Origin of the sequence: Kamptonema sp. UHCC 0994, from assembly GCF_029167235.1 — a bacterium.
Classification (GTDB): domain Bacteria; phylum Cyanobacteriota; class Cyanobacteriia; order Cyanobacteriales; family Microcoleaceae; genus Kamptonema.
Genome location: NZ_JARFTR010000046.1, coordinates 1 through 57,671, shown reverse-complemented (window position 1 = coordinate 57,671; position 57,671 = coordinate 1). Strand labels below are relative to the sequence as shown.

59 protein-coding genes and 4 pseudogenes (1 of these 63 running past the window's edge) are annotated in these 57,671 nt (G+C 44.4%); 32 read left to right on the top strand and 31 right to left on the bottom strand.

The genetic code is table 11. From position 1 onward, the window contains the following. Positions 1–977, bottom strand: partial view of a DHH family phosphoesterase gene (locus PY364_RS04480; RefSeq protein ID WP_275520955.1) — the 5' portion only. It extends 1,261 nt beyond the left edge of the window; 977 of the gene's 2,238 nt are visible here — the first part of the coding sequence; it begins with the start codon at positions 975–977; its stop codon lies beyond the left edge, outside the window. 210 nt (positions 978–1,187) lie between these two features. Between PY364_RS04480 and PY364_RS04475 the strand changes: the two genes are divergently transcribed. Then, positions 1,188–2,093 carry a bestrophin family ion channel gene (locus PY364_RS04475; protein WP_275520954.1) on the top strand — a complete coding sequence of 302 codons (906 nt, stop codon included), beginning with the start codon at positions 1,188–1,190 and terminating at the stop codon, positions 2,091–2,093. A 27-nt stretch (positions 2,094–2,120) separates the two neighbouring features. On the opposite strand, the gene lnt is transcribed toward PY364_RS04475, so the two are convergent. Both lnt and gyrA read right to left on the bottom strand, forming a co-directional pair. Next, the gene (lnt, locus tag PY364_RS04470; protein ID WP_275520953.1) at positions 2,121–3,782 is read right to left on the bottom strand and encodes an apolipoprotein N-acyltransferase; all 1,662 of its coding nucleotides are present in this window, start codon (positions 3,780–3,782) and stop codon (positions 2,121–2,123) included. 108 nt (positions 3,783–3,890) lie between these two features. After that, a complete protein-coding gene (gene gyrA, locus PY364_RS04465) occupies positions 3,891–6,641 on the bottom strand; it encodes a DNA topoisomerase (ATP-hydrolyzing) subunit A (RefSeq protein ID WP_275520952.1) in 2,751 nt (916 codons plus the stop codon). A gap of 181 nt (positions 6,642–6,822) precedes the next feature. Between gyrA and PY364_RS04460 the strand changes: the two genes are divergently transcribed. The 3 genes from PY364_RS04460 (at position 6,823) to PY364_RS04450 (ending at position 9,032) form a co-directional block, all read left to right on the top strand. Then, positions 6,823–7,362, top strand: a complete 540-nt coding sequence (locus PY364_RS04460; RefSeq protein ID WP_275520951.1) for a GNAT family N-acetyltransferase — start codon at positions 6,823–6,825, stop codon at positions 7,360–7,362. 210 nt (positions 7,363–7,572) lie between these two features. After that, complete coding sequence (locus tag PY364_RS04455) at positions 7,573–8,496, top strand: histone deacetylase (protein WP_275520950.1); 924 nt, start codon at positions 7,573–7,575, stop codon at positions 8,494–8,496. A gap of 173 nt (positions 8,497–8,669) precedes the next feature. After that, entirely contained in the window at positions 8,670–9,032 is a 363-nt protein-coding gene (locus PY364_RS04450) for a ferredoxin thioredoxin reductase catalytic beta subunit (RefSeq protein WP_275520949.1), read from the top strand. Positions 9,033–9,222: 190 nt separating this feature from the next. Here the strand turns inward: PY364_RS04450 and PY364_RS04445 are convergent, their stop codons facing one another. Together PY364_RS04445 and PY364_RS04440 are read right to left on the bottom strand one after the other, a co-directional pair. Further along, on the bottom strand, positions 9,223–11,049 hold the full coding sequence (locus PY364_RS04445; protein ID WP_275520948.1) for an ATP-binding protein: 1,827 nt from the start codon (positions 11,047–11,049) through the stop codon (positions 9,223–9,225). A 151-nt stretch (positions 11,050–11,200) separates the two neighbouring features. After that, entirely contained in the window at positions 11,201–11,428 is a 228-nt protein-coding gene (locus PY364_RS04440; RefSeq protein WP_275520947.1) for a type II toxin-antitoxin system CcdA family antitoxin, read from the bottom strand. Positions 11,429–11,854: 426 nt separating this feature from the next. On the opposite strand from PY364_RS04440, the gene lepA reads away from it, so the two are divergent. The 5 genes and pseudogenes from lepA to PY364_RS04415 all read left to right on the top strand — a co-directional run bounded on the left by lepA (position 11,855) and on the right by PY364_RS04415 (position 17,592). Next, positions 11,855–13,666: a translation elongation factor 4 gene (gene lepA, locus PY364_RS04435; protein ID WP_275520946.1), complete on the top strand. Its 1,812-nt coding sequence runs from the start codon at positions 11,855–11,857 to the stop codon at positions 13,664–13,666. 141 nt (positions 13,667–13,807) lie between these two features. After that, a pseudogene (locus PY364_RS04430) lies at positions 13,808–14,326 on the top strand (GDP-mannose 4,6-dehydratase); the annotation flags it as partial. Further along, positions 14,309–15,658, top strand: a pseudogene (locus tag PY364_RS04425) (LAGLIDADG family homing endonuclease); the annotation flags it as partial. The pseudogenes PY364_RS04430 and PY364_RS04425, both read left to right, overlap by 18 nt. A 9-nt stretch (positions 15,659–15,667) precedes the next feature. Continuing rightward, positions 15,668–16,087, top strand: a pseudogene (locus tag PY364_RS04420) (GDP-mannose 4,6-dehydratase); the annotation flags it as partial. Positions 16,088–16,200: 113 nt separating this feature from the next. After that, positions 16,201–17,592, top strand: coding sequence for a UDP-glucose/GDP-mannose dehydrogenase family protein (locus PY364_RS04415; protein ID WP_275520945.1), 1,392 nt, complete (start codon positions 16,201–16,203; stop codon positions 17,590–17,592). Between the two features lie 115 nt (positions 17,593–17,707). On the opposite strand, the gene PY364_RS04410 is transcribed toward PY364_RS04415, so the two are convergent. From PY364_RS04410 to PY364_RS04340, 15 genes are all read right to left on the bottom strand, one after another. Then, positions 17,708–18,025, bottom strand: coding sequence for a type II toxin-antitoxin system RelE/ParE family toxin (locus PY364_RS04410; protein ID WP_275520944.1), 318 nt, complete (start codon positions 18,023–18,025; stop codon positions 17,708–17,710). Positions 18,026–18,050: 25 nt separating this feature from the next. Beyond that, on the bottom strand, positions 18,051–19,673 hold the full coding sequence (locus PY364_RS04405) for a radical SAM protein (RefSeq protein WP_275520943.1): 1,623 nt from the start codon (positions 19,671–19,673) through the stop codon (positions 18,051–18,053). Between the two features lie 30 nt (positions 19,674–19,703). Next, positions 19,704–19,958, bottom strand: coding sequence for a SemiSWEET transporter (locus PY364_RS04400; protein ID WP_007358191.1), 255 nt, complete (start codon positions 19,956–19,958; stop codon positions 19,704–19,706). 38 nt (positions 19,959–19,996) lie between these two features. Then, entirely contained in the window at positions 19,997–20,494 is a 498-nt protein-coding gene (locus PY364_RS04395) for a DUF29 domain-containing protein (RefSeq protein WP_275520942.1), read from the bottom strand. Positions 20,495–20,634: 140 nt separating this feature from the next. Next, positions 20,635–20,910: a Uma2 family endonuclease gene (locus tag PY364_RS04390; RefSeq protein ID WP_275520941.1), complete on the bottom strand. Its 276-nt coding sequence runs from the start codon at positions 20,908–20,910 to the stop codon at positions 20,635–20,637. Between the two features lie 278 nt (positions 20,911–21,188). Further along, complete coding sequence (locus PY364_RS04385; RefSeq protein ID WP_007358194.1) at positions 21,189–21,308, bottom strand: photosystem II reaction center protein J; 120 nt, start codon at positions 21,306–21,308, stop codon at positions 21,189–21,191. 70 nt (positions 21,309–21,378) lie between these two features. Further along, a complete protein-coding gene (locus PY364_RS04380; protein ID WP_275520940.1) occupies positions 21,379–21,501 on the bottom strand; it encodes a photosystem II reaction center protein L in 123 nt (40 codons plus the stop codon). A 9-nt stretch (positions 21,502–21,510) separates the two neighbouring features. Next, positions 21,511–21,648 carry a cytochrome b559 subunit beta gene (psbF, locus tag PY364_RS04375; RefSeq protein WP_007358195.1) on the bottom strand — a complete coding sequence of 46 codons (138 nt, stop codon included), beginning with the start codon at positions 21,646–21,648 and terminating at the stop codon, positions 21,511–21,513. A gap of 21 nt (positions 21,649–21,669) precedes the next feature. Beyond that, on the bottom strand, positions 21,670–21,921 hold the full coding sequence (gene psbE / locus PY364_RS04370; protein WP_007358196.1) for a cytochrome b559 subunit alpha: 252 nt from the start codon (positions 21,919–21,921) through the stop codon (positions 21,670–21,672). Between the two features lie 54 nt (positions 21,922–21,975). Then, entirely contained in the window at positions 21,976–22,989 is a 1,014-nt protein-coding gene (locus tag PY364_RS04365; protein ID WP_275520939.1) for a photosynthesis system II assembly factor Ycf48, read from the bottom strand. After that, positions 22,976–23,311, bottom strand: coding sequence for a rubredoxin (locus PY364_RS04360; protein WP_275520938.1), 336 nt, complete (start codon positions 23,309–23,311; stop codon positions 22,976–22,978). The genes PY364_RS04365 and PY364_RS04360 overlap by 14 nt, the downstream gene beginning before the upstream one ends. A gap of 515 nt (positions 23,312–23,826) precedes the next feature. After that, the gene (locus PY364_RS04355) at positions 23,827–26,019 is read right to left on the bottom strand and encodes a hypothetical protein (RefSeq protein WP_275520937.1); all 2,193 of its coding nucleotides are present in this window, start codon (positions 26,017–26,019) and stop codon (positions 23,827–23,829) included. Between the two features lie 77 nt (positions 26,020–26,096). After that, the gene (locus PY364_RS04350; RefSeq protein ID WP_275520936.1) at positions 26,097–26,642 is read right to left on the bottom strand and encodes a transposase; all 546 of its coding nucleotides are present in this window, start codon (positions 26,640–26,642) and stop codon (positions 26,097–26,099) included. A gap of 191 nt (positions 26,643–26,833) precedes the next feature. Beyond that, positions 26,834–28,219 carry a CAP domain-containing protein gene (locus tag PY364_RS04345; protein ID WP_275520935.1) on the bottom strand — a complete coding sequence of 462 codons (1,386 nt, stop codon included), beginning with the start codon at positions 28,217–28,219 and terminating at the stop codon, positions 26,834–26,836. Between the two features lie 89 nt (positions 28,220–28,308). After that, complete coding sequence (locus PY364_RS04340; RefSeq protein ID WP_275520934.1) at positions 28,309–28,842, bottom strand: hypothetical protein; 534 nt, start codon at positions 28,840–28,842, stop codon at positions 28,309–28,311. Between the two features lie 521 nt (positions 28,843–29,363). Here PY364_RS04340 and PY364_RS04335 point away from each other — a divergent pair. The 3 genes from PY364_RS04335 to PY364_RS04325 all read left to right on the top strand — a co-directional run bounded on the left by PY364_RS04335 (position 29,364) and on the right by PY364_RS04325 (position 30,732). Further along, positions 29,364–29,663: a type II toxin-antitoxin system HigB family toxin gene (locus PY364_RS04335; protein ID WP_275520933.1), complete on the top strand. Its 300-nt coding sequence runs from the start codon at positions 29,364–29,366 to the stop codon at positions 29,661–29,663. After that, complete coding sequence (locus PY364_RS04330) at positions 29,647–30,066, top strand: transcriptional regulator (RefSeq protein ID WP_275520932.1); 420 nt, start codon at positions 29,647–29,649, stop codon at positions 30,064–30,066. Before PY364_RS04335 ends, PY364_RS04330 begins: the two co-directional genes overlap by 17 nt. A gap of 438 nt (positions 30,067–30,504) precedes the next feature. Then, a complete protein-coding gene (locus PY364_RS04325) occupies positions 30,505–30,732 on the top strand; it encodes a hypothetical protein (protein ID WP_275520931.1) in 228 nt (75 codons plus the stop codon). 73 nt (positions 30,733–30,805) lie between these two features. Here the strand turns inward: PY364_RS04325 and PY364_RS04320 are convergent, their stop codons facing one another. After that, positions 30,806–31,120, bottom strand: a complete 315-nt coding sequence (locus PY364_RS04320) for a hypothetical protein (RefSeq protein WP_275520930.1) — start codon at positions 31,118–31,120, stop codon at positions 30,806–30,808. Between the two features lie 346 nt (positions 31,121–31,466). Here PY364_RS04320 and ndhC point away from each other — a divergent pair, with 346 nt between their 5' ends. The 8 genes from ndhC (at position 31,467) to PY364_RS04280 (ending at position 38,867) form a co-directional block, all read left to right on the top strand. Next, positions 31,467–31,829, top strand: coding sequence for a photosynthetic/respiratory NAD(P)H-quinone oxidoreductase subunit C (gene ndhC / locus PY364_RS04315; RefSeq protein ID WP_007358204.1), 363 nt, complete (start codon positions 31,467–31,469; stop codon positions 31,827–31,829). Further along, positions 31,820–32,542: a photosynthetic/respiratory NAD(P)H-quinone oxidoreductase subunit K gene (gene ndhK, locus PY364_RS04310; RefSeq protein ID WP_275520929.1), complete on the top strand. Its 723-nt coding sequence runs from the start codon at positions 31,820–31,822 to the stop codon at positions 32,540–32,542. The genes ndhC and ndhK overlap by 10 nt, the downstream gene beginning before the upstream one ends. Beyond that, positions 32,535–33,038: an NAD(P)H-quinone oxidoreductase subunit J gene (locus PY364_RS04305; protein WP_275520928.1), complete on the top strand. Its 504-nt coding sequence runs from the start codon at positions 32,535–32,537 to the stop codon at positions 33,036–33,038. Before ndhK ends, PY364_RS04305 begins: the two co-directional genes overlap by 8 nt. 327 nt (positions 33,039–33,365) lie before the next feature. Further along, positions 33,366–34,463 carry a Coq4 family protein gene (locus PY364_RS04300; protein WP_275520927.1) on the top strand — a complete coding sequence of 366 codons (1,098 nt, stop codon included), beginning with the start codon at positions 33,366–33,368 and terminating at the stop codon, positions 34,461–34,463. A 48-nt stretch (positions 34,464–34,511) separates the two neighbouring features. Further along, entirely contained in the window at positions 34,512–34,745 is a 234-nt protein-coding gene (locus tag PY364_RS04295) for a GTP cyclohydrolase, FolE2/MptA family (protein WP_275520926.1), read from the top strand. Further along, on the top strand, positions 34,742–35,425 hold the full coding sequence (locus PY364_RS04290; RefSeq protein ID WP_275520925.1) for a dihydrofolate reductase family protein: 684 nt from the start codon (positions 34,742–34,744) through the stop codon (positions 35,423–35,425). Before PY364_RS04295 ends, PY364_RS04290 begins: the two co-directional genes overlap by 4 nt. Before the next feature lie 102 nt (positions 35,426–35,527). Then, complete coding sequence (locus tag PY364_RS04285; protein WP_275520924.1) at positions 35,528–36,775, top strand: MATE family efflux transporter; 1,248 nt, start codon at positions 35,528–35,530, stop codon at positions 36,773–36,775. Positions 36,776–36,935: 160 nt separating this feature from the next. Beyond that, positions 36,936–38,867, top strand: coding sequence for an SdrD B-like domain-containing protein (locus PY364_RS04280; protein WP_275520923.1), 1,932 nt, complete (start codon positions 36,936–36,938; stop codon positions 38,865–38,867). Here the strand turns inward: PY364_RS04280 and PY364_RS04275 are convergent. Next, complete coding sequence (locus PY364_RS04275; RefSeq protein WP_275520922.1) at positions 38,826–39,077, bottom strand: hypothetical protein; 252 nt, start codon at positions 39,075–39,077, stop codon at positions 38,826–38,828. The two genes, PY364_RS04280 and PY364_RS04275, sit on opposite strands and share 42 nt — an antisense overlap. A 306-nt stretch (positions 39,078–39,383) precedes the next feature. Here PY364_RS04275 and PY364_RS04270 point away from each other — a divergent pair, with 306 nt between their 5' ends. Then, on the top strand, positions 39,384–41,837 hold the full coding sequence (locus tag PY364_RS04270; RefSeq protein ID WP_275520921.1) for an SdrD B-like domain-containing protein: 2,454 nt from the start codon (positions 39,384–39,386) through the stop codon (positions 41,835–41,837). Between the two features lie 239 nt (positions 41,838–42,076). Here PY364_RS04270 and PY364_RS04265 read toward each other — a convergent pair whose 3' ends face one another. After that, a complete protein-coding gene (locus tag PY364_RS04265; protein WP_275520920.1) occupies positions 42,077–43,108 on the bottom strand; it encodes a hemerythrin domain-containing protein in 1,032 nt (343 codons plus the stop codon). Positions 43,109–43,433: 325 nt separating this feature from the next. Between PY364_RS04265 and PY364_RS04260 the strand changes: the two genes are divergently transcribed. Together PY364_RS04260 and PY364_RS04255 are read left to right on the top strand one after the other, a co-directional pair. Continuing rightward, positions 43,434–44,699 carry a pitrilysin family protein gene (locus PY364_RS04260; protein WP_275520919.1) on the top strand — a complete coding sequence of 422 codons (1,266 nt, stop codon included), beginning with the start codon at positions 43,434–43,436 and terminating at the stop codon, positions 44,697–44,699. Between the two features lie 126 nt (positions 44,700–44,825). Then, positions 44,826–46,112, top strand: coding sequence for a pitrilysin family protein (locus tag PY364_RS04255; protein WP_275520918.1), 1,287 nt, complete (start codon positions 44,826–44,828; stop codon positions 46,110–46,112). A gap of 63 nt (positions 46,113–46,175) precedes the next feature. On the opposite strand, the gene PY364_RS04250 is transcribed toward PY364_RS04255, so the two are convergent. Further along, positions 46,176–46,781 carry a Uma2 family endonuclease gene (locus PY364_RS04250; RefSeq protein WP_275520917.1) on the bottom strand — a complete coding sequence of 202 codons (606 nt, stop codon included), beginning with the start codon at positions 46,779–46,781 and terminating at the stop codon, positions 46,176–46,178. A 71-nt stretch (positions 46,782–46,852) separates the two neighbouring features. Continuing rightward, a complete protein-coding gene (locus PY364_RS04245) occupies positions 46,853–47,719 on the bottom strand; it encodes a PRC-barrel domain-containing protein (RefSeq protein WP_275520916.1) in 867 nt (288 codons plus the stop codon). 390 nt (positions 47,720–48,109) lie between these two features. Between PY364_RS04245 and PY364_RS04240 the strand changes: the two genes are divergently transcribed. The 5 genes from PY364_RS04240 to PY364_RS04220 all read left to right on the top strand — a co-directional run bounded on the left by PY364_RS04240 (position 48,110) and on the right by PY364_RS04220 (position 49,582). Continuing rightward, positions 48,110–48,463, top strand: coding sequence for a DUF433 domain-containing protein (locus PY364_RS04240; protein WP_275520915.1), 354 nt, complete (start codon positions 48,110–48,112; stop codon positions 48,461–48,463). Further along, a complete protein-coding gene (locus PY364_RS04235; RefSeq protein WP_275520914.1) occupies positions 48,438–48,803 on the top strand; it encodes a DUF5615 family PIN-like protein in 366 nt (121 codons plus the stop codon). The genes PY364_RS04240 and PY364_RS04235 overlap by 26 nt, the downstream gene beginning before the upstream one ends. Then, positions 48,800–49,096, top strand: coding sequence for an FHA domain-containing protein (locus PY364_RS04230; protein ID WP_275520913.1), 297 nt, complete (start codon positions 48,800–48,802; stop codon positions 49,094–49,096). Before PY364_RS04235 ends, PY364_RS04230 begins: the two co-directional genes overlap by 4 nt. Beyond that, entirely contained in the window at positions 49,074–49,271 is a 198-nt protein-coding gene (locus tag PY364_RS04225; RefSeq protein ID WP_275520912.1) for a hypothetical protein, read from the top strand. The genes PY364_RS04230 and PY364_RS04225 overlap by 23 nt, the downstream gene beginning before the upstream one ends. Before the next feature lie 98 nt (positions 49,272–49,369). Beyond that, positions 49,370–49,582 carry a hypothetical protein gene (locus PY364_RS04220; RefSeq protein ID WP_275520911.1) on the top strand — a complete coding sequence of 71 codons (213 nt, stop codon included), beginning with the start codon at positions 49,370–49,372 and terminating at the stop codon, positions 49,580–49,582. Positions 49,583–49,627: 45 nt separating this feature from the next. Here PY364_RS04220 and PY364_RS04215 read toward each other — a convergent pair whose 3' ends face one another. The 3 genes from PY364_RS04215 to pgl form a co-directional block, all read right to left on the bottom strand. Beyond that, a complete protein-coding gene (locus tag PY364_RS04215) occupies positions 49,628–50,104 on the bottom strand; it encodes an FHA domain-containing protein (protein ID WP_275520910.1) in 477 nt (158 codons plus the stop codon). Between the two features lie 81 nt (positions 50,105–50,185). Continuing rightward, a complete protein-coding gene (locus tag PY364_RS04210) occupies positions 50,186–50,974 on the bottom strand; it encodes an FHA domain-containing protein (protein ID WP_275520909.1) in 789 nt (262 codons plus the stop codon). A gap of 80 nt (positions 50,975–51,054) precedes the next feature. After that, entirely contained in the window at positions 51,055–51,786 is a 732-nt protein-coding gene (gene pgl / locus PY364_RS04205) for a 6-phosphogluconolactonase (protein WP_275520908.1), read from the bottom strand. Between the two features lie 275 nt (positions 51,787–52,061). Between pgl and PY364_RS04200 the strand changes: the two genes are divergently transcribed. The 3 genes from PY364_RS04200 to PY364_RS04190 all read left to right on the top strand — a co-directional run bounded on the left by PY364_RS04200 (position 52,062) and on the right by PY364_RS04190 (position 54,639). Further along, the gene (locus PY364_RS04200; protein ID WP_275520907.1) at positions 52,062–53,351 is read left to right on the top strand and encodes a hypothetical protein; all 1,290 of its coding nucleotides are present in this window, start codon (positions 52,062–52,064) and stop codon (positions 53,349–53,351) included. A gap of 316 nt (positions 53,352–53,667) precedes the next feature. Further along, complete coding sequence (locus PY364_RS04195) at positions 53,668–54,351, top strand: PEP-CTERM sorting domain-containing protein (protein ID WP_275520906.1); 684 nt, start codon at positions 53,668–53,670, stop codon at positions 54,349–54,351. 105 nt (positions 54,352–54,456) lie between these two features. Further along, entirely contained in the window at positions 54,457–54,639 is a 183-nt protein-coding gene (locus PY364_RS04190; RefSeq protein ID WP_275520905.1) for a hypothetical protein, read from the top strand. Positions 54,640–54,641: 2 nt separating this feature from the next. Here the strand turns inward: PY364_RS04190 and PY364_RS04185 are convergent, their stop codons facing one another. The 3 genes from PY364_RS04185 to PY364_RS04175 all read right to left on the bottom strand — a co-directional run bounded on the left by PY364_RS04185 (position 54,642) and on the right by PY364_RS04175 (position 57,290). Then, positions 54,642–55,814 (bottom strand): LptF/LptG family permease, encoded by a 1,173-nt coding sequence (locus tag PY364_RS04185; protein WP_275520904.1) that lies wholly within the window; start codon positions 55,812–55,814, stop codon positions 54,642–54,644. Positions 55,815–55,888: 74 nt separating this feature from the next. Beyond that, positions 55,889–56,617, bottom strand: coding sequence for an LPS export ABC transporter ATP-binding protein (lptB, locus tag PY364_RS04180; RefSeq protein ID WP_275520903.1), 729 nt, complete (start codon positions 56,615–56,617; stop codon positions 55,889–55,891). A 139-nt stretch (positions 56,618–56,756) separates the two neighbouring features. Beyond that, positions 56,757–57,290, bottom strand: a complete 534-nt coding sequence (locus PY364_RS04175) for an LptA/OstA family protein (RefSeq protein WP_275520902.1) — start codon at positions 57,288–57,290, stop codon at positions 56,757–56,759. 209 nt (positions 57,291–57,499) lie between these two features. On the opposite strand from PY364_RS04175, the pseudogene PY364_RS28800 reads away from it, so the two are divergent. Beyond that, positions 57,500–57,671 (top strand): annotated as a pseudogene (locus PY364_RS28800) (RNA-guided endonuclease TnpB family protein); the annotation flags it as partial.

Here is a 57,671-nt window from a genome sequence, read left to right as displayed (position 1 = left end):
CCAAGGCGAAAGCCAATATCCTCCGGCTTAAGAGAATTTTTAGATTGCTTTGTTTTACTCGCAACGCTTTGCGGTTTTGAGTCTTCAGCAGAGAGATTTTGGTTATTTGCCTTATTTCCAGATGCCAGTCCCGACACCTCAATCAACGCCTGAACTCCTGCTAATTGCGAGTGCGGCAACAACCGCAAACCTCGCTTAACCCAACGCCGATTAACACCAATTAAAGGAGCTAAATCAGCAATTGTTCCCAAGGTAAAAAGCTCCAACATCGGATTTACTAAACCCTGCATTTTATCCATCCGTTGCGCTAGGGAAATAGCTAAAATATAAGCAACACCAACTCCCGCCACGCCACGATAAGGCGAAGATTCGGAAATTAATTTCGGATTAAGAATAGCATTTGCTGGCGGCAGTTGCGGCGGGATATCGTGGTGATCGGTAATAATTACATTTAAACCCAATTCTCGCGCTCTCGCAATCGGTTGATAGGCAGCAATACCATTATCGACAGTTAGAATTAGGCTAACACCTTCGCTCTTAAATTCCTCAACAATCCGCTCATTAATTCCATAGCCTTCGCGCATTCGACTAGGAATAGCATAATCAACCTTCGCACCCAAAGTTTTGAGACTTCGCAACAAAAGTGCCGTACTCGTCATGCCATCAGCATCATAGTCACCGCAAATAGCAATTTTTTGACCCTGAGATATTGCTTCATGCAATAACTCCACACTCATCGCTAAGTCGGGAAAATCCTGCATTGGCGGTGGCAAAACTTCCAATTCGGGTTCTAAGAATGCTTGCACCCCTTGTGCAGATTCAATCCCCCGATTAATGAGTACCTGTGCTAGCAACGGTGACAAGCCAATTTCTTGGGCCAAATTTTCGGCTTGTTGTGCCTGCGATGGGTAGATTTGCCACCGCTGATTAGGCAAAGTGCGATCGCGCGGAGACTGAGGAGTTGAGTGCTGTTGCACGGAAGTTTTTGTTTAAAGATACTCAGACTATATTACCTAATTAAGTGCCTAAATCAAAATAAACAAGAGGAGACATTTTTAGGTAAAATCCAAATTTATTTGGATAAATACTGGATGCTAATACTCTGAGGAGAGTTAAAAAAACAGTAAAATATTATGCGATCGGGCGGTAGCCTGTATCGCTTGATAGTAGGTAACAGAGGAGATGTTATGAAGCTTGAAAAAAGACCCTGGTTTAGAACCGCATTGAAGTTACGGGGATCTGTCATTCCTACGATTTTACCCCGCGTTTTCCTGTGCGGTGGATTTGGGTTTTTTATTTCGCTGCTGGACTTTCTCAACTTGCCCGTATCTTTGCCAATTTTGTCTAGTATTGTACCTAGTATCGTCCTCGGTTTATTATTAGTTTTCAGGACAAACACAGCCTACGATAGATTTTGGGAAGGTCGAAAATTTTGGGGTAATTTAGTTAATACTGTTCGGAATTTAGCACGTCAAATCTGGGTAGCAGTTGACGAAAAGGAACCACAGGATTTTATCGAAAAAAAGTTAGCACTGCGTCTATTACCGGCTTTTGCGGTGGCGATGAAGTTGCACCTACGTCAGGAGCCTGTGAGTGCCGAATTGGAGCGATTTTTGTCTCCATTACAGTATCAAAAACTTAAGTCAATGAACAATCCACCGTTAGAAATTGCCTTTTGGATTGGAGACTATTTGAATAAGCAGTATAACCGAAAGTGTCTCGATGTCTATCGGCTAACTGCCATGCAGGAGTTAATTAACAATATGGTAGATGCGTTAGGGGGCTGCGAGCGGATTTTGAAGACCCCCATACCTTTAGCTTATGCAATTCACCTTAAACAGCTATTATTGCTTTATTGCTTATCACTTCCTTTTCAACTGGTGGAGGAGTTGGGTTGGGGAACTGGTTTGGTAGCGGCTTTAGTTAGTTTTACTTTATTTGGGATTGAAGAAATTGGAATTGAAATCGAAAATCCCTTTGGTCACGATCCTAATGATTTGCCTTTAGATACTATTTGTGCAACGATGCAGCGCAATATTGATGATTTAGTTTCTTTGTCTCCCAGCGTAAACGCTGACATTGTAGGGAAATAATAGCAATCAGCTCTCTTTTGAGCTGAATTAAGAGCGCTGAAGCGCAACTACGTACCTGCTACTCGCACCCAATACTAACAATAAAGGTGTTAACCAATCCCCCCATCGCACATACAAAGTCTGAGTTTTACGCCGATAAATATTACCAGCCTGGACTTCATAAGTGTTAACACCAGATATCCACAACGTCTCGCCACGAGGATTAACAAAAGCAGAATAACCCGTATTAGTTGCTCTTACCACCCACCTATCAGTTTCAATTCCTCTCATCAAATCTTGAGCATGATGTTGAGCCATCATAGATGAATTATAATGAGCATCATTAGAAGCAGTCAGGATAAATTCACCCCCCATCGCCGCCTGAAGGCGGAAATGTTCAGTAAAAGCTGAGTCATAGCAAATACCGACAATCGCTCTACCAAAAGGTGTATCAAATAATTGCTTAGATTTACCAGCTACCAGATGGGAATCTAAAGGAGAAAGCCGATTAATAATACCGCCAATAAATTGTTCAAAGGGAATATATTCTCCCAATGGTACTAGCTTAGTTTTATCATAGCGGCTGAGAATTTCACCCTTACCGTTGATAGTAAACAAGCTATTTGTAATGCTATCTTCCTGTTGTCCAAATCCCCCTACCCAAGCAACAACTTTTTGAGCGAGAATAGCTTGAAATAAAGAAAGGTAAGAACGTTGATTAGGATTTGTCCAAACAAACGGCAAAGCTGTCTCTGGGATTAATACAGCATCTACACCTTGGTTAGCTAAGTTTTGATATCCTGTAGTGTAGCCTTCCATAGCTCTACGCCAACCTTCAGAGTTAAATTTAATTTCGTTGGGTACATTTCCCTGAATAATTCCTATTTTTAACTGGGATCTTGCCTCTTCATTCAAAGGCAAGCTATATAAACTAAAACCGATAAGATGCACAATTAGGCAGAATGTCGCAGGTAAAAGATAAGGAATAAAATCAACCCTCCTTCCTTCTTCCTTCTTCCTTCTTCCTTCAATCCAAGCTTCAGCAATTAAGCCATTAACTGCTACAATAGCTGCTGTTACACCACTAGGCCCCGAAAGTTGGCCGAGGTGTAAAATTGCTAAATTGTGCGGACTTTGAGTATAAGATAGAGAGGTCCACCACAGCGAACCTGAACTCCAAATATATTCTAAAATACACCACACAGCAGTACCAATTAAGACGCGAATTAAGCTAGAAACTTTAGATGCTCTACCTCTATCTTTTTCTGGTAAAGGAATAGAGTCAATAATTATAAATAGCCACGCCCAGACAGCTACTAATGCGGCTCCCCAGAAGGTGATAAATGCCCAACAAAAAAGTGCGATCGCTAAACTTGGCCACCAAGGAACTCCCAACCAAGTCATGGGGTGAATCCCCATTATCCAAGATAAAGCTAACCCATGATAGCCAATTCCCCACAGGGAAGGAAGAAGGAAGAAGGAAGAGGGAAGAACGAAAAAACTTTGTTTTTTTCCTTTTACTGTTGGCTTTTCATAACTAGCAACCATCACCCACAAAGGTGCTAATGCTACCCAGGATAAAGGCCAAGCACTTACAGGTGCAGTTGCTAAAGCCATTAAAATACCACTGATAAATACAATTGCTAAGCGGAATTTTTTACTGGTATCAAGCTGTAGATTATGACTTTTTAGATTCTTTAGTATCCACATCTAAAATTTAATACTATTACCTTTGTAACGCCGCCCTCTGGGCGGTGAAAAACCGCCCAGAGGGCGGCGTTACAGGGTGGCAATGCCCACCCTGATAAACTGAAGAAATTACTCCATCTCCGCCAACTCTGATTTTGATTCTTCAGCAGATATCGACACCAAATCTATAGTCTCCTCTGACTCTGATTCTTCAGCAGATATTGACACCAAATCTACAGCCTCCTCTGACTCTGATTCTTCACCAGATAGCGGTACCAAAGCTACAGCCACAATTGAATCATCCTCATCCAAACGCTGCACTCGCACACCCGTTGCATTCCGGGATTGTGTAGAAATTGCATTGATAGTCTGACGGATAATAATACCTCTGCTAGTAACGATCATCAACTCGTCATTTTCATTGACAATTCGCAACGCAGCCACAGAATCTTTAGCCTTTTTCGACTTAAATTTTGTAGCCGTTAAACCCTTGCCAGCACGTCTTTGCAACCGGAATTGAGTAACAGGAACGCGCTTGCCGTAACCATTTGTAGTAATTACCAGCGCCCAAGGGCCTTGACTGCTAGCAGTGGGGATTTCTTCAGCATCACCGCCTTCAATTTCCTCGACTTGCACTTCAATTTCCTCGGCTTGCACTTCAATTTCCTCGGCTTCCAATTCAGTTTCCTCGGCTTCCAATTCCGGGTCTTCAGTTTCCAACTCGGCAATACTAGCAACAATTGAACTAGGCAAAATATCCATGCCAATCAGCTCATCGCCTGCTCGCAATTTCATGGACTTTACCCCCCGCGTTGCTCGACCAACTGGGCGCAATTGTTCGTGATTAGTTCGGAAATGAATTGTCATTCCTTGACGCGAACCGATGATAATACTGTCGTCAACTCTTGCTAGCCGCACCCACCGCAATTGGTCGCCTTCTTCGAGAGAGATAGCGATTAAACCGTTAGCGCGGATGTTACTAAAAGCAGACAATACAGTCTTCTTAATAAAGCCGCTGCGAGTCAGCATTACTAAGTATTCTTCATTGCTAAATTCTGTCACTGATACGAGAGAAGTGATTTTTTCTTCAATCGGAATAGGTAGCAATTGTACAATCGGAGTCCCTCGCGCAGTGCGAGAACTGACTGGTATTTGATAACTTCTGAGACAGTAAACAACGCCTCTGTCGCTAAAGAATAAAACGCTGTCGTGGTCGCAGCAGGAGAGGAAATGTTCAACGCCGTCGTCCTCTTTCATTTTCGTGCCAGCTTTGCCCCGAGTAGCGCGATTTTGAGCCTCAAAAGTGCTGACGGGCATTCGTTTAATGTAGCCTTGTTCTGTCAGTAAAATGATGGCTTGTTCGTTGGCAATTAAATCGGTTTCGTCGATTTCCCCTTCAGCGTGCTCAATAACAGTTCGGCGCGGTGAGGCAAACTTGAGTTTGATTTCGGCGACTTCTGTTTGGATGATTTCAAGAATGCGCTCCCGCTTTGCCAAAATATCTAGTAAGTCGGTAATTTTCTCCAGTAACTCTTCGTGTTCTTGAGTAATTTTCTGCGCTTCCAAGGCAGTTAAACGTCGGAGTTGCATTTGCAAAATTGCATCTGACTGTACCTCTGACAAACCGTAAGTATCTATTAATTCCTGTTTCGCTGTTGCCGTATCAGCAGCACTACGAATTAGGTGAATAATAGCATCCAAATTGTCCAAGGCAATTAATAAACCTTGGAGTAAATGATCGCGTTCTTCTGCTTTTCGCAGTTCGTATTGAGTCCGCCGCGTAATTGTCTCAATGCGAAAATCTAAGAAGACGCTGAGAAACTGCTTAAGCGAAAGTAATTGAGGTTCCCCATTTACTAGCGCGAGCATATTTGCCCCGAAGTTAGCTTGTAGGGGAGTTTGTTTGTAAAGATTGTTGAGAACAACGCGGGGATAAGCATCTCGTTTGAGCTCGATCACGACGCGCATACCATCGCGATCGCTCTCATCTCTAATATCAGAAATTCCCTCCAGACGCTTTTCATTCACCATTTCTGCAATCTTTTCAATCAGCGCCGCCTTATTAGTTTGGTAAGGCAATGCTGTGATAATAATTGCTTCTTTGTCTGGTCTACCTGGATGTTCAATAGTTTCGATCGCAGCTACGCCGCGCATTGTAATCGAACCCCTACCAGTAGTGTAAGCTTCCCGGATGCTGGCTTTCCCTAAAATCTGCGCCCCCGTTGGAAAATCGGGGCCGGGAATGTACTGCATTAATTCAATATCAGTAATTTCTGGATTGGCAATTAATGCCATTAAACCTTCAATTACTTCTCCCACATTGTGCGGCGGAATGTTCGTCGCCATTCCCACAGCGATCCCCGAAGAACCATTGACTAAAATTTGGGGGATGCGTGATGGTAAAACCAGCGGTTCCTGCTGCGAACCATCGAAATTATCGCCAAAATCGACGGTTTCCGAGTCGATATCGCGCAGCATCGCGTCGCTAGTCAGCGGTGTTAGCCGGCACTCCGTGTAACGCATCGCCGCCGGCGGATCGTTGTCAACAGAACCAAAATTACCGTGCCCGTCGATCAGGGGTTGGCGCATCGAGAAATCCTGAGCCATCCGCACTAAAGCGTCGTACACCGCCGTATCCCCGTGCGGGTGATATTTCCCCAGCACCTCCCCCACAACGCGGGCGCATTTGCGGAAAGGTCGATCGGGAGTCAAGCCTAGCTCGTTCATAGCATAGAGAATGCGGCGGTGAACAGGCTTAAGACCGTCTCTGGCATCTGGTAGAGCCCGGCCTACAATTACGCTCATGGCGTATTCTAGGTAAGACCGGGACATCTCATTCCGCAGATCCGTCGGGATAATCCGCGACTCAGAGGTGCTCATACGATGAAATACTCCATAAAATTCTGAATTTGGCAGCTAGAAACCAGGAAGATGCGTTAAAATCGGTTTATCTTCGGTTGAGTTGCCAAATATTGCGAGTTACGCCTAAAATTATAGCACAATATGACCATTTTTAGCCGCTACGTGCAGCCATAAATCAAACATTTAATTGGGAGCCACCGTGAAGGTTTTTCTGGACACAGAACGTTTGATTCTCCGTTACTTTACTGAGGCGGATGTTGATAACTTATATGAGTTGGATAGCGACGCTGAAGTAATGCGGTATATTAATGGGGGACAGTCTAGCGATCGCGAACAGATTCGCTCTCTAATTCTGCCAGGATTTCTCAAATATTATGATGATTATCAAGGCTATGGATATTGGGCAGTAGAGGAAAAATTGAGCGGTAAATTTATCGGTTGGTTTCATTTTCGCCCGCCTTTAGATGGTGGCGAAGATATAGAGCTTGGCTATCGCTTAAAAAGAGCATTATGGGGTAAAGGCTATGCAACGGAAGGTGCGATCGCACTGATTCATAAAGGATTTACTGAATTGGGTACGGAGCGCGTTTTTGCTAAGGCTTTAGCGGTTAACTCTGGCTCGATTCGCGTCATGGAAAAAGCAGGCTTGAAATTTGAAAAAAACTTTATTGAGATGAAGTTTCCAGGTAGCAATAAAGAGGCTGTGAGGTATGCTCTTGATCAGAAAGAATTCAACTGATAACTTTGGATCTTAAGGCGATCGCGCTATGAGGCTTAATAGCTAACCGAACTCAGATTCAGCCAATAGGCGATCGCCCAAGCTCAGACTGCCTAGCTAAAGAGATCGTTACTTGAGCATCAAGGCGGGTTATCATACGGATTGAGCTAAATCTGAAAAATAACTCCTTCTGGCGATCGCTTCCATCTGGTACAAAACTCCAAACTGTCTATGCTACCTGTCATCTACTCTGAGGATTTTTTACTGCACAAGACTGGTATGCTTCATCCAGAGCGGCCAGAGCGTTTAAGTGCGATCGTGGAAGCTCTCAAAGTTGCTCCTTGTGCCCCTGAGCTTGATTGGCAGTTGCCCACACCTGTTGACAAGCGCAGCGCGTTATTAACTGCGGTTCTAAAAAAGGTTCACTCGCAGAAATACATTCAGGAAGTCGAATACTTGGCAAAACGAGGCGGCGGCTACTTAGATGGCGACACGCCCGTTTCCGCCGATAGTTACGATGTGGCATTATTAGCAATCAGCGCTTGGCTCGATGGTGTCGATCGCGCCTTAGCGAATGATGAACCAGCTTTCGTACTAGCAAGACCCCCTGGACACCATGCTGAGAGAGATCGTGGCATGGGTTTCTGCTTATTTTCTAACGCTGCGATCGCCGCTCACTACGCTCTCGAACAGCCAGGAATTAGCCGAGTAGCTATCCTCGATTGGGACGTACATCATGGCAACGGCACCCAATCCCTAGTTGAAAATAACCGCCAAATCGCTTTCTGTTCCCTACACCAATCTCCCTGCTATCCGGGAACTGGCTATGCAGACGAACGCGGGATCTACGACAATGTACTCAACCTTCCCCTGTATCCCGGTAGTGGCATCACCGAATACCGCAGCGCCTTTGAATCTCAAGTTATGCCATTTTTATCCAAATTTAAGCCAGATTTGTTGATTGTCAGCGCTGGTTACGATGGCAATGCCGCCGATCCCTTAGCAAGCATTACGCTCTTGCCTGCCGATTATGGGGTTTTTACTGACTACTGCCTTCAGATTACCCGCCGCATTTTGTTTGGTTTAGAAGGGGGTTATGCCCTCAAAGAGTTAGCCGAGTCAGTAGTGGCAACTATTGCCCGGTGCTTGATCTAGGCTTTTTTACTCAAGAGTTTCCCTCACTTGGTGCTCCCAACCATAGCAAATAACCTAGCTACTTAAATTGCGGCATTATATTCAACAGGCGTGATAAAGTTAACATAAGGTTGTTGTTAAGAATCCCCGTATCTTTAGACCGGGGAGTGTAAATTCGTCATAACATCTAAACTATGCAAACAACAGAAAACACAAAACTCTCCAGCCCAAAAACTCTGGAGGCGATGAAGAATTTCTCCGAAACCTATGCTAAGCGCACCGGCACTTACTTCTGTGTTGAACCTTCTGTCACCGCTGTAGTGATTGAAGGACTCGCCAAGCACAAAGACGAACTGGGTGCTCCCTTATGTCCCTGCCGCCACTACGAAGATAAAGAAGCAGAAGTAAAAGCCGCATACTGGAATTGCCCTTGTATTCCCATGCGCGAACGTAAGGAATGTCACTGTATGCTATTTTTGACACCAGATAATGATTTTGCTGGCGAAACTCAGGAAATTTCAACGGAACAACTTCAAGCAGTCAGAGAAAGTATGTAGCCTGGGCGAAGCATTCAGGCGAAAATTTATAGTTGAGCCCCTAGATTTTCACCGTCAGAAAGCTTCGCCATCAATTTAAGTTATAGCAACCTTCTCGGCAGTTAGACATTCGCTGATCACCCAAATCATTGACTCTCTTCCCCTCTTCCCTAGCCCCTAGCCCCTAGTCCCTAGCCCCTAGCTATAAGTTTCAATCAAGAGTAAAAAAATCAAGGGATTCAGCGGATTGTGTAGAAATCATCACCGGTTCTTGATATAGTGGCACTGTAAATGTCACAGTCGATCCCAATCCTTCTCCCATACTATAAAAATTGACCGTTCCCCTCATTGCTTCTACCAATTTTTGGGAAATTGCTAAACCCAAACCAGTTCCGCCATATTGCCTAGTGCGATCGCCATCTACTTGGAAGAAAGACTGAAATAGTTTCTCTTGTTTATCCAAAGAAACCCCAATCCCCGTATCCGCAACTCTAATTTTTACCATACCTGGTAGTTCGCGGTTCTGAATAACTATCTTTTTCTTGATCGTTTCCATGCTGATGCTAATTCCCCCTTCATGGGTAAATTTAATCGCATTTCCTACCAAGTTTAACAGCACTTGTAGCAGGCGTTGATAGTTGCCATAGACAATAATTTCATCTTCAGTTGCAGGCTTTTGAATTTTAAAATTTAACTGCTTTTGCTGCAACTGAGCCTGCGTAAAGTTTTCTACTTCCTGCAACAGTTCATTTAGTTTAATAGGGGCGAGTTCTAACTGCATTTTCCCTGCTTCAATTTTGGCAATATCCAAAACGTCATTGATGAGATTTAGCAAGTGCAGCGCCGATCGATAAGCTTCTTGAATAAATTGATGTTCTTCCTCTGGATCGTCTGCCATACCATCCATCACTAACTTGAGAAAGCCAAGCATTCCGTTAAGAGGAGTGCGAAGTTCGTGGGAGGTATTGGCTAGAAACTGGCTTTTGAGTTGGGATAAAGCTACAGCTTCGGCACGAGCTTGTTCTAATTCTTGATAGAGTGTAGCGTGGGCGATCGCAGTCCCAACTTGTACAGCTAACTCCCGCACAAATTCTACTTCAACTGGGCTCCATTGGCGGACACTATTACACTGGTGCAAGCAAATCAAAGCATTGGGTTGGTCTTGATAGGAGGTAGCTGCTACCAGCACTGAATACGGCTCAAATGAGTCGTTAGTAACAGGGATACGCTCTACTGCTAAGGGTTCCAGGCTAGCTAAAGCCTGACTCCAACCAGGCTGATTCGCTTCTGACAGCTCTAAACCCAGCATCGAAGGGTAAGCTTCTTGGTGATATTCAGCTACTACCTTAAATATAGGATTAGATTCTGAGGGTTCGTAATTTTCGTCCTCTTCTTTATAAGCACAAATAATGCAGCGCGTTACTCCTAAAACTTGTCCTAAACTGTCAACAGTTTGCTGCCAAATTGTCTTTAAATCGAGAGTACGGCGAATATTCTGAGCAATTTGCGACAGGATTTTATGATACAACTCAGAACTGGGAGGGAGCGTGCGGCGGATACTCCCAGCAATTTGAATTAACATTTTTTGGTGCAAATCCAAATTAGAGGCTAAAGCTGGATAGGCGATTAATTCTTGGGAATTAATGGCTTGAGCGTTCAGTTTATGAGGTAACATTCGTCCCATAACTAGAACTTTGGTTGCTTTGCCATTGGCTGTTAGAACCGGACTAATTACTAGGTCGAAGGGAAAATACTGGTCTTCGTAGGAAAATGGATAGCTGAATCGTTCTGGCATTTGACCATTAATCGCGCGGCGCACTCGATCGAGATAGGGTGCGATCGCCACTGGCCCAAAAGTTTCGCTCATCTGACAACCTACGATTTTTTCTGGGCTCAGTTTGTAGCGATCGGCTTGTTGCCAGTAAAAAGATAGATATTTGCCAGAAGCATCCTGGGTAAATACTAACTCTGCCCCTAACTCTTGCAAAAAGTCGTTAGAGGCTAGGCTCGAAAGCTGGAAATCAGCATCAGAGTTCATCGATTACCACTGGAAACTGCAAGGGGAGGGGGAGAGGGGGAGCGGGGGAGCGGAGGAGCGGAGGAGCGGGGGAGATGAGGAAGTTAAATCGAACCCAGTTTCCCAGTTTCCCGCTCCCCATCTTTCTCGTCTTCCGATCTGCTCTCTTGTATCAATCGTTCCACTCGCCACGTGGGGGGACAGGGGGGTTGCGGCGGAGACTCAAGGCTAGCTCATCTTCGCGACGTTCGCCTCTAAGCCACTGGCGAATCGCAGTTTCTATCACCTTGCTAGGGTCATTTGTCAGGTGCTTAATTTGATCTAATAGTTCAGAATCTAAGTGGACAGACACTTCCACCTTGTCGGCTGAACTGTGGGGGGGGATGGTTTGCTCGTTCATATAAATGCTCCAAAATGGAAACCCATCGCCTTTAAGGGTGGGAGTGTCAGAATCACGAAATCCTTAACCAGGAAGAAGTAGTTTTGTTGAAGTTCCTAATAGAAACTTATGGATTTTTCTTTTTAAGGAATGTATAACTTGCCGCTAAATAGGGATTTATGGCTATTAAAAACAGATATTTTTTGTACCATATTTCCGTCCCCAATTCTAATAGTACCATGAAATTATGCGCCTTTTGTCAAGGAGTGGTAACTCTTGGCATCTACTGAATCGCGATCGCCTTGGCTCAGAGAGGAATGTTCCGAGGCAGGGGCTTTGCCAACATCCCCAATCCCTCCTGTACAATTATGAAGGGAGGGAAGGATTACAAGTGTTTCGCCTCAGCGTGTGTAATGATACAACAAAAAGCATCCATTGCCGGCTCTTATGACTAGCGTTCCTGTTTCTCGCATTCGTAACTTTTCGATCATCGCTCACATTGACCACGGGAAGTCTACTTTGGCCGATCGCCTGTTGCAGGCGACTGGGACGGTGGGCGATCGCGAGATGAAAGAGCAATTTTTAGACTCGATGGATCTCGAACGGGAGCGCGGCATTACGATTAAGCTGCAAGCGGCTCGGATGAATTACACTGCTAAGGATGGTCAGCAGTACGTGCTGAATTTAATTGATACTCCCGGGCACGTAGATTTTTCCTACGAGGTATCGCGATCGCTGGCTGCCTGCGAAGGTGCGCTGTTGGTGGTAGATGCTTCTCAAGGTGTGGAAGCACAAACTCTGGCAAATGTCTACCTCGCCCTGGAAAATAATTTAGAAATTATTCCGGTTTTGAATAAAATTGACCTGCCGGGGGCGGAACCAGATCGGGTAAAAAGCGAAATTGAAGAAATTATTGGCTTAGACTGTTCTGGGGCAATTCCAGCTTCGGCAAAAGAGGGGATTGGGATTGACGAGATTTTGGAGTCAATTGTCCGCCTAGTACCGCCGCCCCAGGATACTGTATCGAAACCTTTACGGGCGCTGATTTTTGACAGTTATTACGACATCTATCGCGGGGTAATTGTATATTTTCGGGTGATGGATGGGACGGTGAAAAAGGGCGATCGCATTCACTTGATGGCCTCTGAGAAGGAATACGAAATCGACGAGTTAGGCATCCTTTCCCCCACCCAAGTGCAGGTAGACGAGCTCCACGCTGGTGAAGTGGGTTACATCGCCGCTGCCATTAAAGCTGTGGCCGATGCCCGTGTAGGCGATACAATTACTCTGGCAAAAAATAAGGCCTCGGAACCTTGGCCTGGTTACACTGAGGCAAAGCCGATGGTATTTTGCGGCTTATTTCCCATCGACGCAGATCAATTTCCCGACTTGCGGGAAGCTTTGGAAAAGCTGAAGCTGAACGATGCAGCCTTGGCTTACGAACCGGAAACATCAAGCGCGATGGGTTTTGGCTTCCGCTGCGGCTTTTTGGGCTTGCTACACATGGAAATCGTGCAGGAACGGTTAGAGCGGGAATATAATCTGAATTTGATCGTTACAGCTCCTTCTGTGGTCTATCAAGTGACGACGATTAAAGGGGAAGTCGTAATGATTGACAACCCCAGCCACTTGCCAGACCCTCAGTTACGCCAGAAAATAGAGGAACCTTACGTTCAGGTAGAAATGATCGCGCCAGAGGGTTACGTGGGGGCGCTGATGGAGTTAAGTCAGAACCGCCGAGGCGTGTTTAAGGACATGAAATATCTCGCTAAGGGGCGGACAACTTTAACTTACGAGTTGCCTTTGGCGGAGGTAGTGACAGACTTTTTCGATCAGATGAAGTCGCGATCGCGCGGCTATGCCAGCATGGAATATCACATCATCGGCTACCGCGAAAATCCTCTGGTAAAACTGGACATTCTAATTAACGCCGAGCCCGTTGATGCCTTAGCAATGATCGTCCACCGGGACAAAGCTTACAATGTAGGCCGAGGAATGACGGAAAAACTCAAAGAATTGATTCCCCGTCACCAGTTTAAGGTTCCCATTCAAGCTTCTATTGGCAGTAAAGTAATCGCCAGCGAACACATTCCCGCCTTGCGTAAAGATGTCCTCGCCAAATGTTACGGCGGTGACATTTCCCGTAAGAAAAAACTGTTACAGAAGCAGGCGAAAGGTAAAAAGCGCATGAAGTCTGTAGGGACAGTAGATGTACCCCAAGAAGCGTTCATGGCCGTGTTACGACTGGATCAGCCATAATCTTGATTTGGTTACAATAATGAAGATTTGATAAATTCTGCGTTGCGAACATTGTATCAGGCGCAGTTTTTGTTATTTTGGAGCTAAGGATAGAGCTTATATCGAAGATAGCTTCTTGTCAACAACTCAGTAGCGCAAATAATGAGAATATTAGTCACAGGTGGAGCAGGTTTTATCGGTTCCCATCTCATCGATCGCTTAATGGCCCAGGGAAATGAGGTAATTTGTCTTGATAATTTTTACACCGGGACTAAGCGCAACATCCTCAAATGGATGGACAATCCTTATTTTGAACTAATCCGGCACGATATTACAGAACCGATTCGCTTAGAAGCCGATCAAATCTATCATTTAGCTTGCCCAGCTTCGCCAGTTCACTATCAGTATAACCCCGTCAAAACCATTAAAACTAATGTGATGGGGACAATGAATATGCTGGGTTTAGCAAAGCGGGTGAAAGCCAGAATTTTGTTAGCATCCACTTCCGAAGTTTACGGCGATCCCAGCGTACATCCCCAAACAGAGGATTATTGGGGAAATGTCAATTGTATTGGGATTCGTTCGTGTTATGACGAAGGAAAACGAGTAGCTGAAACTTTGGCCTTTGATTATCATCGCCAAAATGGTGTAGACATTCGGGTAGTGCGAATTTTTAACAGTTTGACAGGCGATCAAAAGGTGATCTATTACAAAGACGATCGCCTTTATTACGAAACATTTGAGGAATGCTACAGCCGCATTGGAGAAGACATCTCAAATGTTTCTGTACCTTGTTTTGATGAACAGGGAAAAATGCGATTAAAACCAATTTCAGCAATTTGGAAACACAAAGTAACGAAGCCAGGGTATAAAATTACGACAACCTGGGGTAAGGAAGTAAAAATTACTGAAGATCACAGTTTATTTACTTGCGACGAGGAAGGATTACCTCAAGCCGTGTTTGGCAAAGATTTAAAGGTTGGGGATAAAGTAGCTGTTCCCAGTTACATTCCGTTTATGGAGCGTCCTTTAGACCCTTTTTACATCAGTGATAAAATTAACGCCCCTGGCTTGTGGGTAGTGAGTGAAGATGCGATCGCATACTTAGAAAAATTCCGAGAGCAAATATATAAATATTTTGCTCAAAAAGGAATCAGCAATCGTCAATACTTCAGCACCATCAAAAAATACGAAGCTGCCAATAAAATGCCTTGGCAACTTTGGCAAGAACTAGGATTGCCTTTGACGAAAAAAGAGAGAATTGCTGGCTACCAATCTGTCAAGGAAATCAAAAATTACATAGAAAATGTTAGTGATTTTCTATGGTTTTTAGGATTTTACTTAGCAGAAGGCTGTTTAATTCATACCGAAAAAGACCGCCAGCTTGTATTTAGCTCAAATGTCAAATACTTGGAAAAACTGATCGAGGTGACGCGAGAGTTATTTGGCTGCGAGTGTGAAATCCGATTTGACCCAGAGGAGAAAAGAGCACCATCAGTTCACATCAGATCAAAAATTATTGTCGATCTGGTTGTCAATGTTTTGGGATTTAGCAAAGAATTAAGCACCAAAAAAGATATACCCAATTGGATTTTACAACTTCCCAAATCACAGTTAGTTCACTTTTTGCATGGTTTCTGGGAAGGTGATGGCAATCTTGATGCTAAGACAACGGGTTCGCTGCTAGTGTTTAACAGTTCTAGCCAAAAAATAATTGAAAAACTGGTGCTAATTCTAGCTAACTTCGGGATAGTTGGAAGTGTATCGGAATTTGAGACCACTGTCCGCAAAGGAGACAGCAAAAAGTACAAGTCTTACCGGATAACGGTTCAAGGGTTAGACGACTATAGCATCCTCAATCTTGCTAATGTCAAACAAAAACTGCAAGCTAAAATTACAGGAGATTTAGCTTGGGGAAAAGTTAAAGCCATAGAAAAGTTTGAAATCGATGAGGATGTCTACGACTTTTCAGTTCCCGATGGGGAAAATTTTGTAGGCGGTAATTACTGCGTTTGTTGTCATAATACTTATGGCACCAGAATGTTAGAAAATGACGGCCGAGTGGTAAGTAATTTTATCGTCCAAGCTTTGCGAGGAATACCACTAACTGTTTACGGAGATGGTTCTCAAACGCGAAGTTTTTGTTATGTTTCTGACTTGGTGGAAGGGATAATGGGCCTGATGAATGGCGATAATATTGGGCCTATGAATTTAGGAAATCCGGGTGAATATACTATCTTACAATTGGCTCAGAAAATTCAGGAGATGGTAAATCCAGGTACGGAAATTATCTATAAGCCGTTACCGCAAGATGACCCCAAACAGCGACAACCAGATATTACCCGTGCTAAAACTTGGTTAGGGTGGGAACCAAAAGTTCCCTTGGCTGAAGGTTTAAAGTTGACTATCGATGATTTTCGCGATCGCCTTCTTAATAGTTAGTTGCTTTTTAACAGTTAACAGTTAACAGTTAACAGTTAACAGTTAACAGTTAACAGTTAACAGTTAACAATTAGCAATTCCTAAATTTCATTACTTACTTTGAGGATAATTGTATGCGTGTTTGTGTCATTGGTACGGGATACGTTGGCTTAGTTACAGGAACCTGCTTGGCTCACATCGGTCATCACGTCATCTGTGTAGACAACAACGAAGAAAAAGTGAAGTTAATGAAATCTGGACAGTCACCGATTTTTGAGCCAGGACTTTCGGAGATCATGCAGTCAGCTTCGCAATCGGGAAAACTAGAATTTACCTCTGATTTGGCCGCAGGTGTGGCTCACGGTGATATTTTATTTATTGCAGTGGGAACGCCTCCTTTACCTACTGGAGAAAGCGATACCCGCTACGTGGAAGCCGTCGCTCGCGGGATTGGTACTCACTTGGATGGCGAGTACAAAGTAATCGTAAATAAATCCACAGTACCAATTGGTTCAGGCGACTGGGTGCGGATGATTGTACTTGATGGACTTGCAGAGCGCCAAAAAGCTAAGGTAGGAGATGGCGAGGTTAGTAATGAGGAAGTTGCAGAAAAAAGCGGCGCTCAATTTGATGTAGTTAGCAACCCCGAATTTTTGCGGGAAGGCTCCGCTGTTTACGATACTTTCAACCCAGATCGGATTGTTTTGGGAAGCAATAGCCAGCGCGGAATCGATATGATGACGCAACTGTACACGCCAATTATTGAGCGTAAGCATAGCGAAGATCAATCATTGCCACCGGTACCTGTGGTGGTGACAGATATTAGTTCTGCTGAGATGATCAAGTACGCAGCTAATGCTTTCTTAGCTACTAAGATTAGCTTTATTAATGAAGTTGCAAATATTTGCGATCGCGTCGGTGCAGATGTCGTACAAATTGCCAAAGGTATTGGTTTAGATTCCCGGATTGGTGGCAAGTTTTTACAAGCAGGAATTGGCTGGGGGGGTTCGTGTTTCCCCAAAGATGTTTCTGCGTTAGTTCATACCGCTGATGACTATGGCTATGATGCACACTTACTGAAAGCAGCAGTCGAAGTTAATGAGCGCCAGCGTACAATTGCGATTGAAAAATTGCAGCAAGTGCTGAAAATTCTCAAAGGTAAAACGGTGGGATTGCTTGGCTTAACTTTCAAGCCGGATACTGACGACTTGCGCGATGCACCATCGTTGAATTTAATCGAAAATCTCAATCGATTGGGAGCGAAAGTCAAAGCTTATGACCCGATTGTTTCGCAAACTGGAATGCGTCACGGTTTGTCTGGAGTGATGGTAGAAACCGATCCCGAACGCTTAGCCGATGGTTGTGATGCTTTAGTTTTAGTAACAGACTGGCAACAGTTCCGCAACTTAGACTATGGGAAAATGGCGAAGCTGATGAACCATCCGGTGATGATTGACGGCCGTAATTTTTTAGACAGAAAGAGTCTGGAAGCCGCTGGTTTCCACTATGTAGGAATTGGCCACTAGATTTGTTAAAAGCTAAATATGTGAGCTAATGGCTAATAGTTAATTGTAAAAATCAGCAATTAACTATTAGCTATTTAGGACGATGTATTTAATTGGGATTTTCTCACACTCTCTTTTAAGAACTTTGCGAAACGCTTAACTCAGATTGAATTTCAGTAGTCTTTATGCTTTCTTCTGGTTCGCAAACAGTAACAGTAGTTGAACCTATCTGTCCAAAATATATTCGGTAGCCAGGGCCATAATTGATTTTAAGTTCACATACTCCTTCCCCCACTGAGCGATAGTCTCCTAAATTACCATCAGCCATGCGGTTAAGCCTAGAGATAATCTTGGCTTGAGCATTGATATCTCGGAGCGAATTAAACCACTCATCGTAAGGCATTCTGCCATCTGACGCGATGTAACGCTGAATTTCCCTTGGTTGTACTTCCATGATTTAGATTATAGTCTATCATATCTCAATTTTTCCTAGTAAAGTAATTGGTAGCCTCCCCTAAATGCTTTTTCAAAGTCTCAACAGGTAGCGGCCCTTTTAAGTGACTCCAAGGCAAAACTAGCTCCAATTCCCACTCAGCATAAACGTAGAAATCCATCTCAGGCAACTGTCCTCGCAACTCCTTAAAAGCACGACGATAACTACCCAAAGAATCTCCATAATGCCGCACTAATTCCAATAACTTCGATAACCTTCTATCTCCCCGCGATAGCAACCCTTGAATCACAGACCAATTATAACTTTCAGGTCGAAATTCTAAACCTAATTTTCCTAAATCTTTATGTAACAACTTCAACCTTTTCTCAGCATCTTTATTCACTCCAAACCACTGAAAAGGTGTGTGAGATTTCGGGACAAAAGTGCTACAACCCAAAGTTAAACGTAAACCAGGAGCAGCTTTTTTAATATCCCGCATCATTGCCACAGTTTGGTTTAAATCTTCTGATTTTTCACCAGGAATTCCCACCATTCCATAAAGCTTAATTCCCTTTAATCCCCCAGACTTAGCATTGATAGCAGCTTGAATAATCTCATCATTGCTTAGTTTTTTATTGACAATTTTGCGAACTCGTTCGCTACCACTTTCCACTGCGATTGTAATAGAACGAGTATCTCTTTTAGCTAGAGTTTCTGCTAGTTGTACTGTTACAGTATTAGTCCTTACTGATGAAATGCTCAACCGCACTTCATCATATTTCGGTTGACTTAAATAATCTAATAATTCCTTAAATTCTGTGTGTTGAGTCACAGAAGCACCTAGCAAACCCAAGCGATTTGTCACTGTTAAACCGCGTTCAATGGCTGGAATTAACGAGTCTTCAAAACTTGCAGTTCTAAATGGCAATGTCAGATAACTTGCTAAACAGAAACGACACATTTCTGGACAACTGCGAACCACTTCCACCATGTAAATATTTTCCCAAGCTGCTTTTTCTGTGACTACAGTTGAAGCAGATAAAACATTTCCGCGATAAGTTTGTTTTTCAACTTGTCCAGGGATGGTTGTATCTACTGGCAAAATAGACTTAATGCCACCAGCCAGATCGTGATAAGTTACTTCATATAAACTAGGAACATAAACACCTGGTATTTGTGCTAAATGACGGAGTTTAGTTTTTCTATCTGCTGGCCTAACTTCTTTGTAAGCATTAATGAAATTAGCAAGTAGATTTTCGCCATCTCCTAGCAAGATGACATCAAAAAAATCGGCAAAAGGTTCAGGATTGGCAGTAAAAACTGGGCCGCCACCAAATATAAGCGGATGGTTATCTGTGCGTTTTGATGCCCAAATAGGTACTTCTAAAAATTCCAATAAATTGAGAATATTGACATAATCGAGTTCCCAAGATAAGGAAAAACCCACTAATTCTGGCTGTCTCGGTAATTGTTCGTGGGTATCAGTAAACAAGCGGCTGACTTCGATATCACTCCGGGTTGCTAAAGTTGCCCAAACCACTTGATAGCCAAGGCTAGTGATGCCAACAGTGTACTCGTTGGGAAAAGCAAAAATTGTGTGGATAGCGTCAGCGTTAGGGGTTGCTGGCGTAAACAGGAGGCGTTCAGAGGAAAATAGGTCAGGAGTCACTGGCAGATTCAGCTTTAGCTGGATAATATCTCATTCATATCTAATTTTAAGCCATAAAATCGCTAAATTAAGAATTAATGTAACTGCATTGGCAAGAATAATGGCTAAATCTTGACGAAAAACCCCGTATATTAACCAGAGGAAAATTCCGATACAGAAAGTAATTAGCATGGTGACAGAGACATCTTTTGCGGATTTTGTTTGCCAGGTTTTAATCACTTGAGGTAGAAATGCACTGGTTGTCAAGGTAGCGGCTGTTAGTCCTAAGATTGTGATTAAATCCATTATAATGTTTAAGCGTAGGGTTAGCGGAGATTTATGCACTATTCCATCAAATCATTGGGAGCTAATTCACCCGGAAAAAAGCGATCGCTCAAAATCTTCTCCAGTGAATAACAGCAATCTATCGGAAAAGTTTTAATCGGCAAATTCGTTTCTCCTGCTGCCAAAAGCACACCTTTTTCATAAGCTGTTTGAATACCCTCTTGCAAGTACGGCTTAAGACTGGGATTTTCTGCCAGCAATTCCAAAACATCATGACGCTGTACGCGAATCGTCATTAACCAACTGCGACTCCGGCGATTAGATTGATATTCCCATTTTAACAAATGTCCAATCAAAATACTCAAACGATTTCGCAATTCAGAACGTTGCTGTTTTCCCAAAGATTCAATCTCCTCAATTAAATTAACTAAATCTAGCTGAGTCCATTTCCCATCCCGTAAAAATTCCGCTTGTTCCTGAGTCCAAGCATAAAAATCAGTCTCATAAAGACTTAGCGCCACACTTCCCATTTCCTGTTCAGTTTGTGATGTCTGCATCGCGTAATTAAAACCTCAAAATAGCTGCTTCAATACAATTTGATTATGATTGAAAGTATCATGTCATTGCGAGTGAAACGAAGCAATCGCGAAGACAGGAGATTGCTTCGTTCCTCGCAATGACATACTTACCTATCATTTTAATTCTGCATTGGAAATACCCCCGATAAATCTAGAGACAAATCAGGAAAACTAGGAATCACTACCGACTCATTAGGGAAAACAATGCGTTTCAACCTATAACCAAACTTACCTTGACTGTCCCGATAAGATTCACTATAAACTTCCAACCAATTATCTATTAAATTAAATATCCAGTAATTAGAAATTCCATCCTCAGCATAGATAGATAACTTCCTTTCTCCGAGATGGTGATATTCGCTTAAAGTAAAGCGTTTTACAGTAACATTAGTCATTTTTTGCCTATATGCGGTACTTACATCAACTATAACAACCCAGCAAACTAGCCAACCCCGTCCTACCAACCCAACTACAAAAAATCCCGCTCGGAAAAGAGCAGGACTATATCACAAATATACAAAAAAGTCAAGGCTTTTAATTACTCTTCGCGCCCATTTTTAAGGGGCTTGGGGAGATATTTCAGAATTAAAAATGTTCAATTAAAAATTGAAAATTGCTAAGATTTATGCCATTTTTAATCTTTAATTTTTAATTCCTCTCCCCTGATTCTCTCTTAGATAGAAGAACCCAAGCCAGCGTAAGCTCCGTAAAAGAAAATACCCAAAATCGTCAGTACGCCCATACCAGCAACAGTTGCTACAAGCCACAAAGGAATTCGACCAGATTGAAGCACAGCATTCACCTCTTAAATCAAAACTAAATAGACCTAATCAAAAAGCTTGAAATCCCGTTCAAATTTCTAGTTAGTTAAAGAAATAACTAGAAAACAGGATACCCAAAACAAAAATCAGCAACAGACCCAAATACAGAGAAGTCCGGTTTAACTCAACAGGCTGTGGATTGGGATTTGGAACTCTTTCAGGCATGATTAACTCCTATCGTTGAATAAACTGCATAGCTGCGATCGCGCCCAAAAAGAAAATGGTTGGAACGCCAAGGGTGTGAACTGCCAACCAGCGCACCGTAAAAATCGGATAAGAAACTGGCTCGTTATTAGGGACTCTGCTAGTCATGCTTTCAAACTCCTTTTTAAATTACTTAGCAATGAACTGATCGACTTGTTTCTTAGCTTCAAAACGGTCTGATACGATCGGCACTTCTTGGCGAGTCTGAGTAAAATACTCATTCGGCCGGGGAGTCCCGAACACATCATAAGCTAAGCCTGTCTGTACAAACAGCCAGCCAGCAATAAATAGCGCTGGAATGGTGATGCTATGAATCACCCAATAGCGCACGCTCGTAACAATGTCCCCAAACGGACGCTCACCAGTTGAACCACCAGCCATTTAGATACCTCCTAGAAAACAGCTCAACACAAAATCTTTAAGACAATTTTACTATCAAGCAGGTTGCGCCGATCCCTGATATTTCAATAGAGTTCCGGTCGCACCGATAATAAACCCTTTCTCAGGAGTCATAAAGACAATTTTGTAAAAATTAGCGGGCACATCCTCTACTTCGCGGTCTTTTTGCCAAGTTTTCCCGCCATCAAAACTGCAAAGCAAATTACCCCCGCCACCAGCCAGCCAAATCTCATCAGCAGTTCGGTAAGCCAAATCCAGCAAACCCCAACTGGCCTTGCGATCGGGACTAAAAGGTTCTCCCCACTCATCCCGATTTTCAAGATTGCTAAATTGAATTTGGCCGCCTCTCTCCAGCATCCACAAACGCCCATCCTTGCCAAACCCCATACTTTGGAGACGGCGAGAACTGTTGCGGTTGTAAGGAGTCCAAGCAGGCTGTCCCGGTTGCCAAATGGAGTAAAAATTACCCTTTGACGAAACCGCCACATACTGCCCGTCAGGGGAACGGTTGATATTGCGAACTACCCCGAAAGCTTCCTGTACTAAGGCTTTCCAAGTCTTACCGCCATCAGCAGTTTGATAGATCGCGCCTACATCAGTAGTCATCTCGGCAGACTGGGGCCCTAAAGCTACAATCGTACTGGGAGAACCTGGAAGCTGGCTACTTAGAGCAATGCGAGTCCAAGATTTACCCTCATCCTCAGTGTGCAGCAAAACGGAAGGCTGTCCGACAATCCACCCTTCCGAACCGGAAAAACTCACCGAGGAAAAACGGGACATCGCATCTTCTAAATTTAGAGCGATCGCCTGCCAATTTTCTCCGCCGTCTTTCGTTTCCAGTAAAGTAGTGTCAGAACCCACAATCCAGCCGTGCTGGGGATTGCCAGTAAAGGCGACATCCTGCAAATTAGCTTTAGTCGGCAGAGGAACTACCTTCCAGGGGTTATAACTCACAGAAGGAATAGTGCTGCAACCCGCACAGATTAGCACAGCAACCAATAAGATTACAATTCGTTGCCAAACTCTCACAATCGTCTTACTGCAAACCATATAAACTCAGCAACAACAAGAAACCAACGGCTAAGCCGCCAAAAATCAGCAAACTTTTCTGGGATTCACTCATCGTATTGACACCCAGCCCGTAGCGCCGATTTTCCTTGAATCCAGAAGCGCCTTCAGTCTGGCCAACATTTTGAAATCGGGACTTCGGCGCACCGCAAGTCGGACAGCGCCAAGTCTGGGGCAAATCTTCAAAGGCCGTCCCCGGAGGGATCTGACTTTGAGCATGACCCTTTCTCGGTTCGTAAACGTAGCCGCAGGAGCGGCATTCGTGTCGATCTAGCGTTTTGACTTCGGTGGCTGGATCGCCCATAGCTCAAAATAGAGTGTGTAAGCCAATCTTAAAATAACTATTAAAGATTATTACAGAATATGAGTCTGCGATCGCATATCTGGGAAAAAGGAAGCGCCTGTTTTCGAGATGGTGGGATTTTGAGGGGGTGACAATGGTTCTGGGACTTTGCTGTGTCAAGGTTTGAGGGAGTTTTAGCTGGCTTAAGGTGAGTTTGAGGCGATCGGGTAGAGTTTACGTAATTTTTTGCCAGATGCCAAATTTGTCAATTTTAAAAGATTGCGACTTGTCAATTTTAAAAGAGTGCGATCGCGCCAGTAGACTCCCTACTATTAGCCGATCGCACCATAATGTCTGTAGGGGCGGGTTCGCCTAGATATTTGACACCCACCAACAAATTATAAAAACCCGCCCCCACCCCACCAACAAATTAACAATTAATTGAATTTAACAGTTATTCAGCGATCGTTGTTAGGGATTATTCGTTGGGTGGGGGCGGGTTATAAAGATTATCTGTAGGTAGCAGAATTTATCGGTTAACCCGCCCCTACAAAGCTGAAATAATTACCGCTTAAGCTCAAATTTGAACCTCCTTGGAGAATGCTAATTAACTCATTTTGAGCCGAAGCTTTGCGGTAAATTGCCGTACCAGTTTGGTTAGCTTGCGAGAAAGGAACTAGCAGATAATCATCGGCTTTCCCGTTCAATTGAATACTATCTTCACTGGCATTAAAATCAGTAATCAGCGCGTAGTCAGTATCGCCATTGTCGTAATAAGTATTATTGACATCTCCCAAAACGAAAATATCGCTCCCACCTCCGCCAGTTAAGGTGTCAATTTCCTCAATTCCGGGGTTAATAGCATTGATGTCAACTCCCGTGAGGATATCGTTGCCATTGTCGCCTTTAAGTACGTCATTACCAAGTCCGCCAAAAAGGCTATCATTTCCATCTCCACCGATGAGGATATCTTGCCCTTTCTCAGCATCTAAGTAGTCATCATTGAGATTTCCTGATAACACATCTTGACCTACATTGCCAAAGATTTTATCATTTCCTTGGCGGCCGGAAATAGTATCATCTTCCTGGGCTCCATTGATAATATCATCCTGAACAGTGCCTTCCAAGCCATTATTAGGGTTAGCAAAACCGAAACCTCGGCTACCAAAAACTGCATAACTTTTGCCGGGATAATCTTGAAATAAACTGCCGGGTGCGCCAACAATTATATCGTCGATGCCATCGCCGTTAATATCTCCGCCACCGCTGACAGCAGTGCCAACTAAACCATCGGTTTCTACTCCATTTAAAACTAAGGCATTCTTACCGTTAGCTTCTGCTAAGCTGAAATTAGCTGGAAATTCCTTACTTCCAAAAACAACAAATGTTTTCCCGGCATTGTTTTTATCATCAGAGTTGGCGCTGGAGGCTCCTATTAACAAATCGTCAAAGCCATCTTTGTTGATATCTCCGGCATAGCTAACGGCATTTCCGGCTGACCCTTCGGCATCGAAACCGAAGATAGTAAAGCCGTTACTGCCGTTCAATTCAGCCGGATTGACAATGACAGGAAACGCATCTTTTTTGCCAAAAATTACGTAGGTTTTGCCTGCATTAATTTGGTCGCCAACTGTTGCACCGGGAGCACCAATTACGATGTCTTTATTGCCGTCACCGTTGATATCTCCTGTGGCGGTGAGAGCGATTCCAGAACGTTCTTCGGGAGTGAGACCGGCGATGACAACTCCGGTAGTTCCATTTAATTCTGGGACGTTAATGCTGCCAGTAAATCCGCCTTGCTGACCGAAGATAACGTAAGTTTTGCCTGCATTAATGCCGCCGTTGGTAGTACCGCCATCTGCACCAATTACGAGGTCGGGAATGCCGTCGCCGTTGATATCGCCACTGCTGGCAGTACCGCTAGAATTGCCGTCAATGCCGTTAATAACAAAGCCGTTATTGTTGTTAATTTCAGCTAGGTTTAAGTTAGGAGAAAAACCTGTGGTGCGGCCGTAGATGACGTAGCTTTTACCGGGTGTGCCACCGAGGGGGCCGGGTGCGCTGATGAGTACGTCGTCAATGCGATCGCCATTAATATCGCTAATACCAGTCGCAAAGAGGCCGGCATAGTCAAAGGTGTTGGTTCCTGTCACGGCAAAACCGTTATTTCCATTCAAATTAGCTAGGTTGAAGTTAGCAGGAAATCCTTGGTTTGTGCCGAAGACAATGTAAGTTTTTCCGGCATTATTTTGACCGTTGACAGCGGCACCGAAGGCACCAATAATAAAGTCTTTGATGCCGTCGCCGTTGATATCGCCTGCACTGCTGACTGTGCCGCCGCTGAAACCTTCGGCATCGGTGCCGTTGAGGGTGAAACCATTTTGACCGTTGAGTTGGGAAAGATTGACGCTGGCGGGGAATTTTTGATTGCCAAAGATGACTTGACTTTTGCCTGCGGCGTTGACGTTATTGGGGTCGGCACCGAACGATCCGACTATGATATCGTCTATTTTGTCGCCGTTGATATCTCCGGTTTTGCTAACAGCAACTCCTGAGAAGTTACCTGCTTCTGTGCCGTTGAGGACGAAGCCGTTATTGCCGGAAAGGTTGTCAAGTTTGAGGCTGTTGATGTTGATATTAACGGTGGCGGCTTGTATTTGTTTGCCGTCTGTTAGGAGGTAGTTAAATTTATCGGTGCCGGTGAAGTCTGGGGGTGGGGTGTAAAACAAATTGAATGATATTTGTAGGGGCAATCCCCCCGTGGTTGCCCTTAGACCATAATCGGGCAGGCACGGGGGCACCGCCCCTACAAATCGGGTTGGGGATGATATTTTTGTAAATGCAAGGGTTCATTTTCCCAAGCGATGGGATTGTTTTGGATATATTCGCTAATATTTTCCCAGGATGTTTGATCGCGAATAATCTCTTCGTAATAATTCCGCTGCCAAAATTTTTTCGGAAATGGTGTCCAACCAAAATTTGCCACACCATGTCGGTATTTGGTAGTTGTTAATGATTTGAAGCGGTGAACCACATCTCCTAATGTCATGGGTTGATTGATACGACCGTCAGAAATATTGTCGCAGGTCAAAATAATAATTCCGTGAATATGATTCGGCATTAATACAAAAGCATCCAGTTCGACACCAGGATAAAACAATGGCAATTCATTCCATACAGTTTGCACCATCACCCCTGGTTCACTGGGATATATCTGGCTATTGCGGATTTCGCCTAATGTATGTAAACCGCCATTGATGCAAATGGTAACAAAATAAGCCCCTGCTTGAGAGTAGTCATATCCCTGGAGACGAATGGAACGCCGATGATGTCTTGCCGGATCGTATTTCATAGTTTTGGTACTGTCATATCAATTCGATCCTACTGTAGGGGCGGTGCCCCCGTGCCCGCCCGATGATGGTGTCGTAGCGATCGCTCTGACGGGTTAACAGCAGGCAACCATAAAGCGATCGCAAAAGCAAAACGGGCAACCACGGGGGGATTGCCCCTACCAATACCGATCGCTGATTCAACTAGAGCGCATCAGGCAACATTGAAGGACCAGGTATAAGTCTGACCGCTTGATGTAATTGAAGCTGTATAATTTCCAGGTATTAATGGGTTGCGGGGTATCATTACAACCGCATCGTGTGAATCCAAGATACCGCGTGCCAATTGTTGAGCAGATGGATCGGGATTGCTGTAGGTTGTTTCATCAAAAACACCATGTTCTATGGGTATATTTCCCTGCGTTAATGAGTGAGAAGTGACTCGAGGCGTGACGTTCCCAGAACCCAATTGCAAATAAATAGGTAAGCCCGTAGGAGCCGTGTATCCTGGAAAGCCTGTTAACGGATCGGGATATTCATTTCCGCCATACTGTCTTAAGGGAACTGTCTTGCCACTTGCAGGGCTCATAACAGGATATTGGGGGGAAGAATTAGAATTAATTCCTCGAATAACATCCAAAGTTGCCCCAGTTTCAATTCCCCCATCGGCTTCGCGATAACTACCGTAAGCAACTTGCGTTAGTTTGGGGTTGATAATTCCTAACGCATGAAAAGGGCCGGTCATCCATCCATCAATAAAATCCACGTCTCGTGTCTGAGTTGTTGACCAACCTGTCACATTGCTATTTTGACCCGCTTCAGAGCCTGCTGGCGTGTACCAAGGGTTATTATGGTCTTGAAAATGAGTGAATTGATCATTTTTAACCACATAACGTGAGTGTTCTATTTCCCCTTGTGTCCATGCAGGATTGTTAGTCACAGGTGGTAAGTTGGCTAGGCTGCGAAAATAATTTACCCGATCGAGCCAGTTATCAGATGTTGGCGGAGTAGGAGTAGGAATTGGCGTGGGACTTGGCGTAGGAGTTGTTACCACATTCCCACCGATAATTTTCTGTGAAACACTCGCAGGATTGCCAGTAAAATTAGTCAAAATTGCCAAGGTTGTATCAAAAGAAGAACCGCCATTGCTGCTAACATAAACTCCGACACTATTACTGTCATTACGAGCAACTAAAAAGCGGGAACCAGTCAAATCATCTAACAGTTCGAGGAAATCAGAAGCAACATCAAAGTCGGGGATAATAGCTAACCCATCGCTCATGAGACCAAAGGTATCACTTCCGCCGCCGCCTGTCAGCGTATCTGTGTCTTTGACACTGACTAAATAATCATTTCCTTTGCCACCAAACAGTTGATCTGCACCAGATGCGCCATACATAGAATCATTATCCCGGCCACCATAGAGGACATCGTTACCCGGATCTCCGAATAAACTGTCATCTCCAGCACCGCCATAGATAAAATCATTTCCCGCATCGCCTGCTAGCGTGTCATCGCCAGCATAGCCATAAATTTCTACGGGTTCAGCATCATTCCAAATGAGTTTATCATTTTGCGTTGTTCCATCTAAACGAGCCATATTGAATCTCCGATTATTTCAAGTAAATTGCTACAGTTAAAATGTCAGTTTGGGTTTGCCTAAATTTTTGACACCATCGACAAATTATATCAACCCGTCCCATCCAAAACAACGATCGCCGAGTCATCCTCACCCTTCAACCCCGCCAATTCCCCCTGACTCAACGCCTTACCTTGAACTAAATCCGAAAAAATCTCCCCCTCATCCCCGATCGCATCTACACTATTAATCTGCGAATCAACAAAATGCCCAAACTCTTCCAGCAAAACACCCGCAACAGCCGTAACATTCCCCGCATTTTTGGCAAGGAATTCCCGCGACAGATAAATCTTCCCTGTCGCTGCCGCAAACGCACCCAAAGCACCATTAATCTCTGCTTCGGAACGAATCTCAATCTCTGGAAATTCGCTAAAATCTCCCTGGGCCCAAGCTGATGCTAACTTGACAGCTTTCTCAACATCAAAGCTATTGCCGAATGCTACCTGCATCTTGGCCAGAAAATCTGGACTTGTCGCCAAACTGCTGAGGGAGTTCTGCGCGATCGCACCTATCATATTCAAAGCGCGATCGCCCGATTCTACCAATTCAGTACCGAAAAACTCATCATCTGTTAGCCATTTCATAATCCGATCTCCTCAAAAAAGCTAATTGTTGCCAAAAAACACAAAAGGCCGGGAAAGTGACAAATGCGATCGAAGCGATCGCGCCTGCCCTTTCACCAGCCCCGTGAGGATCACCCTCATCTCAAGCTAGGTTTTTACCTAATATTTAGTTATTTAACAATGATGCTGTCGGCCATCTCAGTCGTACAGACTATATCATTGCGGGTACTTTACCCGAATTAAAAGCAATCTACAGCATTTAATTTAACCTGTCAATACCTCCAGTTATCTTTTTTTTAGTAAGTTTCATCGTTGGGTGGGGGCGGGTTTATAACAATTATCTGTAGGTGACAGAATTGATCGGTAAACCCGCCCCTACAAATTTATCCTAGTATTTACCAGACCTTGTAGGTTCGGTTCGCCAAAATCTTTAAATATTCTAATATGGCTATGATGTTGCGATCGCAGTTACAAATGTTTATAATATGACAAATGCGTAAGTTCAGAACAAAATCTGGTGTAGTTTAGAAAAAAAGGGTGAAATGCGTGTTATCAGCCGAAAAATCCTCCGAGATTTCTGTGAAAGCCATGCGGACTCCTGTGATGCACTTTATGACTGGTATAGAGTGTCAAATAAAGCTGAATGGCAGAACCTAATTGATGTTCAGCAGACTTATCCAAAAGCTGAAGCAGTCGGAAATTTTACCGTATTTAATATTAAGGGAAATCGCTATCGGCTGATAGTTGATTTAGTTTACAATTCTCAAAGGATCTACATCAAATATGTGTTGACTCACGCTGAGTATGATAAGGATGAGTGGAAAAATGATCCATACTTTTGACGCAAAATCTTATACAGATTTACTGGTTCGATATCAACCAAAACCGATTGCAAATGAAGCAGAAAACGATGCCGCGATCGCTCTCGCTTGCGAACTGGAACATCGTCCCGTCCGATCGCCGGAGGAAGATTTATTTCTGGAGCTTTTGATAACGTTGATTGAAAAATTTGAAGCTGAAAATTATCCAATTCCCGCAGGCAATTCTGCCTCAATGTTGCAACATTTAATGGATGCGAGAAATTTAGATAAATCTGACTTAATTCCAGTTTTGGGAACCCAAACAAAGGTTGAGGAAATTATGGTTAATCCCAGGGCGATGGAAATAGATGAAGCCAGAAAAATCGCTGACTTTTTCCAAGTCGATCTGAGTTTGTTTCTCGAATCGCGATCGCAGCATATCTAACAGCAACAGTAAGTTTCATCCTTGGGTGGGGGCGGGTTTATAAAGATTATCTGTGGGTGACAAAATTGATTGGTTAACCCGCCCCTACAAATTTTTCCTCATATTTTATTTACCATATTTGTAGGGGCGGGTTCGCCCAAATCTTTGACACCCACCAATCAATGATATAAACCCGCCCCAACCCACCAACAAATTATCTAAACCCGCCCAACCCCACCGACTCAAAAAAGTGTAAAATGAAAAATGGTGAGTTTCAGGAGTGCAAGCTATTCCTACAACAGCGCAAGTATGGAAAACCTTCGTTCTTTGTTGCTGGGCAACAAAAATGTATCGGAGTGTTGACTTAGTTCGTATAGATGAGCGAACAGGAAATGTCTTCATCTTAGGTGGTGAAGAAATGGAAATCGAAATCAAACCTAACGGAGATTGGACTTTTGTATGAAACCCAACTTCAATGAACTGAGCAGAAAAGAGTTACACGCTTATGTACTTGCTCATCGAGATGATGATGAGGCGTTCTATGCTTTAGCTGACAAAATCTCTGCTGACGCGGCCAAGAAAGTGCCTTATCCACCCGCAAAATCCTTAGAAGATATGGAAAATTATCCAGAGTTTATAGAAAAACTCCGTCGTGATCGCGGCAACCAAGAATCAGCCCAGACGTAGCCTGCATCGCTCTTTTTTATAAGGATGGAAAAAAGAGCGATTATCAAAAAACCTACATCGAAGCAGATCGCACCTATTCTTTTAAATTCCCTTCCTTAACATCTCGATCGGAAATGTAATACCGATAATAAGTTGAGCCCTTGACAGTCACATGAATCTTACCCTTCCCCTTTTCCGCCCTCTCACTCTCAATACTTATCTTTCCGAACCCTGTTTCTTGCCAAGTTGCATACAAAATGTCCTCGATTTTACCAAAAATCTGATTAATCGGATTCTCTTTGCTTTCTGGCGTTGATGACATATCTATTTCTACATTCTGATTTGACTTAGCTTTACTATTCTGGGTACTTCCTCGATCGCCTGCGGCATCCTCTGACAAAAACCTCATAGCTTTTTACTCCCATAAATTTCAGCCTCCACTTACATTTCAGAAATAGCTTTCTTTTTTTACGCATAGTTTCAGCCTTTGTAATAATCCTTTACACGATCGCACTTCAGTCCTGTAGGATTTCCATTATTTTCATCTAAAATTATGTCGAAACCTCAGATTAATTCTCGCTCCGACGATGACCGAGGCCTTGAGTACGATCAGAACTTGGCTGCAAACTAGACAACTCCGATCGCCATAATTTACCCATAACTCATTACCCATTTACCTTGCCCCTCCTACCCGCGATCGTATATTGTAAAGAACAAGTTACAAAACCCTTTTACAGAGGCAGTAGTCAACAACCGTGTTTGCACTCAGCGGCTACGAGTATTTCTTAGGCTTCCTAATCATCTCCAGCCTAATACCAGTTCTTGCCCTCACAGCCTCCAAGCTGCTGCGGCCCAAAAGCCGGCCCTACGACCGGCGCACCACCTACGAATCTGGAGTCGAACCCATTGGCGGAGCCTGGATTCAATTCAACATCCGTTACTATATGTTTGCCCTAGTCTTCGTCATCTTTGACGTAGAGACAGTCTTCCTCTATCCCTGGGCCGTCGCCTTCAGCCAACTGGGACTCCTGGCTTTCATCGAAGCCTTGATTTTTATCGCGATTCTTGTTATTGCTCTCGTTTACGCATGGCGCAAAGGAGCCTTGGAATGGTCTTAAGTTCTGATACACAAAAAACGCAACTTGTCAACCCAGTTGAACGCCCGGAAATTACCTCGCAACTGTCTGAGAATATCATTCTCACCACAGTTGACGACCTCTACAACTGGGCGCGGCTATCTAGCCTGTGGCCGCTGCTTTATGGAACAGCCTGTTGTTTCATCGAATTTGCAGCCCTAATTGGCTCTCGCTTTGACTTCGATCGCTTCGGCTTAGTCCCCCGTTCCAGCCCCCGGCAAGCCGACCTAATCATCACCGCCGGCACGATCACCATGAAATACGCACCAATCCTAGTGCGTCTTTACGAGCAGATGCCAGAGCCCAAATATGTGATCGCTATGGGCGCTTGCACCATCACCGGCGGAATGTTCAGCATGGATTCCCCCACAGCAGTACGCGGCGTAGACAAACTGATTCCAGTAGATGTCTACATCCCTGGCTGTCCCCCGCGCCCAGAAGCAATCATCGACGCAATTATCAAACTGCGGAAGAAAATCTCCAACGATTCTCTGCAAGAACGGGGTAACTTACAGCCAACCCACCGCTACTACACCAGAAGCCACAAGATGAAAGTCGTAGACGAAATCTTAGACGGCAAATATTTACAGGTTCCCACCCGATTCACACCGCCCGCCGCCTTAACCGAAGCAATGGGAATGCCTATACCCCCAGCCCTACAAGCCAGCCAAAAACAGGAGGTGCCTCGTGCCTGATTCGCCAGCCCCAATTGTTGAAGCGGGTAAAGTTTCCCAATGGTTAACCCAGAATGGCTTTGAACACCAAGCCTTAGAGCCAGACCATTTGGGAGTTGAGATCCTGAAAGTAGACCGGGAATTTTTAATCCCAATGGCTACAGCACTTTACGCCTACGGGTTTAACTACCTGCGGTGTCAGTGTGCTTATGACCAAGGGCCGGGGGAAGATTTAGTTAGTACCTTCGACCTAGTTAAGGTGAGTGATAATTGCGATCGCCCCGAAGAAGTGCGCGTAAAAGTCTTTTTGCCCCGCGCAGACCCCCGATTACCCTCAGTTTACTGGATTTGGAAAGCGGCAGATTTCCAAGAGCGGGAATCTTACGATATGTACGGCATCGTCTATGAAGGCCATCCCAATCTCAAACGGATTTTAATGCCCGAAGACTGGGTAGGCTGGCCGCTGCGTAAAGATTACATTTCCCCTGATTTTTACGAGCTGCAAGATGCTTATTAATTAAGTCAGAACTTACGCACGTTTAGGTAAGAAACCGGGTTTCTTCGTAGATACAGCACTTTGCTTAACGATTAGGTACAATAGTAGAGTCCAAAGTTACTTTGCTCATTGCTGTTAGTGTACCTCTTGGTCACGCAAAGTGCTGTATCTAGTTTCAATACTCCGGACACTCGCCAAGGCCCTTAAGCCATAATGGAAGTATGTCTGAAAGATGCAATGGAAGTTGTGCTTTCCTCAGTGGCTTGCTATATTAAGCAGGTGGGCGTTGAGTAAATGCCACTATGCAAAAATTTGTTAAACATAACAGGTGATACGCGAGACACAGCAATGAAAATAAAAGACATCGAGTTTTACTTAAAAGAAGCTGAAAATTATGCAGGAAAAAATCACTTTAACCAAGATGGATCTACTTTTGTACTGGTGCCAGCTTCAGAATTGCCATTACAATACGAGCAACTACGTCAAAAGTTAGCTCAAAAAAATCCCCAAAGCCAGCCTCCTCAGATACCAAGAAACTGGTCAAGGATAATTCCTCAGCGCCAAAATGGAAACGAATCAAACATTCCGCCATCCCAACCTCTTTGCTTGGCAGACATTAATGTTCTTTGTCGCGATCGCTATCTCGTAACAGATTTATCCCCTGATAATTTAGCCCATTTTCCCGAAAATACTTTAGGTGGTGCCTATTTCCAATACATGAATGATGGGAGATTTTATGAATTTGACAAAAATCCGATGACTCCAGATTCAGATATCAAGTGGTTGATACGTTTGCTTCGTCAGACCCATGATTTTTACCATCTCGTAACAGAAATTTATCATTATGACTGGAATGGAGGCTTTCTTGTCCATAACGATCCCCAACATTATACACGGGATATGCTTGTTTTATCTGAAGAAATGTGTATCTATGCTTTCATTATGGGCCAAGTTCGTCTTAAAGCTGTGATCCCAATTATTGCTGAGTGGGCCAATATTGTGATCGCAAGTTCCGAAAAGTGGCTGAAAGATGCTTACCAATTATGGGTTGATACCCAAAATTATGAGCTAGTAGAACAGTTTGGCTTTGCCAACTTTATTGGAGATTGTGAGAAATTTATGTATGCTTCATTTAAGCTAGGTTGTCTTGATACTGAAATTTGTGTTGATGAATATTTGGAGGAACTTCACCAAATTCTAGAGCCTTTACCGAGTAATGCAACTTCAGAAGAGCGAGAATACAGGGATATGCTATTAGAAAGTTTTGAGCGAGGGCTACGAAGCAAGCCATTAATCTGTTGCCAGTGGGATCGCTATTTAGCTAATACACTTCAAGAGGTGCGAGAGTTCTTGAATATTCCTCGACGTAAACTGTTTAAAGATGGTTCTCACTATCTCAAGGCGGATTTATCAGGAGTTACGCAGTTAGTGGAAGAGAAAGCCTAAGTTAATTTCTTCACTTCCTTGCAAGATGTTATAAGATGTCAGAACACCATGCCTCACGACCTTGAACTTTTGACAGTATATCGAGCTCATAGGAAACCTCAATTTCTCGAAGATGCACTAAGGGATTTACTAAAATCTCTGTATACGGAGTTGCAAGATCAACCAGAGTGTGCAAAGGTGCACATTCAATCTCTCAGCATGGAATCAATTCATGATTTTGATCTCGACGGTGCGATCGAGTATTCAATTGGCGAACTCAATCAAATATTTTCAAATAAATGAGACCTTTTACATTCATCAATCTGGCAATTTCTATCGATGGCAAGATCAGTACATTTGATCGAAAATTGCAAGCTTTCGGCGGTATCGAAGACCAAGAGTTGATGGAAGACTTACGAGCTAAGGCTGATGCGATCATGATTGGTGGACAAACAATGCGGGATGAAGATATACTCCTAACTGTGCGCTCGCCTGAACGTATAGCTCAGCGTCTCGCGGCCAATCGAGATCGGCAACCCTGGTCTGTGGTTGTAAGTCAATCGTTAAACTTGACAACCGAGAATTCCCAGTTCTTTCAAAGTCAGAACTCCCGTAAACTGTTGTTTACCTCGGAACTCCAATCCAAAAATCGTCGAGAAGAGTTTAGTAAGTTCGCCGAAGTTTACACAGTACCAGAAACAACTCAAGGTCTTGATTTAGCTGCTCTTTGCAATCATATTCATTTGATGGGTGTTCGACAACTTCTGCTAGAAGGTGGCGGTGTCTTGAACTTTTCTATGCTAGCAGCCAAGCTTGTTGATGAAATTTATCTCACAGTCTGCCCATACATCTTCGGCGGCTACGATTCCCCCAGTGCTGTTTCAGGTAAAGGCTTTCCGGCAAATGAGTTTCCAGAATTAGAGTTACTAAACTCTCGTTTCGGGTTAAACGATCGCCTCTTTCTCCATTACCGTTGTCGGTAGATTTCAAATCGACTTCTGCCATAAATCTCCTCACATGGCGAGGAGAAATGCTCGTCACAATGCCTTGTTCTTTGGCTTCATTTGCAAATTTATATCAAGTTCATGGAGCAAATAACCTCAACAGAATTTAATTCAGAACTTCTAACAGAAGCACGGGTCAGTCTGGAATTGGCAGTACCCTTAGCATTTGCTCAACTAGCTCAAACTAGCATCCCTGTCGTGAATTCGGTAATGATGGGCTTACTTGGTACTCAAAATTTAGCGGCAGGTGCTTTGGGCGCAATCACCTTTATTACCGTATCATCTATTTGCCTTGGTATTCTCTCAGCAGGAGGGGCGCTGGCAGCCGAGGCTTTTGGAGCAAAGAATATAGAGCAAGTCAGCCGTATTAATTGTCAGGGACTGTGGCTGGCTGCAACCCTATCCTTACCCGCGATGCTTCTGTTATGGAACTGTGACTTTATCCTGCTCTTATTAGGTCAAGAAGAAAGTAATGTTTTATTGACAAAAAGCTATTTACATACTCTAGTTTGGGGAGTACCTCCAGCAATCTCTTTTTTATATTTAAAACGAATTGCATCTGTCATCAATTTCCCCCAATTTGGCATGGTGATTATAGTTATCTCTTTACTCTTGAATGTGCCGACGAATTACGTGCTGATGTTTGGCTACCTGGGTTTTCCTGCCCTTGGTCTAGCTGGAATAGGCTGGGGAACTGCCCTCGTTTATTGGGTTAGTTTATTAGCCTCATGTAGTATAATTTATTTCCATCCTAAAAGTAGGGATTACAAGCTTTTTCGCTATCTGTATCAGTTTGATCGAGAGGTGTTTTTCCAAATTTTTCAGACCGGATGGCCAACGGGAATCCAGATTGGAATGGAACTAGGACTGCTCGCTGTCACGGCAATGTTGATGGGAAAGTTGGGGACATCTAGTTTAGCTGGTCATGAAATTGCGATCCAGACATCAGAGTTTTTTTTGGCAATTCCTATAGCAATTTCTTATTCGGCTACGGCGAGAGTAGGACAGATGATGGGAGAGAAGAATACTGTAGGCTCAATAAGAGCAGCAGTTGTCTACCAAATTTTTTTCAGCATTCAATTCATTGCGGTTGGGGCTTTGCTAGGATTACAGGATACCCGCGTGCCCATGCTAATTAACATATTTTCTCTTTGGAGTATTGGCATGGGTGGAGGTTATCTAATGGCAATAACTTTAGGATGGGGAGGAGTTGGTTTCTGGTACGGTTTAATTCTGGGTCTGGCAATTTCGGATCTAATTTTAATGGTACGGTTTTATTTGGTGAATTTCAACAAGATTGCCCAGAGGGAAAATGCTGACGTTCTATAAGTCCATTGAAATTGTGCCCAGACTTTTGCAACAGGTCTAATAAAACACCCCTGCTAGAAGGTCGTGCTATTTCCAGTTAAATTTGCTACTTTTACCAAAAAACTGCTAGATTTCGCTACAGCAACGCTTTAATCACAATTCAGCACGCTAAAGCCTCATCATGTCAGAACCAACCAGCGGCATCAGAACCGGTAGCCAAACAGACATCGGCAACGTCAACTTTGGGAACGTCCAAGTCGGCGCGATCGGCGGACTCAAATTCAACGACCTCAACGCCAACGGCATCCTAGATCCAGGCGAACCCACCCTCGCTAACTGGCAAATCTACCTCGACATTAACAACAATAGATCGCTAGATGCCGATGAACCATCAACGTTAACCAACGCTCAAGGCAACTACTCCTTTGTCAACCTGCCACCGGGAACCTACACAGTTAGGGAAGTTCAACAACCCAACTGGAGGCGAACCACAGCCAATCCTGCCCCCATCACCATCATCAGTGGTACTAACGCCACAGGTGTCAACTTTGGCAATAACTTCTTTGCAGGTAACATCAGCGGGTTCAAATTTAACGACATCAATGGCAACGGCCAAATAGAACCCGGAGAACCTACACTAGCTAACTGGCAAATCTTCCTCGACTTCAACAACAACGGCAGATTAGATACAGGCGAACCCAACACTTTCACCAATGCCCAAGGTAACTACGCCTTCGTTAACATCCCTCCCGGTAACTACACAGTCAGAGAAGTCCAACAACCAAATTTTCGACAAACCACGCCTAATCCTGGCCCCATCAACCTAACTCCAGGGGCTAATATCAGTAACATTAACTTTGGTAACAACTTCTTTACAGGTAGCATCAGCGGTCTTAAATTCAGCGACCTCAACGCCAATGGTTTCAGAGACGCAACAGAACCGACACTAGCTGACTGGCAAATTTACATAGATTCCAACAACAACGGTCAATTAGATATAGGAGAGTCCAATACTTTCACGAACCAAGAAGGGAACTATACTTTTGCTAACGTATCTTCTGGTACTTACTTAGTTAGGGAAGTGCTGCAACCAGGTTGGGTACAAACTACAGCCAATCCCGGCCCGATTAACATTAGTGGTGGTACTAACGCCGCAGGAGTTAATTTCGGCAATAACTTTCCCACAGGTAGTATTAGTGGCTTCAAATTCAATGACCTTAATGGAGATGGCGTAAATGAGCCACCGGAACCAAGAATTGCGAACTGGTCTATCTACCTGGATCTTAATAACAACGGTAGCCTAGACAGTAACGAACCAGCGACCTTAACTAATCCCGAAGGTAACTTTTCTTTTATTAACTTGCCAGCGGGCACTTATTTTGTCAGAGAAGTTCAACAGCCAGGATTTCGTCAAACTACGCCCAATCCCAGCCCCATTACTGTCGGTAACGGGACAAATGCCACAAATATTTCCTTCGGCAATAGCTTGGTTTTGGGTAATATCAGCGGTGTTAAATTCAACGATATCAACGCCAACGGTCGTTTAGATGCGGGGGAACCCCCGATCGCCAATACGCAAATTTACATTGACCTGAATAACAACAGCAGCTTAGACGCAAACGAACCATCCGTCTTTTCAGATGCCCAAGGCAATTATAGTTTCCGCAATGTCCCTGTTGGAACCTACGTACTTAGAGAAATTGCGCCTCCCGGTTTCATCCAAACTACACCTCCTGCCATTGTCACCGTCAGTGCAGGCCCCTCCGCCCGTAGTATCGATCTACTGACGGGGACTTCTGAAGATGAGTTAGCAAAGAAATCCTTTGATAGCGATCCTGTGACCGACAGAAGCAGTAAGCTAGAACAGGAGATTTTCAAAGCTGGAGTGGAACCAGATAGTTTCCTTGTGGGTGCGGCTGGTAGTGATGCCATTTTGGATTTTGAGGATAGTAAAGAATTGATGAGTCTGGCTAATGGCTTAAGCCTCCCGCAACTCAATATTACTCAAGACAAAAATGCTAACCCGATCCAAATTAGCAAACCAGGTGAATTAATTGCATCTAGAAACGGGTCAGTCAATGCGATCGATCGTACCAATTTGGGATTTTTTTAGTGCGATCGCTTTTGTTCCCGGTTTTCTAAACTGCAATAACGGATAGGAAAGCAGTTCAAAGTACAATTGCCGTGATACTCTATTGTTGGCAACTTCCAACAGTAAGGTCTGGGTTCCGGGAGCCTGTTCGCTAGTTTGTATATTGGGAGCAGAATTCTGATGTACGGCTGGGGCTGACCTCGGAAAAAGCGAGAATTTTGTGGGGGCCAACACGCCGTTCCCATGTCTCAGCTTGATGACCCATCTGCTAGCAGCCCAGCGATCGCATCTGCCCTACAATTTTTGAGGACGGAAGATGTTGGGTTGAAATTGCCAGAGTTGTTAAAAACCTGATATACTTTCCTGCGACAAAGCTTGAAGCATTTTCCTGTTGAATGAGGAACATCAGAGCAAGTGCAAACGTATTCAGTATGAGTGAGTAGCGGTTTTCAGCGATTAGCTTTTGCTAATGGGTGATTGACAAACCGATACATTAGTCTGTAATTTAGATGGATTTAGGTGTGAAGGAGAGAAATCATGGCAGAAATAGAAGCTAGTCAAATTCCAAATCCGAGAGTGTTCGTCGGGGATGTCCCAGTCGGCATCACAGGTATTAAGTTCAGGGACGATAACGGGGACGGCCTTCGCCAACCTGGGGAACCGGGTCTTGCAAATGTCAGAATCTTTATCGATACCAATAACAACGGTGTCCCTGACACGGGAGAATCCAGTGTACTTACGGCGACCGACGGTAGCTTCACCTTCCCTAACTTAGTACCAGGCACTTATGTGGTCAGGGAAGTCGTGCCGAACGGTTTCCGACCCACCACACCCCAGTCGCTGGCAGTCACCGTCAACAATACTGATGCCAGAATTAGCTTTGGCAACTCTCCTACTGGCAGCCAGATCATTGGTTGCAAATTCCTTGACGTTGACAATGACGGCTTTCGGGATGGAAATGAGCCGGGGATTGAAGGTGTCAGAATCTATATTGACAACAACAACAACAATACCTTTGATCCAGGTGAAACCTTTACCTACACAAATCGGGATGGTAATTGGCAGTTCAGTAATTTGAACGCTGGCCTGTACCGGATTCGGGAGGAACGGCTCAACACTAACCCCCTAGAAAGAGATTTTCCTCAAAGCACTCCCCCCAACAACATTCCCAATCTCGACATCAACCTGGGTCAAAACGAAATCTGGGGTTGCGCTAATGTTGGGAATACTCAACTCTACGAAATCCCCATCTTCAAATTCCGAGATACCAACCGCAACGGTACCTTTGAACCAGCACAGGGAGAAGTCCCCATTGCTAATGTTCCCTTCATCTTAGATATCAACAGGAACGGTGTTTATGATCCTGGAGAACCGCTGCGGATCACAAACGCAGACGGACGTGCTAGCTTCAGAGATTTACTGGCTACCAACAGTTACTCCTTACGGGAAATCTTCCCAGGGACGCTCGCAGATGGCAGCCCTGCACTAATACCAGGCACTACTATACCAACTGGTAACGCTAACGATCCAGTATCAACAACTACCAATCCCCGCGAGATTGCCATACCAGGCCCTCTGGCCCAGGCACAATCACCGCTACAGTTCGCAGTACCCGATACCAATGCTGTCAATGGTATTCGGGTGATTCAGGCGAATTTTGCTCCGACTTTCCCGCCTACTAACCCAGAACCTTCTGTTACTTTTCCTGCTGTTCCTGCTAGTGGGACTTCCAGCGGTGGTGTCGGAAATACTCGACCCAACATCACGGTATTCAAATACAATGACCAGAACGTTAACGGTCGCCGAGATCCAGGGGAGGCGGGCATACCAAACGTTCAAGTTTTTATTGACGCTAACGATAACGGCACTGTAGATGCTGGAGAACAGTCAACCACGACTAATGCCGCAGGGGAGGCTGCCTTTACCAATTTGCCCGCAGGCAATTATGTCGTCAGGGAAGTTGTGCCGACTGGTTTTACGCCTACGATGCCTACGCGCGTTCAGTTTGCCCTCAATACCAGTGATGCCCGGGTGATTTTTGGTAATGCCCTTAATAGCCGGATCACGGGGTGCAAATTCGAGGACTTAAACAACAACGGCTATAAGGATGGAAATGAGAAGGGGATTGCGGGGGTAACGATCGCACTGGACTTGAACGGCAACAACGTCCTTGATGCCGGAGAACCCACTGTTGTTAGCGATACCTTTGGTAACTTCTCATTTAACAATTTGGCCCCTGGTTTGTATCACCTCCGGGAAGTAACGCCCACAGGTGCGATCAAGACCACTCAAAAACTTGACATCAATCTCGGCGCAAATCAAGAGTTTGGTTGTGCGGTAGTGGGTAACGGTCTGTTGTACAACCTCAACGTTGTTAAATTCCGGGACGATAACCGTAATGGTATCCAAGATAACGGTGAAGGGCCTTTGGAAAACATCCCATTCTTGCTGGATTTGAACAGGAATGGCGTTGTTGATGCAGGCGAACAACTGGTAAGAACCACTGCTGCTGGTATCGCCACGTTCACCAATGTAGCTCCTGGGACTTACGATGTACTGGAAGTCTTCAACGATCCGAACGTTGCCAACCCGTTCCCAATTCCTACCGGGCCAAACCCTGTAACATTCAATGTACCGGGGCCGAATACAGCGCCGGTGACGACGAATACCACAACGCCAGCGGCGAATGGGACAACTCCTTTATCTTCGGCCAGTATTGATCTACTTACTGGAAATACGGATGGGGTGAGTATTTCTGCTACTGAGGCTAGCTCCGATAGTTCCGATCCTCTGACAGATAGCGGTAGCTTAGCCGCCATTCAGCCCACAAGTGGGGTTGATAGCTTGCTTGCTTCTAATGCTGCCGCAACTTTTGTGGATACTACTAAGACTGAAGACTCTTTCAGTTCTCTGAGTATTGTTCCGCAAGATCCGCTTACTGATGACAAGAAACTGCTGCTGGCTGCTCCTGCTGCCGCTCAGGTGTTTTAATGACTTTTATTCAAGGCTCAATGCCTTGAGTAACGCTTTTAAACTGCACTTCCAAATTAATTTTGGGGGTGCAGTTTTTTAGATAGCAAAGACTATACTCTGAGTGCTTGGTCAATTTAATATTACTTCTTTATTCCTTCGGCTATAATAATAATCCCACCATTTAGATGGTGGGATTTATTGGTTGTAGATTAGCTATCCGATGCTTTTTTATTCAGCTAAGATTAGCTTCTACTTAATTAACTCATGCTGGCAGCCATCTGTTTTTGTAACTGGTTTTTGGCTTCCTTAAACTGAGTAGCCATTTGTTCCATTTGCACTTCGCTTAAGTTGCGGCGAATGTAAGGGAACAAGTCATTTTCTTCTTGACGGACGTGATCCTTAACATCAGCCATCAGTTGTTCAATTTTGGCTTTGAACTGAGAAGAACTGGGGCTAGTAGCCTTAATGTCAGCTAGCGCTACCTTCATTTTCGCTTGCTCGTCGTACAGCTCTTGGGTGTTATTGTAATAGCTGCGGACTGCGGGATAGACAACTTGCTCTTCTGCTTCTGCATGAACGCTTAAGTCTTTGTAAAGTTGACCGAAGAATTCTTGCAGTTTTTGAGGCTCATTGGTAGCAGCTATTTGCATGAAAAGAGCATCTACTTTGCGGTGATCCATTGTTATGATTTCGATGATGTTCATCTCGTCTTTAGTGCGAGTAACACCACCGCCAATCACGCCAGTTAAAGCAGCCATTGCATCTTGAACGCGGGCCCAAACTCCTTGATCGGGGTCTTTTCCTGTTAGTTCGCGAACGCCTAGAACTTCTAGCATACCTTTGAGTTGTTCTTGGTGAGCGCGGTTTTCAAAGTTAACCGTGTTCAGGGGAGTAATGGCGGCTTCGACATCAGCACCAACTACTTGAGCAGCTTTATGAATCAACAGTCCAGTCATTGTTTGTTTGTGCTTCAGCAATTCGTGCTGACCTACTTTTTCAAACAGCGTGAGTTCAGAACCTTTCATAAGTTTCTGAACTTCTTCAATCATTTTTACGGCTGTTTCTTTCGGCTCAGCTTGAACACCGTACTGAATAATTGTGGTTTCTAACACGCCCATGTTTTTGCGATCGTCTTCGAGCATATCTCGAAAGCGATCGCAAAGGTTGGAGTCGCGACAAGACTGCAAAAACATTTCTTCATTTGCAATCAGCAGCTTTTGCATTGCTTTCATGTCTGTGAGTTTAGTTGCGATCGCTTGGCGTTTAGTGTCCTCAAGTGTAGCTACCATGTGTGTTCTCCTCTTCGACTTAAATAGTGTTCAATCGGTACACTTTTTAGCGTATGGGAGCTCTCAGGTAACAACCTCTTTCTCTCGACAGATCGAGGCTAAATCGAAGGTAGTATTATTAAACAGTGAAATGTTAATTGTTAACGGTTAACTGTTAACTGGTAAGTTCATACCCAGGATTTCTCATTTGTACCCCTTGCCGCAAGCCCTAGCCACAAGACGATCGCTCCCGATCTTAATCTGTATCAATTTATTCTGACTTCAGCGATCGCGTTGCGCTACCATAGTTGAAGACGAAGTTATGTAGAGTTTAAGATTAAACCGATTGTCTCAACTCCCCACTGCTTTAGAATTTCCGGCTCATATATCGCAACTGGACAACGGGTTAACCGTTATTCACCAATACATTCCTGCGACACCTGTAGCAGTGGTAGATGTTTGGGTAAGGGCTGGCGCTACCTTAGAACCCGATCCCTGGTCGGGGATGGCGCATTTTCTCGAACACATGATTTTCAAAGGTACTGACCGCGTTGGCCCTGGTGTATTTGACCAAGTGATTGAAAATCATGGGGGGATGGCGAATGCAGCTACAAGCCACGACTATGCCCATTTTTTCATCACTACTGCGGTCGAATATTTTGCAGATGTCACCGAAATATTGGCAGAGTTGCTACTCCGGGCTGCGATCCCAGATGGTGAGTTTGACTTGGAACGAGATGTTGTATTTGAGGAAATCCGCCAAGCTCAGGATAATCCAGACTGGATTGCGTTCCAAACTTTGATGGAGATAGCTTACGATCGCCATCCCTACAGGCGATCGGTGTTGGGGACGGAGGCGCAACTTTGGGAGCGATCGCCCCAAGAAATGCGCTCTTTCCATCGCTGTCACTACCAGCCAGAAAATATGACAGTAGCGATCGTGGGGGGAATTGAGCAAAGCCGCGCTCTAGAGGCGGTGAGTCTAGCTTTTGATGGCTTCCATGACAGGTGCTATTGTCCTAAACTGAAGCCGGAGATAGAGCCTCCAGTCAGGGGAATTCGCCGCGAGGAACTTTACTTACCCAGACTAGAGCAAGCACGGTTGATGATGGCTTGGGTAGGGCCGGGAATAGAAGAAGTGCAGAGTGCTTATGGTTTAGACTTGCTCTCGGTGCTGCTGGGAGACGGGCGCTCATCTCGCTTAGTTCGGGAACTACGGGAGGAGCTACAATGGGTTCATGCGATCGATAGCAGTTTCTCGCTGCAAAAAGATTCGAGTTTATTTACAATTAGTGCAATTCTCGAACCGGAATTTGTTGAAAAAGTGGAAGATAGGATCGGCGATCGCGTCTGGGAATTGCTTTCAACCCCAGTTTCTGATTCTGAACTGGCTCGATGCAAACGACAGTTGTGCAACGATTTTGCCTTCTCTACCGAAACCCCCGGACAACTAGCTGGCCTTTATGGCTATTACAGCACTATTGCCACCGCCGAATTAGCTGTCACCTATCCAGCTAAGATTAAGGGGTTTCAACCACCAGAACTCCAGCGCTTAGCTCAAAAATATCTATCTCCTGCTCACTATGCAGCAGTGGTAGTCAAACCACTCTGAAAGATTAAAAAGTAAAAATTAAAAATTAAAAATAATATTTTTAATTGTTGATTTTCTTCCGCCTCTCCTAATGAGTTAAAGAATTTTTAACTGAAAACTTTCCCTTATTCTTCCCCTTCCTCAAAAATGAACAGTGAAATTCACCGCAGGATTTTAGACAACGGTATTGTCGTGCTAGCAGCGGAAAATCCCGCAGCCGATATTATTGCAGCTCGTATTTTTCTAAGAGCAGGTAGTAGGTGCGTACCAGCCAACCTGGCTGGACTTTCTCACTTATTGGCGGCGGTACTAACGAAGGGGACAAAGCATTTGTCTTCCCAGGAAATTGCCGAGCGTGTAGAGTCGGTGGGTGCAAGGCTGAGTGCAGATGCTTCGAGTGATTATTTTTTACTGTCGCTGAAGACGGTTTCGGCTGATTTTGCGGAGATGCTGGAGTTAGCCGGACAATTGTTGCGATCGCCGACTTTCCCAGAAACAGAAGTAGAATTGGAACGCCGGATCGCGATGCAGGCAATTCGCTCTCAGTTAGAGCAACCTTTTGCGATCGCCTTCGAGCAACTGCGAGAAGTGATGTACAAAGATCACCCTTACGCTTTCTCAACTCTGGGCACCGAAGCGACAGTTTCTCAGGTGAGCCGTGCCGATATTCAAAACTATCATCAAACTTATTTCCGCCCAGACAATGTAGTAATCTCTATAGTGGGGCGCATTCAAGTTTCGGAAGCGATCGCCTTAGTTACTAAGGTTTTTGGAGATTGGCAAGCACCAGCAACCCCACTACCAACATTGAGCGTTACAGCGATGGCGAAACGCCACACCATAGACATCTCCACTAAACCCCGCCTCACTGTCACCCCCCAAGAAACTCAGCAGTCAGTGGTGATGCTAGGTTATTTGACACCAGAGGTGAATCATCCCGACTACGCAGCGATGAAGTTGCTAAGTACATACTTAGGAAATGGGCTTTCGAGCCGTTTGTTTGTGGAATTGCGGGAAAAACGGGGTTTGGCTTATGATGTTTCGGCACTTTACCCGACACGCATTGACAGTTCTCAGTTTGTGGTGTATATGGGTACGGCTCCTGAGAATAGCCAAATTGCTTTAGAAGGTTTGCAATCAGAAGTTGAACGATTAACTAAGGCCCCATTGAGTGAGGAGGAATTGGAAACTTCTAAGAATAAGATGTTAGGGCAGTATGCTTTAGGTAAACAGACTAATTCTCAAATTGCCCAAATTTTGGGCTGGTATGAAATTTTGGGGTTAGGAATTGAGTTTGACAAGCAGTTTCAAACTGATATTGCTGCTGTTAGTGCAGATTTTGCTCAGGAAGCTGCTTGCCGATATTTCACTGAACCCTATATTTCTTTAGTAGGGCCTGCTGCGGCTGTTAATCAATTGGTAGTAACTGCATAATTGGTAATTGGTAATTGGTAATTGGTAATTGGGGAAATTTTCTCCCCCGCTCCCCCTCTTTCTTTAACGGGGCAGGATATCATCAAGGCGAATTTGCAAGGTTTTTAATAGAGGAGAAATAATTGTTTGACCGAGGCGAAATTGTTGCTGGTTGTAATCTTCGTCAATCAGTTGACAAACAGTAACAGTAGGTTGTTTAGGTTTACCAATAAAAGCCATGCCTCCCAAGCCACGATAATCAACTATCCAATATTCAGGAATCCCTAGAAAGGCATATTCTTCAACTTTTCGAGCGTAATCTGTTTCCCAATTCGTGCTAACAACTTCTACCACCAATTTGATTGACTTTCCCAGTGCGATCGCAGGTTCTCTTTCCCATAAAGGTTCATTGGTAAGGACTGTTTCATCTAACACAACAATATCAGGACGGCGGGCAGTAGCGGCATCTGCAAAGGGACGAATCAAACAAGTACGAGGAATAAACCAAGGGAGTTTTTCTGTAGTAATGGCGATGCCAATTTGAGTTGCCAGTTTGCCACTAACCGTTTCGTGGGGGCCTGTGGGTTCCATTTCAATTAATTCGCCGTCAGCAAGTTCATAGCTGGAATTGTCACAATATTGCGCTAAGAATGTTTCAAATGTTAGAAGTTTTTGGGCGGTGTAGGTCATTTTAATGCTTGATGTGATATCTTTTGACGGGGCGTGTTGCCCCGTTATCAACCTGAACTTGAGATTAAGTTCTACTCTGGATCTTTTGGCGGTTGAGATGCGATCGCCTCCTCAATGACCTCAGTAGAAGTCGGCGCTGCAATTTCTTCCCGATGACCTCTGATCTCATCAATTTTTTCAGAAGCCATTTCTCTGACAGATTGAGCTTTTTCCTTGACAACTTGAGCTTGGTCTTGAGCCATTTCTCTAACAGATTGAGCTTTTTCTCTAACAACTTGAGCCTGATCTTGAGCTGCTTCCTTGACAACTTTAGCTTTTTCTTGAAGTTTTTCCGCTAAACTTTGAGCCACCCCTTTCGCGCCTTCTACGTGCTTGATGGTATCGTCGAGGTCTTTTTTCAACACATCTCTAGCTTGACCCACTTTTTGATTGAGTCCGTCCGTATAATGGTGAGGTTCTGCGATCGCAGCCTCCCCAACAATCACTCGCTTAGACCCGGTACTCGAAATAACTGCGGGTTGAAGCAGATAAATCCCATCCAAAACACCTCGCCACCCGCTAGATTTAAACAAATAATTAACCACATTACCTGTCTTGACATCGAAGAGGTAATCAATCAGCTCACCTACCTTATTTCCCCCATCCGTCAACACCTCATTGCCAATCATAGACATAGCCAACTCAGGTTGTTTTAGTTCTGGCACTTCTGGATTAAGATTTACGAGAATATTGTCACCCACTGTCTCTACCTGCGACCAAGCAAACCAGCGTTTCTTATTGCCCAAAAATCCAGACTTGCAAGTAAAGCCGATCGCGTGATGGGATTGAGGATCTACCCACAGTTGATCGACTTTACCTAGCTCTTCCACAGTCTTGCGGTCAATGACTCGGTGATTGACGAAATCACTACGCTTAATCACCTGTTGTGCTGTAGTCATATATAGTTCTCCAAAAAGGGGTTTGTTTTCAGATCGCGATCGCGCTTCTGTCTGGGGTATGGCGATCGCTCTTGTTAACTTAACTAAAATTCAACCAGCTAAAAATTGTTTCTAGTATTAATTCTAGCTCTATTGCCTTCAGGATTGGCAACAGAGTTGCATCCTGCTACAATTCTACTCCTATTGTACATCATCCACATTAGACTTGGGATAATCTTGACACACCTTTAATTTTTATTTGTCATAATTGGTTGCTGATTAATGTTCTGTTACAAAACCGGAAAATCTAAGACTCCATTTGCAAATCATTGATAGCTGTTCTCCTTTTGATATGATATAATATTAATTAGCCAGTCGATTTCCACCACTTTAAAATAGGAGTGTTCGCCCATGCAACTCGAAGACTATTTTGACTTTCAGCGACCTGATGATATTCGGGTTAAAGGAACGCGAATCGGGATTGAAACTATCCTATATGATTTCATTCATCGTGCTCGCACTCCCGAACAAATCGCTCAAACTTATCCATCTCTTAACTTGGAACAAGTTTATGCTACTATCCTTTATTATCTGCATAATAAAGAGGCTGTTAGTAACTATATTGCTGATTGGTTGGAGTGGAGTCATCAGCAACTTAAAGCACAAGAACTTAATCCTCCACCTGGTATTGCTAGACTGCAAAAATTGAGAGCGGAACAAAAAGCTAAACAAATCAAAAATGAGTCTGAATTATCTGTTGGATGAAAATGTCGATCCTAGCTATAAAGCTGAAATCCTGACACGCAATCCCGATTTGATAATTTGGTGCGTGGGCGAACCCGAAGCTCCGAGTCGTGGAACTTTAGACCCAGAAATTCTTAAATGGTGCGAGGAATATAACTTTATATTGGTGACGAATAATCGTAAATCCATACCCGTGCATTTGACAGATCATTTAGCTGAGGGTTGTCATATACCAGGCATTTTTCTCCTCAATGCCAAATTAAGTATCGGACAAAATATTCGGCAATTAATTTTTATTGCTGAGGCATCTTTTGATGATGAATATCAGGATAAAATAGTTCATTTGCGAGAGATTGTTTGAATAAATTTGTCAATAGAGATCGCACTTTTATTGAGAAACCGGGTTTCTATCAATATCTGGTTTTCACCAACAATCGCGAAGAAAACCACCGCACAATTTCTCGCTATCACTGCTTGCTAGACATCAACCCGCCAGATATCCGAGTGCGCGACTTTGGCAGTAAAAATGGCACTTTTGTTAATGGCAAAAAAATCGGACAGCGGCAAGCAAATCAAACGCCAGAAGAAGGCGCAAACTATGAGTGGCGATTGCATGGGAACGCCGTGTTTTATGCCGCGCCAACAAGTGCTTAATTTTAAATACGCTCAGCCAGAGGTTGATGTGTGGGCGGCAGCCGCTTCTTTATATTATATGTTAACGGGGTATTTTCCCCGCAATTTTGCTAAGAATCAAGACCCTTTTGTGGCGGTATTGCAAACCGATACAGTGCCGATACGCGAACGTTTGCCTTCTCTTCCGAAAGGGTGAGCAAAAGCGATCGATTTGGCGTTGGTGGATAACCGGAGATTGCATTTAAAAGTGCTAGGGATTTTCAAGAAGCTTTGTTGCGGGCGATGGGGTAGGGGATGTCCTTTGGGCTTGAATATCCCAACTACAAAATACTGGTTCAAGCACACAGCGGCAATCGTTACATTATTTGGTATGCAGATATTCTTGAGGTAGAAGTAGGTCAAGAAGTCCCGATTGATTTTAATACTTACTACGATTACTGGCAAACAGTTGATAACCGCAGAAACGGCCGAAAATCTAGTATCTCAAAAGTTAGCAAAGTAAGTTAGTAGACTTGCGCCCCCGCCATTCCCTCACCCCACCCAAAGCTCCTATTAACTTTTATCGCGCTTGCAATCTCCCTCCGTTAAATCCTCCTCTTTAGACGGCCCCCTATGAGGATAGTCGCCCACAGAAATCACGCTAATCTGCACTAGGGCCTCCTGATCGTTCACTGCCTTAGTATCTCTTGGCTTCACAGCAACTCTTCCTGACTGTGGCTTTACCTCCTGCTTCTCCAAATGAATTTGAATCTTCGGCCCAGAGCGAGCCAAATGAATGATTAACCCATCCACAACAGGAACCTGAGTTATGGGTTTACCATCCAGGTAAGTGCCATTCGTACCCAAATTAATCACTTCCCAATTCACACCGGTACGCCGCAACTCGACGTGGCGGCGGGAGACGACAGCGCTGTAAAGAACCACATGGTTATCAGTAGAGCGACCAATCCGAACGACCAATTCGTCTTCAAAGGCCCAGCTTCGGACGGGTATAGACTGCAATGGATGTAGCAGAGTGAGCTTAATCACATTGGCAACATAGAGTGTTGGTAGGGAGCCCCAAGTAGCAATTTAAGATTTGAGATTTGAACTCTCAAATCCAAAATTGCTCTAAGAGAGTTGAAATAAAAATGAAACCATGTCTCCTTTGCCTAAAGAGATGCGATCGCCTGGCCGCAACCGATGGCGATTTCCCTTAGACAGTGGAGTATTATTAATGTAAGTGCCGTTGGAACTGCCGACATCTTCGATGTAATAAGCATCTCCTTCCACTCGGATATCCGCGTGGGTGCGAGAAACCACTTCAGAATTTGGAAATCCTGAAACATCAATATCGGGTGGTACCAAGTCATTTGGTTTGCCGATGTGAATTACCGATAAATTTGCCGGTAATTCAACCGCAGTATTACTTTGGATGTGTACCAGCCGCGCCGCCTGCTGTTGCAATTGAGTTCTCGCCACCCCTCCCACAGCCATTCCCACAGGGGGAGAGCTTTGAGATGGAACTTGAGCAACTGGCTGTGGTACTGGAACCTCAATCGGTGCAGGGGCCGCAGTTACAGCACTGTTAGCACTGGATTTTTCCAGATTGGGCGATGCTACCGCCGTCGCTACTAAAGGTTCAGGTTCAATCAACGGATCTGGTGACACTAAATTAGGCACAGCCGGAGATACAACTGTCGGCGGAATAGCTGAGGCACCTGCAACTGCTGTCTCAGCCTCGTGGGTTGAAGAACTTGGACGCAGGTTAAAGCCGCACTGTCCGCAGAAAGTGGCATCAGTCTGAACAGCCGCACCGCAGTTAGGACAACTGGCAGTTGCGGGTAAAGGCGTGTAGCAAGCCTCGCACTGGTTGGCTCCATCAGGGTTTTGGTGATTGCAATTAGGACAGACAATCATTGATTTCTCCTTTACCGGCTGTGTCTTAGAGAACCGCCCCTGTCAGAACAGACAAGTAGACGGTCATATCTTAACAATTGTCATGCCTTTTGCGACTGTAGGTCTTCACCCGCCGTTGCATCTAATAGCCACCAAAGTTCGCCTTGTGGTTGGATAAGTCGGGCGGGGTAGGTAGTTTCGTCACCTGAAGGGGCAAAAATTTGCACAAGAGCTGGTTTTTTACTAGCTCCGGCGATGATGAAGATGACGCTGCGGGCGTGATTAATTAAGGTTACTGTAAATGTGATCCGGGGTTGACCTTCTTTGTTACCTACTGTAATCAGGCGATCGCGCACTTGCAGGGCCTCTGTGCGCGGAAACAGCGATGCTGTGTGGGCATCGTCCCCAATTCCCAATAAAATTATGTCAAAAGCTGGAAACTCAACAGCCGATACTTTAAAAAATTCCTGTAACTGAGTTTGGTGAGCGAGGGCATCCTTTGCAGGATCGCCTGCACCGGTAGGCATCGGATGGATATTTGCTGCTGGAATTTTCACTTTGTCCAGCCAAGCCTGACGAGCCATTCGCTGATTGCTATCTGGGTGTTCTGGCGGTACGTAGCGTTCATCACCCCAAAATACGTGAATTTGCTCCCAAGGTAAATCGCAAGCTGCGATCGCTTCGTAGACAGGCTGAGGCGTACTCCCTCCAGCCAAGGCAATTGTACAGATGCCGCGCTCTGCGATCGCTGCTTCTATTTGAGAGCAGATGACTTCGAGCGATCGCTTGGTCAGCGCCTCTCGATTAGGTAAAACTTCTACTATTTTTTTCATATTGAAAATCTCACATCCCTGTTTCTTCACTTTCTGCAAGCGATCGGCTTGCTTTTTATACTTTACCCGATTTCCCCTGACATCCCATCCATTAGCGATCGCTTTGCTTATGATATATTAGGATAGAGTCAAATATTTTTCTAAATCCCTAGTCAGAATTAAAAAAAACTCAACATTACCCAATCAAACCATCTTAGCAACTTAACTAAAACTCTTACCACATCATAATTTCCAATTTTTAATCTTTAATTTTTAATCTTTGAATTCCTAAAACTATGTCTCCCTTAAAACTACTCCCTACATCTATCCGCCATCTCGCCGCCCAGTTTCGACCCTTGACTCAGCCTACTGTTTGGATACCGACGGTAGTTTTTTGTCTAGGTGGAGTCTTTCTCTGGGAAGTGTCGGTACATCCAGAATGGTTGAGCATTGACGAGGAAAATACTGCTGATTCTATTCCTATAGATCAAAATACAACCCTCTCTCCCGAAGACAGCAGAATTGCTGCTGATATAGACACAGTACCAGTCTTGATAAATCAGTTGAATCGCTCCAGTGCAAGTGCTGGTTTACCCAATAATCAAGTGATTCATACTCAGGGTTTGTTTGATGAAATTCGCAATCGCCGATTGAAAACTTCACAACCAGAGTCCACGTCCAAACCCTCCTTAGCCGACAGATATTTCGCCCTTCCCAACTCCGAAATTACAACTATCCCAGCATCTGCCAATAACAATCGGCTTAACGTTAATTCTGCCCCAGGCGGGGCATTTACCACAGACTCTTCATCTCCAGCCCCAGCAACTTCCCTATCTGCTACCAACTTCCCCAATTCCGGGAAGCCCAGCCCCAACCCATTACCAATAAGTCCTCTACAAGCAGCAATGGAAAAATACAGAAATACGAACTTTCCTACTCAAAAAACTGTCCAAACTTCTGATGTTGCCAACTCTAGCAATTCTCCTTTGAAACCAAATACAAATCCGGCTTTAACCGCCAATCAAGCTCAATTTTCAAACCCTCCTACTACTACCCAACAACTATTTCCGGGGCTGAATCCCAGTATACCCAGCGCTAACCTGAATTCCCAGCCAATAACTAGCACCCAACCCAATAATCCCACTCAAATTAACCCCCTGACTAACCCCTATCAAATTAACCAGCCCAACAATTTTTATCCAAATAACCAGACGAACAATCTTTACCAAACCAATTTGTCTGGCTCTGCGCCTATTCCTGAAGTGCAACCTATCACACCCTCTGCACCTTCACCAACAATAACAAGGGTAGAGTCAACAGTACCAAACAATTTCGGGCAATCTTCTTTTCCTAGTGCCATTCAGGGAAGCAAAATAATTGACTCCAACTCTACCAATTCAGGAAATATTGGATTGCCATCAGTCTCATACCCCTCATCCTCTGGCCCTAACTTTGGAGTTACCCCTAACCAAGTAAATCAGACATTATCACCGATTGGGCCCGCCAGCGAGTCTGTCTCATTACCCCGCCCCATGCAAGGGCGCTATATCGGCGGAGGCGAAATCAATACCTTTGCCAATCCGTAATCAGGCTGAGAGTTTACTTGAGAACAGATTCATTCAAGTACGGAGTCCGTAATTTCACGGAGAATAATAAGAAAACCCAGGGTTGACTTGAGACAAATTCAGACACACAGTCCGTAACTTTACGGATAATAATCAGATAGAAAAACTACGCTTTTACTAGCATCAGCAAAGATTCACTGAGTGATTTTTGGCCAATTTCATAAAAGGCGAGATTTCTGTGAAGATTCCGTGAAACCTCATCAATTCTGTTAATACTTACAGTGAGATCAACCATAATGAAAAGTATGAACAGAGATTACCAGGGAGACGCAAAATTATGAAAACTATAGACTTGACTAAACTAACAGCAGCAGCAGCAGCAGCCGTAACTGCGATGCTGAGCATGACAACTTCAGCAAACGCTGCCACTTTTGGAACCACAGGCATTAGTTTTGACCAAGATACTACAGTTAACTTTACTTTCCTTAAATCTCAGGGAGCAGCCCTATCATCCTTGGGAGTTTATGATGCGAATCAAGTGCTGATAAAAAACCTGTTTACAAAAGCCAACACCGCAGATGCAGGTTATCAAGGCAATAGTTATGGTACTGATAGCTGGTTGGGAACTGCCAGTAACTTAGTTGGTTCTGCTACCACAAATTTTACATTTCTTGCGAACCAAGTCTACAGCCTGGGACTCAGCGGTACTTTGTGGGGTAATGTCATGAAGACTGTATTCTCTACAAGCAGTCAGAATGGAGGTAGCCAGCAAGCCGTCTTTAATTCCACTGGTGGTTCCGAGGGAGTAGGGTACGATGCTGCGGGTAGTCAAACTTCAGCAAGTCCTTTTGGTGATCCTGTGGCAATTTCATTTGAGGATACGCTGTCGGGTGACAGCGACTACAACGACTTCACAGTTTCGGCCCAAGCAGTACCCGAACCAATTACTATGGCTGGTATGGCACTGGGTGCTGGTGGAATGGCTATTGCTCGTCGTCGCCGCAATCGCAAAACAGCTTAATTAAGGAAGAAGGAAGAAGGAAGAAGGAAGAAGGAAATAAAATCATTTATCACTTCTCAATTTTTCTTAAATTCAAGATTGAAAAGCTACATTCTCAAGTAAGTATTGAGAGCTTATAAAAGCTATCATCAAAACCGGGTTTCTAATTTCTCTGAAATTGCTATTTTTAGAGAAACACTTCAGGAAACGCGGTTTTTGTTTCAGGAATTACGCAAAAATATCCGTAACGCCGCCCTCTGGGCGGTTGCTATACTGGCATTACGGATATCTTTCCTCATCTTAGATTAGCCTTACCGCGAAGCACGCACTAACAGTAATCCACCTACACCCAAACCACAAATCATCGGTAGCCAAGCAGCCATTACTGGAGTCAAAATAGCTTTCAAACCCATTGAACTGGTGATGAAAGAGAACACATAATAAGTAAAAATCACAATCACGCTAATCCCAAAACTGGTAGCTCTACCAGTCCGCTGTGGCTTAGTTCCTAAAGCAGCTCCTACCAAACCAAAAACAATACAAACAAAAGGCAAAGCATACTTCTCTTGAATTCGCACCTTAAGCTTGCGAATTTTCTGCTCGTCGCCACTTGAGCGAATTAAATTCAAATAATCTATAGCTTGGGCAATGTTCATTTCCCCATAGTCCCGCGCTTTTGCAGCTAAGTCTAAAGGCGTGCGGGGTAGTTGCAGTTGTTGGTGTTCAAAGCGGACAATATTACGGTAAGAGCCATCAGGAGCTACTATATAAACAGTACCATTGAAAAAATCCCAGGAATTTTGAGCTGGGTTCCAAGTGGCTGATTCTGAGGAGATAATTTGGTTGATATCAGGTTGGGAACGGTCAAGAATAGTCAAACCTTTCATCCGCTTACCGTCAAACTGTTCGGCATAAAATAAGCGCGTAAGTACGCTTTCTTCACCATCACCTTTGTCAACATTGCGAAACTCTGGATAGAAAATGTTTTTCTCTTGAAATAGGGGCTTTTCTCGCTTCAGAGCTCGATCTAAAGTAATAGTTGCTTGGTAGTTAGCGGCGGGAACAATTAACTCGTTCATGGCAAAAGTCATGCCAGTAACAGCTAAACTCAGGATAGCTGCTGGCACTACCAACCTATAGACATTAATACCGCAACTGCGGAGAGCTACGATTTCACTGTCGCTGGACATCCGACTGTAAGCCATTAAACTTGCCAAGAGCATTGACATTGGAAATGCCAGTACAATAAAGTAGGGCATTTTTAACAGAAAAATTTGGATGGCGGTGCTGAAAGGTAAGCCGGATTCTGTAACTCTCCGCACTAATTCAAATACGGCTCCGACGGTTACGCCAACTGATGAAAATAGGCCAACGCCAAACAAAAATGGCCCGATGAGTTCTTTGGTAAGGTACCAATCCATTACCGAAATTCTGGGAAGCCGCCAGCTAAACGAATTGAAAGTTTTGGATATTTCTAATTTCATTACTAATTGCTAATTGCTAATTGCTAATTGCTAGACACGACCTCACTTGCTGGAAAATTGCTTATACAAAATAGCTAACGTTGAAAACTGTTGCCTAAATAATATTGCCGCACCAAAGGGTTGCTGTAAAGTTCTTCAGCTCCCCCGGAAGCTAAAATTTGCCCGTCCCGCATGATGTAAGCTCTGTCTGTAATTTCTAGGGTTTCTCGAACGTTATGGTCGGTGATTAAAATGCCGATGTCGCGATCGCGCAATTTAGCTACTATAGTTTGAATTTCCGATACGGCGATCGGATCGACCCCCGCAAATGGTTCGTCTAACAATAGAAATTTCGGCCCCGAAGGCCCAGCAGCCAAAGCTCTCGCCAATTCCGTCCGCCTGCGCTCTCCCCCTGAAACCTGCACCCCTAAATTATTTGCCACTCTTTCTAAGCGGAACTCTCGCAGGAGGAAATCAAGTCGTTCCCGCCACTCGCGGCGCGGTACTTTAGTTTGTTCCATCACTAGAAGTATATTGTCCCGGACGCTCAAGTGGCGAAAAATACTTGCTTCTTGGGCAAGATAGCCAATACCCAAATGCGCCCGCTTATGCATTGGCAACCCTGTGATGTCCAGATCGTTGAGCCAAACGATACCTTGATTTGGCCTTTCTAAACCTGTGGCAATATAAAATGTTGTGGTTTTGCCTGCGCCGTTGGGGCCTAGCAATCCAACTATTTCCCCTTGGGCTACTGAAATGTTAACTCGACTGACAACGGGGCGCTTTCCATAGGATTTGTGAATATTCTCCAGCACAATTTTCATTTTTTAGCGCAGCAGCCTCCACAGCAGACACTCTAAAAGTCTAAAGTTCAATAATTTAAAGCCTCGAATTTCTACAAAAGGCGAAATTTGGGAAATACCCAAGTAGATGTTTACAGGCAAAAATTTCTTAATGACCCATCTACTGCCGAGGGGCTGTCGGAGGACTCATTGGCGTTTTGAACGCTGGTTTGGGATTGTACGGGGGAGTTTCCGGGCTGGTGGTGCTTTGAGCTGCTGCGTCCTGTTCTGGGGAGACTATGTAGATAGATTCGACTTGCCCTTGGGATTCTGGCAAGGCGATAAAGCGCCCTTCGTCGATTAGGTATGTCACGGTTTCACCACGCAAACTGTTGCCTTCCTGCAAAACATAAACATCTCCCCGGAGGACAATGCGACGTTCCCGGCTAAAATATTGAGCTTGAGTGGCGGTTGCCTGAATTTGCCGAGAGGGATAGTTGATCTGGACGTTACCGCGTGCGGTGACGATGCCTGTTTTGGAGTCGGCTTCTTGGATGTCAGAACGCACTGTGAGGGTGCGGCCGGGCCCATTTTTGCTAGGCGGGTTGGCTTGGGGATAGGTGGGAGAGGCGATCGCGCCTGCTAGGGTTAGGGGCAATAGCAGTGCTAAGCCTTTGAATGTCAGTGAGTTAAGGATTTTAGCGGAGGGCATCATAGCGTGTGTGAGGCTCAGAATTTTGGAGAATATGCTGAAGGGAGAAACCTCCAGCTTTGGTACTGAGGGAGTGACTACTTAGGTATTTTATAAGAAAATACCCTGAAAACCCTGCGACTTTAGTCCAGGGATGAAAGGGGTCGGGAGACTTTAGTCTCCCAGTTAGATATTTCCAAGTATAGTACAATAAATCAAAGGAGGTGAAATTAATGTATGCAGTACAAAAAGATATCTGGCATTTAACAGGATGCGACAAATCCATTGTCGAGCAACTGTTGAGATGGTCAAATAATCTGTTTAATGTCGGCACTTACGAAAGTCGGCAACGGTACTTTAGGGATAGAAGCGCAGTTAAATATCCCGAACTGTACAAAATAACCA

Bases quoted from the DNA above. Each gene is read 5' to 3' on its own strand.
- PY364_RS04475 (WP_275520954.1), top strand. From the start codon at position 1,188: ATGAAGCTTGAAAAAAGACCCTGGTTTAGAACCGCATTGAAGTTACGG.
- lnt (WP_275520953.1), bottom strand. From the start codon at position 3,782: ATGTGGATACTAAAGAATCTAAAAAGTCATAATCTACAGCTTGATACC.
- gyrA (WP_275520952.1), bottom strand. From the start codon at position 6,641: ATGAGCACCTCTGAGTCGCGGATTATCCCGACGGATCTGCGGAATGAG.
- PY364_RS04455 (WP_275520950.1), top strand. From the start codon at position 7,573: ATGCTACCTGTCATCTACTCTGAGGATTTTTTACTGCACAAGACTGGT.
- PY364_RS04450 (WP_275520949.1), top strand. From the start codon at position 8,670: ATGCAAACAACAGAAAACACAAAACTCTCCAGCCCAAAAACTCTGGAG.
- PY364_RS04445 (WP_275520948.1), bottom strand. From the start codon at position 11,049: ATGAACTCTGATGCTGATTTCCAGCTTTCGAGCCTAGCCTCTAACGAC.
- PY364_RS04440 (WP_275520947.1), bottom strand. From the start codon at position 11,428: ATGAACGAGCAAACCATCCCCCCCCACAGTTCAGCCGACAAGGTGGAA.
- lepA (WP_275520946.1), top strand. From the start codon at position 11,855: ATGACTAGCGTTCCTGTTTCTCGCATTCGTAACTTTTCGATCATCGCT.
- PY364_RS04415 (WP_275520945.1), top strand. From the start codon at position 16,201: ATGCGTGTTTGTGTCATTGGTACGGGATACGTTGGCTTAGTTACAGGA.
- PY364_RS04410 (WP_275520944.1), bottom strand. From the start codon at position 18,025: ATGGAAGTACAACCAAGGGAAATTCAGCGTTACATCGCGTCAGATGGC.
- PY364_RS04400 (WP_007358191.1), bottom strand. From the start codon at position 19,958: ATGGATTTAATCACAATCTTAGGACTAACAGCCGCTACCTTGACAACC.
- PY364_RS04395 (WP_275520942.1), bottom strand. From the start codon at position 20,494: ATGCAGACATCACAAACTGAACAGGAAATGGGAAGTGTGGCGCTAAGT.
- PY364_RS04390 (WP_275520941.1), bottom strand. From the start codon at position 20,910: ATGACTAATGTTACTGTAAAACGCTTTACTTTAAGCGAATATCACCAT.
- PY364_RS04380 (WP_275520940.1), bottom strand. From the start codon at position 21,501: ATGCCTGAAAGAGTTCCAAATCCCAATCCACAGCCTGTTGAGTTAAAC.
- psbF (WP_007358195.1), bottom strand. From the start codon at position 21,648: ATGACTAGCAGAGTCCCTAATAACGAGCCAGTTTCTTATCCGATTTTT.
- psbE (WP_007358196.1), bottom strand. From the start codon at position 21,921: ATGGCTGGTGGTTCAACTGGTGAGCGTCCGTTTGGGGACATTGTTACG.
- PY364_RS04365 (WP_275520939.1), bottom strand. From the start codon at position 22,989: ATGGTTTGCAGTAAGACGATTGTGAGAGTTTGGCAACGAATTGTAATC.
- PY364_RS04360 (WP_275520938.1), bottom strand. From the start codon at position 23,311: ATGGGCGATCCAGCCACCGAAGTCAAAACGCTAGATCGACACGAATGC.
- PY364_RS04350 (WP_275520936.1), bottom strand. From the start codon at position 26,642: ATGAAATACGATCCGGCAAGACATCATCGGCGTTCCATTCGTCTCCAG.
- PY364_RS04345 (WP_275520935.1), bottom strand. From the start codon at position 28,219: ATGGCTCGTTTAGATGGAACAACGCAAAATGATAAACTCATTTGGAAT.
- PY364_RS04340 (WP_275520934.1), bottom strand. From the start codon at position 28,842: ATGAAATGGCTAACAGATGATGAGTTTTTCGGTACTGAATTGGTAGAA.
- PY364_RS04335 (WP_275520933.1), top strand. From the start codon at position 29,364: ATGCGTGTTATCAGCCGAAAAATCCTCCGAGATTTCTGTGAAAGCCAT.
- PY364_RS04330 (WP_275520932.1), top strand. From the start codon at position 29,647: ATGATCCATACTTTTGACGCAAAATCTTATACAGATTTACTGGTTCGA.
- PY364_RS04325 (WP_275520931.1), top strand. From the start codon at position 30,505: ATGAAACCCAACTTCAATGAACTGAGCAGAAAAGAGTTACACGCTTAT.
- PY364_RS04320 (WP_275520930.1), bottom strand. From the start codon at position 31,120: ATGAGGTTTTTGTCAGAGGATGCCGCAGGCGATCGAGGAAGTACCCAG.
- ndhK (WP_275520929.1), top strand. From the start codon at position 31,820: ATGGTCTTAAGTTCTGATACACAAAAAACGCAACTTGTCAACCCAGTT.
- PY364_RS04300 (WP_275520927.1), top strand. From the start codon at position 33,366: ATGAAAATAAAAGACATCGAGTTTTACTTAAAAGAAGCTGAAAATTAT.
- PY364_RS04295 (WP_275520926.1), top strand. From the start codon at position 34,512: ATGCCTCACGACCTTGAACTTTTGACAGTATATCGAGCTCATAGGAAA.
- PY364_RS04290 (WP_275520925.1), top strand. From the start codon at position 34,742: ATGAGACCTTTTACATTCATCAATCTGGCAATTTCTATCGATGGCAAG.
- PY364_RS04285 (WP_275520924.1), top strand. From the start codon at position 35,528: ATGGAGCAAATAACCTCAACAGAATTTAATTCAGAACTTCTAACAGAA.
- PY364_RS04280 (WP_275520923.1), top strand. From the start codon at position 36,936: ATGTCAGAACCAACCAGCGGCATCAGAACCGGTAGCCAAACAGACATC.
- PY364_RS04270 (WP_275520921.1), top strand. From the start codon at position 39,384: ATGGCAGAAATAGAAGCTAGTCAAATTCCAAATCCGAGAGTGTTCGTC.
- PY364_RS04265 (WP_275520920.1), bottom strand. From the start codon at position 43,108: ATGGTAGCTACACTTGAGGACACTAAACGCCAAGCGATCGCAACTAAA.
- PY364_RS04255 (WP_275520918.1), top strand. From the start codon at position 44,826: ATGAACAGTGAAATTCACCGCAGGATTTTAGACAACGGTATTGTCGTG.
- PY364_RS04250 (WP_275520917.1), bottom strand. From the start codon at position 46,781: ATGACCTACACCGCCCAAAAACTTCTAACATTTGAAACATTCTTAGCG.
- PY364_RS04245 (WP_275520916.1), bottom strand. From the start codon at position 47,719: ATGACTACAGCACAACAGGTGATTAAGCGTAGTGATTTCGTCAATCAC.
- PY364_RS04240 (WP_275520915.1), top strand. From the start codon at position 48,110: ATGCAACTCGAAGACTATTTTGACTTTCAGCGACCTGATGATATTCGG.
- PY364_RS04235 (WP_275520914.1), top strand. From the start codon at position 48,438: ATGAGTCTGAATTATCTGTTGGATGAAAATGTCGATCCTAGCTATAAA.
- PY364_RS04225 (WP_275520912.1), top strand. From the start codon at position 49,074: ATGCCGCGCCAACAAGTGCTTAATTTTAAATACGCTCAGCCAGAGGTT.
- PY364_RS04220 (WP_275520911.1), top strand. From the start codon at position 49,370: ATGTCCTTTGGGCTTGAATATCCCAACTACAAAATACTGGTTCAAGCA.
- PY364_RS04210 (WP_275520909.1), bottom strand. From the start codon at position 50,974: ATGATTGTCTGTCCTAATTGCAATCACCAAAACCCTGATGGAGCCAAC.
- pgl (WP_275520908.1), bottom strand. From the start codon at position 51,786: ATGAAAAAAATAGTAGAAGTTTTACCTAATCGAGAGGCGCTGACCAAG.
- PY364_RS04200 (WP_275520907.1), top strand. From the start codon at position 52,062: ATGTCTCCCTTAAAACTACTCCCTACATCTATCCGCCATCTCGCCGCC.
- PY364_RS04195 (WP_275520906.1), top strand. From the start codon at position 53,668: ATGAAAACTATAGACTTGACTAAACTAACAGCAGCAGCAGCAGCAGCC.
- PY364_RS04185 (WP_275520904.1), bottom strand. From the start codon at position 55,814: ATGAAATTAGAAATATCCAAAACTTTCAATTCGTTTAGCTGGCGGCTT.
- lptB (WP_275520903.1), bottom strand. From the start codon at position 56,617: ATGAAAATTGTGCTGGAGAATATTCACAAATCCTATGGAAAGCGCCCC.
- PY364_RS04175 (WP_275520902.1), bottom strand. From the start codon at position 57,290: ATGATGCCCTCCGCTAAAATCCTTAACTCACTGACATTCAAAGGCTTA.